50 protein-coding genes and 1 tRNA gene (2 of these 51 only partly in view) are annotated in these 56544 nt (G+C 65.3%); 29 read left to right on the top strand and 22 right to left on the bottom strand.

All coding sequences use genetic code 11. The features are described from left to right. The 3 genes from K2U94_RS04980 to K2U94_RS04970 form a co-directional block, all read right to left on the bottom strand. On the bottom strand, positions 1 to 1563 hold the 5' portion of the coding sequence (locus tag K2U94_RS04980; RefSeq protein WP_243066157.1) for a CYTH and CHAD domain-containing protein. 78 nt of this gene lie to the left of the window's left edge; the window shows 1563 of its 1641 coding nt (coding positions 1-1563); the start codon lies at positions 1561 to 1563; its stop codon lies off the left edge, out of view. Between the two features lie 159 nt (positions 1564 to 1722). Beyond that, positions 1723 to 2727: a WD40 repeat domain-containing protein gene (locus K2U94_RS04975; RefSeq protein WP_243066156.1), complete on the bottom strand. Its 1005-nt coding sequence runs from the start codon at positions 2725 to 2727 to the stop codon at positions 1723 to 1725. Between the two features lie 154 nt (positions 2728 to 2881). Continuing rightward, positions 2882 to 3118: a hypothetical protein gene (locus K2U94_RS04970; RefSeq protein WP_243066155.1), complete on the bottom strand. Its 237-nt coding sequence runs from the start codon at positions 3116 to 3118 to the stop codon at positions 2882 to 2884. Positions 3119 to 3267: 149 nt separating this feature from the next. On the opposite strand from K2U94_RS04970, the gene K2U94_RS04965 reads away from it, so the two are divergent. The 4 genes from K2U94_RS04965 (at position 3268) to K2U94_RS04950 (ending at position 7149) form a co-directional block, all read left to right on the top strand. Continuing rightward, positions 3268 to 4179 (top strand): foldase protein PrsA, encoded by a 912-nt coding sequence (locus tag K2U94_RS04965; RefSeq protein WP_243066154.1) that lies wholly within the window; start codon positions 3268 to 3270, stop codon positions 4177 to 4179. A gap of 414 nt (positions 4180 to 4593) precedes the next feature. After that, a complete protein-coding gene (gene argJ, locus K2U94_RS04960; protein WP_243066153.1) occupies positions 4594 to 5841 on the top strand; it encodes a bifunctional glutamate N-acetyltransferase/amino-acid acetyltransferase ArgJ in 1248 nt (415 codons plus the stop codon). 44 nt (positions 5842 to 5885) lie between these two features. Next, on the top strand, positions 5886 to 6287 hold the full coding sequence (locus K2U94_RS04955; protein WP_243066152.1) for a (deoxy)nucleoside triphosphate pyrophosphohydrolase: 402 nt from the start codon (positions 5886 to 5888) through the stop codon (positions 6285 to 6287). Between the two features lie 274 nt (positions 6288 to 6561). Next, positions 6562 to 7149: a GNAT family N-acetyltransferase gene (locus K2U94_RS04950; RefSeq protein ID WP_243066151.1), complete on the top strand. Its 588-nt coding sequence runs from the start codon at positions 6562 to 6564 to the stop codon at positions 7147 to 7149. Positions 7150 to 7315: 166 nt separating this feature from the next. Here K2U94_RS04950 and K2U94_RS04945 read toward each other — a convergent pair whose 3' ends face one another. From K2U94_RS04945 to sdhC, 4 genes are read right to left on the bottom strand one after another with little or no spacing between them, the layout of a single operon-like run. After that, complete coding sequence (locus K2U94_RS04945; RefSeq protein ID WP_243066150.1) at positions 7316 to 8095, bottom strand: succinate dehydrogenase iron-sulfur subunit; 780 nt, start codon at positions 8093 to 8095, stop codon at positions 7316 to 7318. A gap of 11 nt (positions 8096 to 8106) precedes the next feature. Then, positions 8107 to 9939 carry a succinate dehydrogenase flavoprotein subunit gene (gene sdhA / locus K2U94_RS04940; protein ID WP_243066149.1) on the bottom strand — a complete coding sequence of 611 codons (1833 nt, stop codon included), beginning with the start codon at positions 9937 to 9939 and terminating at the stop codon, positions 8107 to 8109. A gap of 60 nt (positions 9940 to 9999) precedes the next feature. Next, positions 10000 to 10389, bottom strand: coding sequence for a succinate dehydrogenase, hydrophobic membrane anchor protein (sdhD, locus tag K2U94_RS04935; RefSeq protein ID WP_243066148.1), 390 nt, complete (start codon positions 10387 to 10389; stop codon positions 10000 to 10002). Positions 10390 to 10400: 11 nt separating this feature from the next. Next, entirely contained in the window at positions 10401 to 10808 is a 408-nt protein-coding gene (gene sdhC, locus K2U94_RS04930) for a succinate dehydrogenase, cytochrome b556 subunit (RefSeq protein WP_243066147.1), read from the bottom strand. Between the two features lie 296 nt (positions 10809 to 11104). Here sdhC and K2U94_RS04925 point away from each other — a divergent pair, with 296 nt between their 5' ends. Continuing rightward, complete coding sequence (locus K2U94_RS04925; protein WP_243066146.1) at positions 11105 to 12088, top strand: alpha/beta hydrolase family protein; 984 nt, start codon at positions 11105 to 11107, stop codon at positions 12086 to 12088. A gap of 268 nt (positions 12089 to 12356) precedes the next feature. After that, positions 12357 to 12593 carry a hypothetical protein gene (locus K2U94_RS04920; protein WP_243066145.1) on the top strand — a complete coding sequence of 79 codons (237 nt, stop codon included), beginning with the start codon at positions 12357 to 12359 and terminating at the stop codon, positions 12591 to 12593. Between the two features lie 60 nt (positions 12594 to 12653). Here K2U94_RS04920 and K2U94_RS04915 read toward each other — a convergent pair whose 3' ends face one another. The 3 genes from K2U94_RS04915 to K2U94_RS04905 form a co-directional block, all read right to left on the bottom strand. After that, positions 12654 to 13703, bottom strand: a complete 1050-nt coding sequence (locus K2U94_RS04915) for a MaoC family dehydratase (RefSeq protein ID WP_243066144.1) — start codon at positions 13701 to 13703, stop codon at positions 12654 to 12656. Positions 13704 to 13781: 78 nt separating this feature from the next. Beyond that, the gene (locus K2U94_RS04910) at positions 13782 to 14114 is read right to left on the bottom strand and encodes a DUF167 family protein (protein WP_243066143.1); all 333 of its coding nucleotides are present in this window, start codon (positions 14112 to 14114) and stop codon (positions 13782 to 13784) included. Then, a complete protein-coding gene (locus tag K2U94_RS04905) occupies positions 14111 to 14428 on the bottom strand; it encodes a YggT family protein (protein WP_243066142.1) in 318 nt (105 codons plus the stop codon). Before K2U94_RS04905 ends, K2U94_RS04910 begins: the two co-directional genes overlap by 4 nt. A gap of 184 nt (positions 14429 to 14612) precedes the next feature. On the opposite strand from K2U94_RS04905, the gene K2U94_RS04900 reads away from it, so the two are divergent. After that, a tRNA-Ala gene (locus K2U94_RS04900) sits at positions 14613 to 14688 on the top strand. Between the two features lie 156 nt (positions 14689 to 14844). Here K2U94_RS04900 and K2U94_RS04895 read toward each other — a convergent pair. The 3 genes from K2U94_RS04895 to hrpB all read right to left on the bottom strand — a co-directional run bounded on the left by K2U94_RS04895 (position 14845) and on the right by hrpB (position 18548). Further along, positions 14845 to 15138 carry a hypothetical protein gene (locus K2U94_RS04895; protein WP_243066141.1) on the bottom strand — a complete coding sequence of 98 codons (294 nt, stop codon included), beginning with the start codon at positions 15136 to 15138 and terminating at the stop codon, positions 14845 to 14847. Positions 15139 to 15263: 125 nt separating this feature from the next. Next, positions 15264 to 15494, bottom strand: coding sequence for a hypothetical protein (locus tag K2U94_RS04890; protein WP_243066140.1), 231 nt, complete (start codon positions 15492 to 15494; stop codon positions 15264 to 15266). Positions 15495 to 16037: 543 nt separating this feature from the next. Further along, a complete protein-coding gene (hrpB, locus tag K2U94_RS04885) occupies positions 16038 to 18548 on the bottom strand; it encodes an ATP-dependent helicase HrpB (protein ID WP_243066139.1) in 2511 nt (836 codons plus the stop codon). 141 nt (positions 18549 to 18689) lie between these two features. On the opposite strand from hrpB, the gene K2U94_RS04880 reads away from it, so the two are divergent. The 5 genes from K2U94_RS04880 (at position 18690) to K2U94_RS04860 (ending at position 24179) form a co-directional block, all read left to right on the top strand. After that, positions 18690 to 20624, top strand: coding sequence for a potassium transporter Kup (locus tag K2U94_RS04880; RefSeq protein WP_243066138.1), 1935 nt, complete (start codon positions 18690 to 18692; stop codon positions 20622 to 20624). Positions 20625 to 20936: 312 nt separating this feature from the next. Then, positions 20937 to 21596, top strand: coding sequence for a response regulator (locus tag K2U94_RS04875; protein ID WP_243066137.1), 660 nt, complete (start codon positions 20937 to 20939; stop codon positions 21594 to 21596). Beyond that, positions 21575 to 22918 carry an ATP-binding protein gene (locus tag K2U94_RS04870; RefSeq protein ID WP_243066136.1) on the top strand — a complete coding sequence of 448 codons (1344 nt, stop codon included), beginning with the start codon at positions 21575 to 21577 and terminating at the stop codon, positions 22916 to 22918. The genes K2U94_RS04875 and K2U94_RS04870 overlap by 22 nt, the downstream gene beginning before the upstream one ends. A gap of 99 nt (positions 22919 to 23017) precedes the next feature. Then, positions 23018 to 23332 (top strand): PepSY domain-containing protein, encoded by a 315-nt coding sequence (locus K2U94_RS04865; protein WP_243066135.1) that lies wholly within the window; start codon positions 23018 to 23020, stop codon positions 23330 to 23332. A gap of 73 nt (positions 23333 to 23405) precedes the next feature. After that, on the top strand, positions 23406 to 24179 hold the full coding sequence (locus tag K2U94_RS04860) for a COG4705 family protein (protein ID WP_243066134.1): 774 nt from the start codon (positions 23406 to 23408) through the stop codon (positions 24177 to 24179). 195 nt (positions 24180 to 24374) lie between these two features. Here the strand turns inward: K2U94_RS04860 and cueR are convergent, their stop codons facing one another. Beyond that, positions 24375 to 24773, bottom strand: a complete 399-nt coding sequence (cueR, locus tag K2U94_RS04855; protein ID WP_243066133.1) for a Cu(I)-responsive transcriptional regulator — start codon at positions 24771 to 24773, stop codon at positions 24375 to 24377. A gap of 71 nt (positions 24774 to 24844) precedes the next feature. Here cueR and K2U94_RS04850 point away from each other — a divergent pair, with 71 nt between their 5' ends. Beyond that, positions 24845 to 27211 (top strand): heavy metal translocating P-type ATPase, encoded by a 2367-nt coding sequence (locus tag K2U94_RS04850; protein ID WP_272884898.1) that lies wholly within the window; start codon positions 24845 to 24847, stop codon positions 27209 to 27211. Between the two features lie 3 nt (positions 27212 to 27214). Here K2U94_RS04850 and K2U94_RS04845 read toward each other — a convergent pair whose 3' ends face one another. Further along, complete coding sequence (locus tag K2U94_RS04845) at positions 27215 to 27460, bottom strand: hypothetical protein (RefSeq protein ID WP_243066132.1); 246 nt, start codon at positions 27458 to 27460, stop codon at positions 27215 to 27217. Positions 27461 to 27732: 272 nt separating this feature from the next. Between K2U94_RS04845 and K2U94_RS04840 the strand changes: the two genes are divergently transcribed. The 7 genes from K2U94_RS04840 (at position 27733) to K2U94_RS04815 (ending at position 34670) form a co-directional block, all read left to right on the top strand. Next, on the top strand, positions 27733 to 29115 hold the full coding sequence (locus tag K2U94_RS04840; RefSeq protein WP_243066131.1) for an efflux RND transporter periplasmic adaptor subunit: 1383 nt from the start codon (positions 27733 to 27735) through the stop codon (positions 29113 to 29115). Then, entirely contained in the window at positions 29112 to 32297 is a 3186-nt protein-coding gene (locus K2U94_RS04835; protein WP_243066130.1) for an efflux RND transporter permease subunit, read from the top strand. Before K2U94_RS04840 ends, K2U94_RS04835 begins: the two co-directional genes overlap by 4 nt. Before the next feature lie 22 nt (positions 32298 to 32319). Further along, positions 32320 to 32682, top strand: coding sequence for a copper-binding protein (locus K2U94_RS04830; protein ID WP_243066129.1), 363 nt, complete (start codon positions 32320 to 32322; stop codon positions 32680 to 32682). 55 nt (positions 32683 to 32737) lie between these two features. Continuing rightward, a complete protein-coding gene (locus tag K2U94_RS20510) occupies positions 32738 to 32860 on the top strand; it encodes a hypothetical protein (protein WP_272884924.1) in 123 nt (40 codons plus the stop codon). A gap of 57 nt (positions 32861 to 32917) precedes the next feature. Continuing rightward, complete coding sequence (gene copC / locus K2U94_RS04825) at positions 32918 to 33292, top strand: copper homeostasis periplasmic binding protein CopC (protein WP_243066128.1); 375 nt, start codon at positions 32918 to 32920, stop codon at positions 33290 to 33292. A gap of 218 nt (positions 33293 to 33510) precedes the next feature. Further along, positions 33511 to 34212, top strand: a complete 702-nt coding sequence (locus K2U94_RS04820) for a CopD family protein (protein ID WP_243066127.1) — start codon at positions 33511 to 33513, stop codon at positions 34210 to 34212. Positions 34213 to 34313: 101 nt separating this feature from the next. Next, the gene (locus K2U94_RS04815) at positions 34314 to 34670 is read left to right on the top strand and encodes a hypothetical protein (protein ID WP_243066126.1); all 357 of its coding nucleotides are present in this window, start codon (positions 34314 to 34316) and stop codon (positions 34668 to 34670) included. 564 nt (positions 34671 to 35234) lie between these two features. Here K2U94_RS04815 and K2U94_RS04810 read toward each other — a convergent pair. The 5 genes from K2U94_RS04810 to K2U94_RS04790 all read right to left on the bottom strand — a co-directional run bounded on the left by K2U94_RS04810 (position 35235) and on the right by K2U94_RS04790 (position 42415). After that, complete coding sequence (locus K2U94_RS04810; RefSeq protein ID WP_243066125.1) at positions 35235 to 35714, bottom strand: hypothetical protein; 480 nt, start codon at positions 35712 to 35714, stop codon at positions 35235 to 35237. Between the two features lie 538 nt (positions 35715 to 36252). Then, positions 36253 to 37221, bottom strand: coding sequence for a formyltetrahydrofolate deformylase (purU, locus tag K2U94_RS04805; protein ID WP_243066124.1), 969 nt, complete (start codon positions 37219 to 37221; stop codon positions 36253 to 36255). Between the two features lie 94 nt (positions 37222 to 37315). After that, positions 37316 to 37654: a hypothetical protein gene (locus K2U94_RS04800; protein WP_243066123.1), complete on the bottom strand. Its 339-nt coding sequence runs from the start codon at positions 37652 to 37654 to the stop codon at positions 37316 to 37318. Between the two features lie 67 nt (positions 37655 to 37721). Next, entirely contained in the window at positions 37722 to 41195 is a 3474-nt protein-coding gene (locus K2U94_RS04795; protein ID WP_243066122.1) for an ATP-binding protein, read from the bottom strand. Next, positions 41192 to 42415, bottom strand: a complete 1224-nt coding sequence (locus K2U94_RS04790) for a metallophosphoesterase family protein (protein ID WP_243066121.1) — start codon at positions 42413 to 42415, stop codon at positions 41192 to 41194. Before K2U94_RS04790 ends, K2U94_RS04795 begins: the two co-directional genes overlap by 4 nt. 116 nt (positions 42416 to 42531) lie before the next feature. On the opposite strand from K2U94_RS04790, the gene K2U94_RS04785 reads away from it, so the two are divergent. The 6 genes from K2U94_RS04785 to K2U94_RS04760 all read left to right on the top strand — a co-directional run bounded on the left by K2U94_RS04785 (position 42532) and on the right by K2U94_RS04760 (position 50062). Continuing rightward, on the top strand, positions 42532 to 43356 hold the full coding sequence (locus K2U94_RS04785; protein ID WP_243066120.1) for a carbon-nitrogen hydrolase family protein: 825 nt from the start codon (positions 42532 to 42534) through the stop codon (positions 43354 to 43356). Positions 43357 to 43617: 261 nt separating this feature from the next. Then, positions 43618 to 44526 (top strand): DUF1003 domain-containing protein, encoded by a 909-nt coding sequence (locus tag K2U94_RS04780; protein ID WP_252393666.1) that lies wholly within the window; start codon positions 43618 to 43620, stop codon positions 44524 to 44526. Between the two features lie 139 nt (positions 44527 to 44665). Next, positions 44666 to 45430 (top strand): dihydropteroate synthase, encoded by a 765-nt coding sequence (gene folP / locus K2U94_RS04775; protein WP_243066119.1) that lies wholly within the window; start codon positions 44666 to 44668, stop codon positions 45428 to 45430. Further along, the gene (gene folK, locus K2U94_RS04770; protein ID WP_243066118.1) at positions 45417 to 45956 is read left to right on the top strand and encodes a 2-amino-4-hydroxy-6-hydroxymethyldihydropteridine diphosphokinase; all 540 of its coding nucleotides are present in this window, start codon (positions 45417 to 45419) and stop codon (positions 45954 to 45956) included. The genes folP and folK overlap by 14 nt, the downstream gene beginning before the upstream one ends. A gap of 144 nt (positions 45957 to 46100) precedes the next feature. Further along, a complete protein-coding gene (locus tag K2U94_RS04765) occupies positions 46101 to 47597 on the top strand; it encodes a response regulator (RefSeq protein ID WP_243066117.1) in 1497 nt (498 codons plus the stop codon). Further along, the gene (locus K2U94_RS04760; protein WP_243066116.1) at positions 47594 to 50062 is read left to right on the top strand and encodes a response regulator; all 2469 of its coding nucleotides are present in this window, start codon (positions 47594 to 47596) and stop codon (positions 50060 to 50062) included. Before K2U94_RS04765 ends, K2U94_RS04760 begins: the two co-directional genes overlap by 4 nt. Before the next feature lie 300 nt (positions 50063 to 50362). Here K2U94_RS04760 and K2U94_RS04755 read toward each other — a convergent pair whose 3' ends face one another. Beyond that, positions 50363 to 51241, bottom strand: a complete 879-nt coding sequence (locus K2U94_RS04755; protein WP_243066115.1) for a pirin family protein — start codon at positions 51239 to 51241, stop codon at positions 50363 to 50365. A 90-nt stretch (positions 51242 to 51331) separates the two neighbouring features. Further along, positions 51332 to 51691, bottom strand: coding sequence for an ArsR/SmtB family transcription factor (locus K2U94_RS04750; protein WP_243066114.1), 360 nt, complete (start codon positions 51689 to 51691; stop codon positions 51332 to 51334). Between the two features lie 468 nt (positions 51692 to 52159). Between K2U94_RS04750 and K2U94_RS04745 the strand changes: the two genes are divergently transcribed. From K2U94_RS04745 to K2U94_RS04735, 3 genes are all read left to right on the top strand, one after another. Beyond that, the gene (locus K2U94_RS04745) at positions 52160 to 52933 is read left to right on the top strand and encodes a sulfotransferase family protein (RefSeq protein WP_243066113.1); all 774 of its coding nucleotides are present in this window, start codon (positions 52160 to 52162) and stop codon (positions 52931 to 52933) included. A 103-nt stretch (positions 52934 to 53036) separates the two neighbouring features. Further along, positions 53037 to 54374, top strand: a complete 1338-nt coding sequence (locus K2U94_RS04740) for a histidine kinase (protein ID WP_243066112.1) — start codon at positions 53037 to 53039, stop codon at positions 54372 to 54374. Between the two features lie 252 nt (positions 54375 to 54626). Continuing rightward, on the top strand, positions 54627 to 56544 hold the 5' portion of the coding sequence (locus K2U94_RS04735; protein WP_243066111.1) for a TonB-dependent receptor. 512 nt of this gene lie beyond the right edge of the window; the window shows 1918 of its 2430 coding nt (coding positions 1-1918); it begins with the start codon at positions 54627 to 54629; its stop codon lies off the right edge, out of view.

The raw sequence follows: 56544 nt of genomic DNA, 5'->3' as shown, positions 1-56544 counted from the left end.
GGCGTACCAGCCCGACACGACGCCCGCCGCGCGCGCCGCTTCGGTCGCATGCGACTGGCAGAGGAAATGGTCGGCGCTGGCGGCGTCATTATGGGCGCCGAGCAGGCCCTGGAGATTGGCCGCCGCGCGCAAAAAGGGCGTGGCGTCGCGCGCCTCGTTGAAACAGGCGGCGAAGAATTCGCCGCCATAGCGCAGGTTTTTCAAGGCGATGCGAACCTGATGGCGCTGCTCGTCGGGCAAAGTGACGAGTTTCTTGCCGCGCTTGCGCACGCGCTTGTGGACGCGGTCGAGCGCTTGCGCCGCGAAGACCGCGACGGGCTCGGTGAGCCGGGACAATTCCGGGCCGCTCACGGCGTTGCGCCAGCCGCGCCGGGCGACGAAGGCGGAAAGCCGCAGGACGAAAACGCTCGGGCGCGGCGATTCGATCAGCGCGCGCGAATCGGCGTAAGCCGCGGCGCGGCGCTCTTCAAGCGCGTCGAGCAGCGGCGCGAAATCCTTTTTGTCGCCGAAATGGCCCATCGGCCCGTCCTCGATCAATTCGCGCAGGGCGTCGCTGTCGCGCGCCGGACCGAGCGCGCTGGCGAGATCCTTGGCCTCCTCGCGAAAAACCTCGAATTCCGGGCAGGGAATGGCGCGCTTGAGCATGCCGAGCGCGGAGCGCAGGCGGCGCAGCGCCACGCGCATCTGATGGATCGATTCAGGATCGTCGCTGGCGCGCAACGAGGCCCAGTTGACGAGATAATGGTCGATGGCGCCGAGGATGATGCGCGCCGTCGCCTCGTCGAGATTGGCGTCCGGCGGCAGATCGGCGGGCTTGGCCTTGACGGGCCTGGGCGTCGTCCCTTCGGAAAAATGCGTGGCGCGCTCGGCCTTGCTGATCGTGTCGAGCCGCAGGGGAAGATTTTCGGCGAGCGTGGCGGCGAAATCGTAAAGATCCTGCGGCGGACCGGATTTCAGCTCCAGTTCGACCTCGCGCAAAGGCAATTCGCGCTCGCCCGCGCGGATGATTCCTTCGTCGAAGGCGACCTCTATGCACGCCATGCCGCTCGTGATCAGGCGGGCGATCCGGCTGACGCGGGTTTCATATTTCGCCTCCAGCGGCGCCTCGCCGACGATCTGGCGCAGGCCTTCGCCGATGTCGGCGTCGAACAGGCCGATGTCGGGCTCCATTTTCGTCGCGCGAATTTCGATTTCGCCGCGCGAAAACACATTGCCCGCCGTCTGCAGCGGCCATTTCAGGGTCATGACCGGGGCGGCGCGCCCGCTGCGGCGCAGGCGCAGAGCCATTTTGCGCTTTTTCAGCTCTCCGTTCGGCGTGTCGAAATAGATCGAGGTCAGCTTGCGCGCCGGGCTCGGGCCTTCGACCTTAAGCATAGGCGAGGCGAGCGCGGCGGCGAAGCCGGCGGCGTCGGTGATGAATTTCACTTCGACTTCCTGCGGCGCGCCGGCGGGGGCGGCGGGCTTCGCCTCGGGCGCGGGCGCTTCGGCGGCCGGCGCAGGTTCTGGCTTGGGCTCGACCGCCGCTTCGCCCTCGGGTTGCGGCAAGTTTTCGCTATCGATCACGACACACTCGATCTGGATTCGACGGGACTCGAGATTCAAAAGGGCGCGGCTCGTGGCGAGGCGCCTTCCGTCGTCATCCTAAAGCGCTTTGCCGAAAATTGGCGCCGCTTTTTTCGTTTTCGATTGAACTAAATCACAAAACGCCGTCTGAACCGAGCTTTAGGACGGAAAGTCGAGAATGCCCGCGCAGCCGCTCTTGGCGCCGAACAAAAGCCTGCCGCCATTCGCGTCGAAGGCGAGCGCGGCGATGGCGTCGCGCGGCGCGTCGGCTTCGGTGCGGCGCGCCAGGATTTCCCCGCCGTCCGACAAGCGCACCAGAAGAATCCAGCCGTCGTCATAGCCGACCGCGACGACCAGGGCCTTGGGATGGAAGGCGACCGCGGTCACCAGAACATTGGGCCGCACGCCGCATTCGCGCGGCGGCTGGCCCATCGGGCCATCCTTGCCCGAAAAGGGCCAGACGATGCAGCCGTCCGCGCCCGAGGTCGCGAACCACAAGCCGTCATGCGACCAGGCGAAGGACCGCGTCTTGGCCGGATAGCCGGTCATGCGCATGTCCTTGCGATCCGAGAGCCGCCAGCCGTGGAGAGAATTCTCCTGCATCGAGGTGACGACGTAGCGGGCGTCGGGCGAAACCGCGACGTCGAGATGCGAGCCCTTCCAGTTCAGCGTCTCCGGCGCGGCCGCCGTATTGGGAAACCACAGGCTCACGCCATTGTAATGAGCGACGGCGACGCGGAAACCCTTGGGAAAAAAGGCGAGGCCGCGCACCGAGGACGGCGCGGTCCAATGCTTGATCTCGCCCTTGGCGTCGCGGGCGCGGACATTCTTGCCGTTCGACCAGGCGAGCGCGCCATCGGCCCGGCAGGTCAAGGCGTCGATCCAGCCTTTTTCGCGCGCCAGAATTTCGACCGAGCCGGCCGCATCCGTCGCCGCGACCGCGCCGTCGTCGCCGCCCGTATAGAATTTCCCGCCATCGCAGACCGCGACGAGGATCGCCCCGTCCTCATGGGCCTTGATCCGGCGTTCGGCGCCGATTTCCGCGAGAAGCACGTGTCCGTCGGCAAGGGCCAAGGCCGGGACGCGGCCCAGGAAACCGGCGCCGACGATTTCGCCGCCGGCCTCGATCGGCGTCACGCGATCGGTGAGAGAGGTCTGGCTCATCGATAGGTCCAATTTTGCCGCAACGCGACGGAACGACAATGCGGTTTGACGCCGAAAGCGGCGTTCCTGTCAATCGAGGCGAAGCAGGAACGGAGCTTTGCGCGGGAGAGAAATGTCTTAGGATTATTCCTTCATGCGTCCGGAAAGGTCGAATTCAGCGCCGGAAGGGCTCGTGGGCGGCCGCCGTGCGCATGAAGTAATAAAGCCCGACGAAGCCGATGACGATGAAGAACAGTTCGAAGGCGCGCGCATAGATCGCGCCGAGTTGGAAAATGCCGCCGAGCGCCCAGCCCGCCGCCCAGGAGGCGCCGACCAGTTCCGTGCCGACCAGAATGGCCAATGCGACCAATGTGCGCGCGTTGGTCCAGTTGATGGATTTGTTCTGAGACATTCTCGAGACCTTTTTCTGTCCCTCATCTAAACCAGAGTTCATCCGCCGGCAATGTCGCGACGCTTGTCGCCAGCGCCTTTTTCGGGCAGAAAGGCGCCCGCCCGCGGCCGTGCGCCGCCGACCGCCGCATTCTGGAGCAAGAACACCCAATGGCTCGCTTTCACTCCCCTCTTCAGGGCGTTCGCCGCGCGGCGCTCGCTCTTTCGCTCTGTGTCGCGGCGGCAGCGCCCGCGTTCGCCGAAGCGCCCAGCGACCCGGGCAAGGTGCTGGCCACGGTCAATGGCGAGCCGATCACCGCGCAGGATTACGCCCAGGCGCAGGAGGACGTCGGCTCGACCCTCCCCCGCCAGATGAACGACGCCGCCCGCAAAAAGGCGCTGATGGACTATCTCATCGATCTCAAGCTGGTCACCCAGAAGGCGCTCGCCGACAAGCTGGACCAGACGCCGGACTTCAAGCAGAAGATGGCCTATTATCGCGAAAAGCTGCTGATGGAGTCCTATCTCGGCCAGATCGCCAAGACCAGCGCGACCGAGGCGGCGCTCAAGACCACCTATGACGAGGCCGCCAAGGCCCAGAAGCCGGAAGAAGAAGTCCACGCCCTCCACATTCTGGTGCCGACCGAGAAAGAGGCCGAGGACGTCGAGAAGCGCCTGAAGGCCGGAGAGGATTTCGGCAAGCTCGCCGACCAATTGTCGAAGGATCCCGGGTCCAAGGGCGGCGACCTCGGCTGGTTCACCAAGGATCGCATGGTGCCGGAATTCGCCGAAGCCGCCTTCAAGCTCCAGCCCGGGCAGATTTCGCCTCCGGTCAAGACGCAGTTCGGCTGGCATGTCATCAAGGTGCTGGCGAAGCGTGAAAAGCCCTTCCCGCCGATGGCCCAGGTTCGCGACCAGCTTGAGCATTTCGTCGCCCAGCGCGCCCAGAGCCAGGCGATCCTGAAGCTGCGCGACAGCGCCAAGATCACCCGGACCGACGCGCCTCCCGCCGCTGCTGCGGCCAAGCCCGAGGCGGCGCCTGCCGGCGCGGCGGCCAAAACCGAAGCGGCGCCGACAAAATAGGATCGGCGCTCGGCCGCTCTCCGAGGAAAATGAACGACGCTCCTCCTTGCGGAGGGGCGTCGTTTGTCAATCGGCGCCGCCTCTCCTGTCATGGCGGCGCTTCACTTCGAGGCTTTCGTCGCACACGCCATCGATGCGAGCGAGCCGCGGCGAAGCCACAGGGCCTGGCGAGCCATTTCGGCGGCAGGCGACGAATGGGGCGCGATCCGACGCCCGCAATGGCTCCCGGTTTCAATTATGGATCGAAACCAGGCCGATCGGCGGGCGAGGCCTTTCATTTGGGGCAGGATCGTCGGCGAAGCGCCACGCGATCAAAAATAGTCCATCGATGAACTGGAACGACGCCAATGCGACTTGACGGCCGCGGCGAAGCCGACGACTAATCCGCGCGACCCATATCGAAGGGACCAGATCATGGCCGCCGCCGCCGCCGTTTCTCCGCTCGCGCCGAAAAAATTCGCCGAACCGCCGCCGATCGAGGGCGTGCGCCTCGCCGCCGGCGCCGCCGGCATCCGCTATCAGGGCCGCACCGACGTCCTGCTCGCGGTCTTCGACGAGGGCGCGACGGTCGCCGGGGTTTTCACCACGTCCAAATGCCCCTCGGCGCCGGTGGACTGGTGCCGCGACAAATTGCGCCACGGCCGCGCCCGCGCTTTGGTGGTCAATTCCGGCAACGCCAACGCCTTTACCGGCAAGGCCGGCCGCGAGGCGACGGAAATGACGGCGCGGCTCGCCGCCAAGGCCGTCGGCGCCAAGGAGGACGAAATCTTTCTGGCCTCGACCGGCGTGATCGGCGAACCGCTCGACGCCTCGAAATTCGACGACGTGCTGGAGCGCCTGGCGGCGCAAGCGCGGCCCGGCGGCTGGCTCGACGCGGCCCGCGCCATCATGACCACCGACACTTTCCCCAAGGTCGCGACCGCCACGGCGACGATCGACGGGGTGGAGGTGACGGTCAACGGCATGGCCAAGGGCGCCGGCATGATCGCGCCCAATATGGCGACCATGCTGGCTTACGTCTTCACCGACGCCGCCATCTCCGCCGAGGCGCTGCAGAAGCTGCTGTCGAAGGGCGTGAAGAGCACGTTCAACGCGGTGACGGTGGACAGCGACACCTCGACCTCCGACACATTGATGCTGTTCGCCACCGGCGCCGCCGAAAAGCGCGGGCAGAAAAAGGCCAAAAAGGCCAACGGCAAGAGCCTGAAGGATTTCGCCGAGAAGCTCGACGCCGTTCTGCTCGATCTCGCGCAGCAGGTGGCGCGCGACGGCGAAGGCGCCCGCAAATTCATCGAGGTGCGGGTGACCGGGGCCGAGAGCGACAAGGCGGCGAAAAAAATCGCCTTTTCCATCGCCAATTCGCCTCTGGTGAAGACGGCCGCCGCGGGCGAGGACGCCAATTGGGGCCGCGTGGTGATGGCCGTCGGCAAGGCCGGCGAAAAGGCCGAGCGCGACCTGCTGTCGATCTGGTTCGGCGACATTCGCGTGGCCCACGAGGGCCGGCGCGACCCGGATTACGACGAGGCGGCGGCGAGCGCGGCCATGAAACAGGACAAGATCGTGATTCGCGCCGATCTCGGTCTGGCCAAGGGCGAGGCGACGGTCTGGACCTGCGACCTGACCAAGGAATATGTGGCGATCAACGGCGATTACCGGTCCTGATGCTTGATAGGTAAGGAGCGCCGCCCGAAGGGGCGCGTGAGCGAATGAAACTACTTCTTGTCGTCGCGGCGGCGCTGATCGACGCCGATGATCGGGTGCTGGTGGCGCAAAGGCCCGAAGGCAAGCAGCTTGCCGGCCTGTGGGAATTCCCCGGCGGCAAACTGGACCCCGGCGAGCGGCCTGAACAGGCGCTGATTCGCGAATTGCGCGAGGAGTTAGGGATTGAGGTCAAGGCGCCCTGCCTCGCGCCGCTCACCTTCGCCAACCATGCCTATGAGGATTTTCACCTCCTGATGCCGCTGTTTGTCTGCCGGCGCTGGGAGGGAATGGTGGTCCCGCGCGAGGGACAGGCGCTGAAATGGCTGGCGCCGCGGAAATTGCGCGACATTCCCATGCCGCCGGCCGACGCGCCGCTGATTCCGGCCCTGATCGAGCTTTTGGACTGACGGCGGCCATTCACCTTTTATTCAGACCGCCGAGCCTAAGAGCTTTTCGCATTGCAGCATTAAAGCCGCGTTAACCCTCCATTCAAGGATGTGGCGCGAATAGGGCAAAACAAAGAAAATGGTTTTTACTGTGTTATTTCAATGACTCACTTGCCTAAAGTTAGGGCTTGAACTTTTTATTGCGCTGCAGCATATTAGGGACATGAACGAGGAAGCGTCTTCGGAGGGTCGGAGCAACAGCGGCGGTGCGCCGCGGAAAGATAGGAAAACCCCTATGGAACAGATGATGATCCATGGCGGCGTCATCCGCAGATTATGGCCGGCCGATCTCTCGGCTTTTCGGGAGCATTTGTTGCGGCTGGACGCCAAAAGCCGGTACGATCGCTTCGCAATGTCGGTCAACGACGAGTTTCTGATCCGTTACGCCGAGCGCTGCTTCGGCATCGACGATGTGATCTATGGCTATTATGTCGATGGCGCATTGCGCGGCGCTGGCGAATTGCGGGCGGTCGGCAACAATATCATCGGCGGGTCGGTCGAGGCCGCCTTCAGCGTCGAGAAGGACTGGCGCCGCCGTGGCGTCGGCTCGGAACTGATGTCGCGCATCGTGCGCGCCGCGCGCAACCGCCGCGCCGACGCGCTTTATATGTCGTGTCTCGCCAGCAATGTGGCGATGCAGGCTTTGGCCAAGAAATTCGAGGCCGATCTGCGCTTCGAGACCGACGACATGACCGGCAGGCTGGTGGCGCGCGAGCCGACCCCGGCCTCGGTCTGGGGCGAGTTCGCCGATAATGCGACGAGCTTCGCCACCGCCATGCTCGACCTGCAGACCCGCGTCTTCTCGATGCAGCCGCGGGCCTGACGCCAAGCGGCCATTCAAGCGGCATTCCCGAACGTCACGCAACAGACGCTGGCGCCGCCGACAAGGGCCGCGCGTTCCAGCCGTTTGCTTTAAGCCCTCTCCCCGCATGCGGGGAGAGGGAACGCCTCAACTGTCAAGCGCCCGTTCGCTTCAAAGCCGGCCGCGATCACGCCTGCCGGTCGATCATCATGTTCTTGATTTCCGCGATCGCCTTGGCCGGGTTGAGGCCCTTGGGGCAGACGCGGGCGCAGTTCATGATGGTGTGGCAGCGATAGAGCCTGAACGGGTCTTCCAGATAATCGAGCCTTTCGCCCGTCGACTCGTCGCGCGAATCGATCAGCCAGCGATAGGCCTGCAGCAGCGCCGCCGGACCAAGATAGCGTTCGCCGTTCCACCAATAGGACGGGCAGGAGGTCGAGCAGCAGGCGCAGAGAATGCACTCATAGAGCCCGTCGAGCTTGGCGCGGTCTTGCGGCGACTGCAGCCATTCCTTTTCCGGCGCCGGCGTTTCGGTATGGAGCCAGGGCTCGATCGACGCGTGCTGGGCATAGAAAACGGTCAGGTCCGGCACGAGATCCTTCACCACCGGCATGTGCGGCAGAGGATAGATGGCGACCGGCGCCTTCACGTCGTCGATCGCCTTGGTGCAGGCGAGCGTGTTCTCGCCGTCGATATTCATGGCGCAGGAGCCGCAGATGCCTTCGCGGCAGGAGCGGCGAAGCGTCAGCGTCGGATCGATGCTGTTCTTGATGTAAAGCAGCGCGTCGAGCACCATCGGCCCGCAATCGTCGCGATCGACATAATAAGTGTCGATCGAAGGATTGCGGCCGTCGTCCGGGTTCCAGCGATAGATGCGGAATTCGGTGAGGCGCTTGGCGTTGACGGGCTTCGGCCAGGTTTTGCCGGAGCCGACAACGGAATTCTTCGGAAGAGCGAATTCAACCATCGGGTTCGACCTCAGTAGACGCGGGCCTTGGGCTCGATATAGGCGACCTCGTCGCTCATGGTGTAGCTATGCACCGGGCGGTAATCGATGTTCACGGCCTTGGCCGCGTCGTCGATGGTCGCCAGAGTGTGCTTCATCCAGTTGACGTCGTCGCGATTGGGGAAATCCTCGCGGGCGTGGGCGCCGCGCGATTCCTTGCGGTTCTCGGCGCCGACCATGGTCACCGCGGCCTGGACGATCAGATTGTCGAACTCCAGGGTTTCGATCAGGTCCGAGTTCCAGATCAGCGAGCGATCGGAGACGCGCAGGTCGTCGCGGCCGGCCCATACGTCGTGGATCAGCTTGACGCCTTCCTCCAGAACCTCGCCGGTGCGATAGACGGCGCAATTGTTCTGCATGACCTTCTGCATTTTCAGGCGCAGCTCGGCGGTCGCCGTGCCGCCATTGGCGTAGCGGTAATGGTCGAGGCGCGACAAGGCGAGATCGGCCGAATCATCAGGCAGATTGTCCTGTTTCGCGCCCGCCTTCACGATTTCGGCGGCGCGCTGACCAGCGGCGCGGCCGAACACCACGAGGTCGATCAGCGAGTTGGAGCCGAGGCGGTTGGCGCCATGGACCGAGACGCAGGCCGCCTCGCCGATCGCCATCAGGCCGGGCACCACGACATCCGGGTTGTCGCCCTTCTTGACGAGCACTTCGCCATGATAATTGGTCTGGATGCCGCCCATATTGTAATGGACGGTCGGCAGGACCGGGATCGGCTCGCGGGTGACGTCCACGCCGGCGAAGATTTTCGCGCTTTCCGAAATGCCGGGCAGGCGCTCGTGCAGGATTTTCGGGTCGAGATGGTCGAGGTGCAGGAAGATGTGGTCCTTGTTCTTGCCCACGCCCCGGCCTTCGCGGATTTCCATGGTCATGGCGCGCGAGACCATGTCGCGCGGCGCGAGATCCTTCACGGAAGGCGCATAGCGCTCCATGAATCGCTCGCCGGCGGAATTGGTCAGATAGCCGCCTTCGCCGCGCGCGCCCTCGGTGATCAGGCAGCCCGCGCCATAGATGCCGGTCGGGTGGAACTGGACGAATTCCAGATCCTGCAGCGGCAGGCCGGCGCGCAGAACCATGCCGCCGCCGTCGCCGGTGCAGGTATGGGCGGAGGTCGCGGAGAAATAGGCGCGGCCGTAGCCGCCGGTCGCCAGGATCACGAGCTGGGCGCGGAAACGGTGGATCGTGCCGTCGTCCATCTTGAGGCAGACGACGCCCCGGCACCGGCCTTCCGCGTCCATGATCAGGTCGATGGCGAAATATTCGATGAAGAATTCGGTCGAGTTCTTCAGGGCCTGGCCGTAAAGCGTGTGCAGCATGGCGTGGCCGGTGCGGTCGGCCGCCGCGCAGGTGCGCTGGGCCGGCGGGCCCTTGCCGAAATCGGTGGTCATGCCGCCGAAGGGGCGCTGATAGATCTTGCCGTCCACGGTGCGCGAGAACGGCACGCCCCAATGTTCCAGCTCATAGACGGCTGCTGGCGCGTTGCGGCAGAGATATTCGATCGCGTCCTGGTCTCCGAGCCAGTCGGAGCCCTTGACGGTGTCGTACATGTGCCATTTCCAGTTGTCCGGACCCATATTGGCGAGCGAGGCGGCGACGCCGCCCTGCGCCGCGACGGTATGCGACCGGGTCGGGAAGACTTTGGTCACGCAGGCGGTGCGCAGGCCCGCCTGCGAGCAGCCGACCGTGGCGCGCAGGCCCGCGCCGCCAGCGCCGACGACGACCACATCGAAAGTGTGGTCCACGACCGGATAGGCCTTGCCGCCGATGGCCGCCTTGGCCGGGGCGTCGTTCGAAGCCATGGGAAACCCCTCAAACAGGAATTGCAGATGCCGGGCGGCTCGGGCTCGCCCGCGCGAAAATCAGGTGAAGCTCAGGCGCAGCACGGCATAGACCAAAGCCGCGCCCATCAGCAGGCCGAAGCAGATATTGGCCATCAGAGCGAGGCTTTTCGTCCGTTCGACGTGAATATAATCCTCGATGATCACCTGCATGCCGAGCGTCATGTGATAGACGCCGACGCCAACGAAGAGCAGCATGAGGATCGAGGGAAAGGGCGAGCCGAGGAAAATGCGGGCGCTCTGGAAATCGCGCCCGGCGAGCGAAAGCACGACCACGATGAAGGCGATGGTGAGCGGCAGCAGCGCGAAGGAGGTCAGACGCATCATCCAGACGTGATGGGTGCCGGATTTTGCCGATCCGAGATATTTTACGCGCGAACGGGGCGTCTGAAGCGTGGCTTTCTGGTTCATCGGGCGGGCCTTTAGCGGATGATGAAGGAGACGATCCACAGCAGGATGGTGAGAACCGCCGCCGAGGCGGCCGAGCCCACCGAAAGCCTGTCGCGCCATACCGGATCGAAACCCTCTCCCGCGTCCCAGATGGCGTGGCGAAGGCCTCCCATCACATGCAGCAGCAGCACGAAAGTGTAGCCGAAGAGGACGAGTTGACCGAGGAAGGAGCCGAAAATGGCGGAGATGAAATTGAAGCTGTGGGCGTCGCCCGCCGCCGCGAGCAGATAGAACAGCAGCAGGACGGTGCCCGCATAAAGCGCCACGCCGGTGGCGCGATGGGCGATGGACGCGGCCATGGTCGGCGTCCATTTGTAGATTTGCAGATGCGGCGAGAGCGGGCGGCGCTGCTCCAGCGGAATCGGGCTGGGATCGGCCATGGAATCACCCTTCCTGTTCGGACAGAGACAGTTTTGCGGCGCGGTAAACGCCGGGCAACGCAAGATAAACCCAAGGGTCGAACACTCACTAATGGAAACGCGTGCACTGCGCAATGAGCTCGACGTCAGCCCTTCGATGTAGGCCGGCCGGCTTTGGAGGCCGGCGATTCGGGGTTCCCGCCGCCCGAGCAAGGCCCGCGCCAGCGCGGAAAGGCGCGATTTTGCGGGCCTGTCAGGCGAATGTCTTGCTTTCGCAATGCAAAGAAGCCAAAGCTAAGGTGGTTGGAGACGATATCATGTTCCTGTTCGGCTTTTCCGCTCGCGCCGGGGCGCTCGCGTCGGGGCGCGTGAAAATGGAGCGGGCGCCGGCCCGCTGGCGCGCCCGAGGTTTCGCCGCGATCGCGGCGGGGCTGATCGCGTACGGCCTCGCCGCCTTGGGCCTGCCGGCCTCCGCCTTGGCGTCGGCGCGGCTCTATATGCAGTCGGGCGGCGTCACCCGGTCCGCCGTCGTCATCCAGCATGCGGCTCTGAAGCTGCGCCGCCGGCCGCTGATCATCGTCCTGCGTCCGAGGAACGGCGGCGTCAGGCGCCATCGCCTCGCCTTCCAGGAGATCGTCGAATCGCGCAAGCCGGTTTTCCTGTATCCCGAGCCTCTGGCCGGCGGCTGGCCGGTGGCGGCCGGGCCGAACGCCGACCGCGACACGCTCTTCCTGCACGATCTGATCAACCGCTTCGTCAACGCAGGCGTTGGCGACCCGCGCAAGATTTTCCTGGTCGGCGAAGCATCGGGCGGGGTCTTCGCCTTTCGCGCGATCTGCGGCGGCGTCGGCCATTCCGTCGCCGGCATCGCGACGCTCGGCGCCGCCATGCCGGCCGATCTCGCGCATTGCGCCGGCAATCCGACGGCCTATATCGCCGTCAATAACGTCGCCAATCCCAATGTCCCCTTCGGAGGCGGCCACGCCAGATTCGTGGGCGGCTCCATCCAGGCGCTGCCCGCCGAAGAGACCCTCGCCATGTTCGCGAGGCGCGCGGGCTGCGGCGCGAAACGCGAGGAGCGTCCGCTGATCGAGCACGATTCGCACGGCGTGGCCCGGGCGCGCGGCGCGATCCTGTCCTATGCGGGCTGCAGGACGCCGGTCGAGCTTCTGCGGATCGCGACCCTGACGCCTCACACCGGCTCGAAAACGGCGCATCCCGCCGCTCCGCCCGCAAGCGAGGGCCATAATTTCGACGCCGCGCGCAAGGTTTGGGAGTTCCTGAAACGCAACGGCGCATGAATTGAGCAGCGCTGGCGCGCATCGAGGCGCCAGTGATGAAATTTGATTCAGGTCATTGCGGATGAGGCGTAATATTTATTTGCGCCGGCATAAATTTTCCTGACCCCACTTTTTTTCTCGGGAAAGCGGGTGTATGGCAATCGCTGCGGGCCGCGGCGCCATGAGCGCGGAATACGATGGGGCCCCTGTGTCAAAACGTCGACAACTTAAAATAGCGGCGTTTTCACCTTTGTCAGTCCCGGCCACAGGCCAAAAGCGAGAGGAATTCATGAGCAGCGACGCTTTCATTGCCGACGCTTCCGTCGTCGAGGTCCCGTCCGTCGAACATGCGGACAATACCGAAGCCGCCGCTCTCAAGGGCTTTATGATCATTGCGGCGCTGATCGTCGCCGCGGCCGTCGTCCTCGGCCTAACCTTCGGCCTCGCCGGCGTCGGCGCCCTGGCCATCGCCTCCGCCGGCGCCATGCTGGTCCTGCTGGTCGTTCTGACCGCCGGCGGAAATTAACAAGCCGCGAAGAAAGAGATCATAAAAGCCCCCGCGAGACGCTCGCGGGGGCTTTTCGTTTCAGCGCGGAACGAGCGCCCAATAGTCAAGATCGAGAATGACGCTCGGATCATAGCCGTCGCCCTGTTTGGCGGGGTGAGCCGCGCAGGGCTGATCCTTGGTCGCGATGGTGCGCAGGCGCAGCGCTCCGACGTCGTCGCGGCCCTGGATTTCGGCGCGCTCCAGCACTTCGGTCCAGGCGAACACGGTCAGGCCGGCGAACAAGGGGCTGACATGGCGCCCGCCGTTGATCGCGGCGATGTGGAAGGCGTTGGCGAGCCCGTTGAAGCTCAAGCTCCGGGCGAGCGAAATGACATGGCCGCCATAGATCAGGCGCCGCCCGAACCGGCCCTGCCCTTCCGTGAACTGGTTGAAATGAACCTTGGCGGTGTTCTGGTAGAGGCGGGTCGCGAGCTGGTGCTCGGCCTCCTCGACCGTCATGCCGTCGACATGGTCGATCTTCTCGCCCGGCAGATAATCGCCCCAGCGAAAGGGCGAACCGGCAAGCGCGAGGTCATATTTGCGCGGATCGATCACCGGACAGGCGTCGCCGAGTTGGTCGGGCGCGAGCGCCCGGGGAAGCTGGGGGGTGACTTCCGCCGGCGCCGGCGATTTGGGGTCGCGCTTGCGCACCATGACCCAGCGCACATATTCGAGCACGGCGTCGCCATGCTGGTTGAAGCCGCGCGAGCGGACATAGACCACGCCGGTCTGGCCGTTAGAGTTTTCCTTGTGGCCGATGACTTCCGAGGTCGAGGACAGGGTGTCGCCGGGATAGACCGGGACGAGGAAGCGGCAATCGGCATAGCCGAGATTGGCGACGGCGTTGAGCGAAATGTCGGGCACCGTCTTGCCGAAGACAATATGGAACACCAGAAGGTCGTCCACCGGGCTCCTCGGATAGCCTATCGCCTGGGCGAAGGCGTCAGACGACTGAACGGCGAAACGGCCGCCGTAAAGCGCGGTATAAAGCGCGACGTCGCCCACCGTCACCGTGCGCGGCGTCGCATGGACGATCACCTGGCCGAGCTGGAAATCCTCGAAGAAATTGCCGGAATTGGTCTTGCTCATGTCTGCCCCCAGACCCGCGGAACTGTCTTCTGCGTTTAGGCCATGGCGGCGCGGCTTGGCAATGGCGCCTTCGCTCTTTCAGGCGGTTGAACCGTCCGGAAAAAGCGCGGCGAGGCGCTCCGCCAGCGCCTCCGCGTCGCCCTCGATGAAAAGGGTCTTTTGCCGCGACGCCGCGCCGGAAGCGAGTTTTACGCGCGAGGCCGGAACTTTCAGGCTCTTCGCGACCAGCGCGATCAGGGCGGCGTTGGCCTTGCCGTCCTCGGGCACGGCGCGCACCCGCGCCTTGAGCACGCGGGCGCCGTCGTCGCGCGTCTCGGCGCCTTCCAGGGCGTCGCGCGAGGATTTGGGAGTCAGCCGGACATGGAGGTCTATTCCGTCGGCGCGGGCGGTCCAGAAGGCGGGCGCGGTCACATCGAGGAGACGATCAGGCTGCGCGCCAGCTGGCCCAGCTCCATCTGGATGAAGGAGAGCAGGAGCAGGAGCACGATCGGGGAAATATCCATGCCGCCGATCGGGGGCAGGAAGCGGCGGATCGGCCGCAGCGCCGGCTCGGTGAGGGCGTTGACGCCGTTCCACACCGAGCGGACGAAATCGTTGCGCATGTTGATCACGTCGAAGGCGAGCAGCCAGGACATGACGGCCATGACGATGATGACCCACCAATAGAGGTTGATGGCCATATCGAGAACCCGGAACACGGGAAGGAGGAAGGCTGCGGCGGACATTGCGACTCCGGGCCAAATGATTAGACCGAGTGGGACCGCCGCCTTTTAGGGTTTTTGGCGCGACGGAACAAGTTTTGCCGCCGCAAGATTTCATTGTTTAGTTTCATGGGCCATTTTTCATGAGCCAAGGCGCGCGTTCCGATTGACAGGAAAGCGCGCGAGCCCTAAACACCCGCTCCGGAACGGGGCTGTAGCTCAGATGGGAGAGCGCTGCAATCGCACTGCAGAGGTCAGGGGTTCGAATCCCCTCAGCTCCACCAAAATTATCGTAGAATCAATTCATTAGAGATTCCTGCTCGCGCTGGGTGGGGCGCCGCCGCGCCAGACAGCCGTTATGAGGGATTTCCGTCGAAGCCGGCTTCGCGTCTTCGAGCGCGCCGGCCGACGCCCCGCGCCATTCCCAGGAGACGGATCCCTCATTCCGTCGCCGGCGCGCCGCCCTTTCGCATTTTGATCCAGTTCAGCGCGGTGATCGAGAAGAAACCGCCGATCCAGGACCCCGAGGCGGCGAAGAGGACGTAAATCCAGTTCGACGTATAGCTGATCACCGCGAAGGCGGACAAAAGATACCACACGCTGCTCCAGGTCGCGGCGGCGAATCTCCTGCGCTCGGAGACCGAGGCGTTGAAAAGCACGTAAACGGCGTCTGTCGCCGCGGTCGAGGCGATCACGCCGACGGCGACCAGGGGATCGACGGATGGAATATGCATTTTGCGACTCGCAATCATGTGCGCCCGCTGCTCGCCGGGCGTCGCGATCATAACAAAAAGCCCGCGACGGGACGTCGCGGGCGACTGGAGCGCCGACATTTCGAAAACCGGAAGCCGGCTTTCGCTCAGCGCGGCGCGAGGACGGGACCGGCCGGCGCCTTGCGGCGCGCCAGGGCGCGGAGCGGCGTTCTGGCCGCATGGGCCAGAACCTGGCCGAACAGGCTGAAAGAATGACGCGCCGCGGATGGGTGAATTTCGCTCATATAGGGAAAAGACATTCCAAACATGGCGTCGGCCTTGGCAAAGATTTCAAGTTGCTCACAGCTGAAGCGGCCGGGCGTGTCGTGGGTATACATGATATACCTCTTTGGTCACCCTCTCCATTCATCTCAACGCCATCAAGGCATGAAGAAAATGCGAACGTTTATGCATTCATAAGGGTGGAAGACTTAGATTTCGGGTGTTTCCTGAGCGCACCTTATTTCCTCAAAGGTTGCCAATCTTTAAACTTTTCGTGTTTCCGCCGGCGACGCGGCTTACGGTCAGCGCGCGATTCACGGCTGACGCATCGCCTTCACCTCGGCAATTCGAGACCGATCAGGGCTTTGCGAAGGCCTTTACGGATTGTTAATTCAAGCGCACAACATTATTTCACTCTTCGACACCTTCGAGACGAAGGAGGAATCCCATGGGCGCTTTACGGAAAATTTGGCGCGCGATCTTCGACGATAACGGCGCGCCCAGCCTTTATGCGGGACTGGTCCTGGGCGCGCCGTCGCCCGATCGCCAGGCCCCGACGAGCGAGCGTCGAGCTTCGCGGTCCGAAACGCCGAACCCGCCGCGCCAGAATTGAAACGAAGCCACGACGCCCACGAAGCGGCGGCGGGCGGCGGCGAATTTCAGCTTCCCCGCGGCTTCGCGCGGGTCGTCGGCGCGGCGGCGGCCGGATCGTCCGGCCAGACATGGCGCGGATAGCGGCCCTTCATCTCCGCTTTCACTGCCGCCCAGGAGCCTTTCCAGAAGCCGGGCAGGTCGCGGGTGATCTGGATCGGCCGGTGCGCCGGCGAGAGCAGATGCAGGGTCAGCGGCGCCCTGCCCCCGGCGAGGCTCGGATGAATCGCCAGGCCGTAAAGCTCCTGCACCCGCACCGCCAGAACGGGGCCTTCCGCCCCGCCGTAATCCAGAGCGATGGCGGAGCCGGCGGGGGTGACAAAATGGGTCGGCGCCTCCGCCTCCAGCCGCCGCGCCAGATCCCAGGGAATCAGCGCGGCCAGAGCGGCGTCGAAATTCTCCGCGGCGATCTCGTCGAGCTTCTGGCGGCCGAGGATGAAGGGCGCGAGCCATTCTTCCGGGTTCTCGGCAAGCCCCGCCTCGCTCAAATCCGGCCAGGGATTGTCTCCCTCGCTTGAGAAAGCACCGCGCAGGAAGGCGACGCGCTCGCGCAATTGCCCTTGCGCCTTGCTCCAGCCCAGGCGGTCGAGGCCGAAGGCGGCCGCGGCCCGCGCAAGCATCTGCGCGTTTTCCAGCGAGGCTTCGACCGGGAGATTGCGCTCCGCCAGGGTCAAGGCGCCGAAGCGCCGCGTCTCGCGGCGACGCAGGCCGCCGCTCGCGGCGTCGAAGCGCGTCTCGTCGCGAACGACGATTTCGGCCCCGAACAAGGTTTCGAACTCATCCACGGCCAGTTCGGCCGCCGCGACGATCTGGCTCGCGCCCGCGCGGCCGACGACCTCGGCCACGGCGAGCATGGCTGCGCCCGCAAGCGGCGAAGACGGTTCGAGGCTGGCGGCCCGGCCATTGGCCATGAGAAAGTCGCCGCGCTTGCCGCGCGCCCGGGCGATGCGGTCGGGAAAAGCCAAAGCAATGAGGGCGCCGGGAGAGAGCGCGATCGGCGCGCTCTTTTCGTCCAGTTCGCGCGCGGCCGAGCGCAGCGCATGGGCCCAGCCATGGGCGAGACGACGGCCATCCCTGGCGCGCGGCGCATTGTCGCGGGCGAATCGCTCCAGACGCCCGGCAAGATCGGGCGAATCGCCGCCCAGGCCCCGTTCGCTCAGGACCACGGCAAGTTCGCAGGCCCGCTCGCCGGCGCCGAAATTTTCCGCCTGAAGCGCCATGCGCGCGAGGCGCGGCGGCAGCGGCAGGCGGCGCATCGCCTTTCCACGAGTGGTGATCGCGCTCATCGCATCGAGCGCGCCGAGTTTTTGCAGCAAAGCGCGGGCTTCGGCGCAGGCGGGCGCGGGCGGCGGGTCGAGCCAGAGCAATTCGCCCGGATCGCGCGCGCCCCAGGCGGCGAGGTCGAGCAGCAGCCCCGAAAGATCGGCGGCGAGGATTTCGGGTTGGGCGAAAGCCGGCAGCGCGCCGGTCGCGGCCTCTTCCCACAGCCGGTAGCACAGGCCGGGCTGGGTGCGGCCGGCGCGCCCGCGCCGCTGATCGGCGGCGGCCCGCGAAACGCGCAGGGTTTCGAGGCGGGTGAGGCCAAGATCGGGCTCGAAGCGGGGCGCGCGGACGAGGCCGCAATCGATAACGACGCGGACGCCGTCGATGGTGATCGAGGTTTCCGCGATCGAGGTCGCGAGCACGATTTTGCGCCGGCCTTCCGCGGCGGGGCGGATGGCGCGATCCTGCGCCGCGCGCTCCATCGCGCCATAGAGCGGGCAGACGTCGATCGCCTCGTCGTTCAGGTTTTCCTCAAGGCGCGCGGCAAGGCGCAGGATTTCGCCCTGGCCGGGCAGGAAAACGAGCAGCGAACCGGGCTGTTCGGCAAGCGCGCGGCGCACGGCGCGGGCGGCGGCGTCCTCGATTCTTTCGCGCGGGTCGCGGCCGAGATAGACGGTCTCGACAGGAAAAGCGCGCCCCTGCGATTCGACGATCGGCGCGTCCCGCATCAGTTTCGCGACGCGGGCGCCGTCAAGCGTCGCGGACATGACCAGAAGGCGCAAATCCGGCCGCAGCGCGGCCTGGGCGTCGAGCGCCAAAGCGAGGCCGAGATCGGCGTCGAGCGAACGCTCGTGGAATTCGTCGAACAGCACCGCCGCGACGCCTTCAAGCGACGGGTCGTCGAGAATCATGCGGGCGAAAACGCCCTCGGTCACCACCTCGATTCGCGTTTTCGGCCCGCTCAAGGATTGCAGGCGCACCTTCAGGCCGATGGTTTCGCCGAGTTTGTCGCCCATGAGAGTCGACATCCGTTCGGCGGCGGCGCGAGCGGCGAGGCGGCGCGGCTCCAGCACCACGATCTTGCCGTCGCCCCGCCAGCGCGCGTCGAGCAGAGCGAGGGGAACGCGCGTGGTCTTGCCGGCCCCGGGCGGCGCGACCAGCACAACCCGTTCGGTTTCCTCAAGTTTTTCCGCGAGGCGCGGCAGGGCCTCGTCGATCGGCAGGACGGGGGCGGAGCGCGGCGGATCGAAAATCATGGCGCCTCTTGCCAGCAATTCCGGGCCGTCGCAATCGGCTCAACCGAAAGGCTAAGCCCGGCCCCTTCTCCGGCGCCACGGAAAGGTCTATAGGTTTGCCTTGGTAGCGCCTCAATTTTGAGGCGGCAGCCAGGAGTCTCCATGTCGCAAGACACAGTTCCTACCAGCGCCGTCGCCCCTTCTTCCGACTCCCTCCGGACGCCAGCCGAACCTCCCTCCGAACATCCCGAAGGCTTCTGGACCCTGCTGCTCGGGTCGATGGGCGTGGTCTATGGGGACATCGGGACCAGCCCGCTCTACGCCCTCAAGGCGGCGTTGGACCATATGAAGAAGGACGGCGTGATCGAATCCGAGGTCATCGGCATCGTTTCGCTGCTGATCTGGGCCCTGTTCTTCGTGGTGACCCTGAAATATGTGTTCTTCCTGATGCGCGCCGACAACAAGGGCGAAGGCGGCACCCTGTCGCTGATGGCCCTGGCGCAGAACGCGCTCGGCCGCGGCTCGAAGGCGATCTTCCTGCTCGGCGTCGCCGGGGCGGCGCTGTTTTCCGGCGACGCCATCATCACGCCAGCAATTTCCGTGCTGTCGGCGGTCGAGGGCCTCAATACCGCGTCAAGCGCCTTCGAGCCCTATGTCCTGCCGATCGCGGTGGTCATTCTGGTGACTTTGTTCGTGGTGCAGAGCGGCGGCACGGCCAGGGTCGCGGCCTATTTCGGCCCGATCATGGTGGTTTTCTTCGGCCTCATCGGGGTTCTCGGGCTTTTCCACATCGCCGACGCGCCGCGGATCCTCTACGCCTTCGACCCGATAAGGGGCATTGAATTCCTGTTCGGCCATGGCGCGACCGGCTTCGTCACCCTCGGCCTCGTCTTTCTCGCCGTGACCGGCGCGGAGGCGCTTTACGCCGACATGGGCCATTTCGGCCGACGACCGATCCAGATCGCCTGGCTGTGCTTCGTCCTGCCGGCGCTGGTGACGAATTATCTCGGCCAGGGCGCGCTGGTGCTGAAAAACCCCGCGGCGGTCAAGGACCCGTTCTATCTGATGGCGCCGCCCTGGGCGCTCATTCCGTTCGTCGTGCTCGCGACCGCCGCCACCGTCATCGCCAGCCAGGCGGTCATCACGGGAGCCTTCTCGCTGTCGCGCCAGGCGATCCAGCTCGGCCTGCTGCCGCGCCTCGAAATCCAGCACAAATCGGCGACCACGGAAGGACAGATTTTCGTCCCGCGCGTCAATCGGACCTTGCTGGTCGGCGTGCTGCTGCTGGTCTTTCTGTTCCGCAGCTCGGACAATCTCGCCAATGCCTATGGCATTGCGGTGACCGGCACGATGGTGGTGACCACGGCGCTCGCCTTTTTCGTGGTGTGGAAATTGTGGCGCTGGCCGCTCGTCGCCGCTATCCCCTTCATCTGCCTGTTCCTCACCGTCGATCTCGCCTTCCTGGCCGCCAATCTGGTCAAGGTGCTCGAAGGCGGCTGGGTGCCGCTCGGTCTTGGCGGATTGTCGATGGTGGTGATGTGGACATGGGTGCGCGGCACCGACCTTCTCGGCAAGAAGACCCATCGCGATTCGATTCCGACCGTCGATCTCATCCGCATGATGGAAAAATCCAAGCCGACCCGCGTGCCGGGCACGGCGGTCTTCCTCACCGGCGATCCCAATGTCGCGCCGTCCGCGCTGATGCACAATCTCAAGCACAACAAGGTGCTGCACGAGCGCATCGTGATCATGAACGTCGTCACCAAGCCGACGCCGCGCGTCTCCGAAGCGAATCGCTTCGAAATAGAGAAGCTTTCGCATGATTTCATGCGCGTAACCCTCTATTTCGGCTTCATGGAAAGCCCGCGCGTGCCGGCCGCCATGGCTTTGATGCGCAAATGCGGGGTGAAATTCGACATCATGACCACGTCCTTCTTCCTCGGCAAAAGGACGCTGAAAACATCGCCGGTGTCCGGCATGCCGCCCTGGCAGGACAAGCTCTTCGTCAGCCTGTCGAAACAGGCGACCAATGCCACGGACTTCTTCTCGATCCCGTCGGATCGCGTGGTGGAGATGGGCGCGCAGGTGACGATTTGAGGGTTGCCTGACGCGCAAGGCGCGTCAGGCAACCCTCGGCATCTGTTCGGCCATGGCGTATCATGAGATGGACGCCCGACGACGCGGCATGGTCTTCGCTCCTGCCGGTCGTAATCCTACGCTCGCCTCCCGCGCGCGAATGGCCGCAATACCGCCCGAAACGGCCGAAACTCCGGCGGAGCTATCCAGCGAATCATGAACTTTGCGGACGTCGTCCGCCGCACGCCTCCTCGATTGCCGTCGCAGCGGAGAGTCTCTTCCGTCTTGTGCGCGGCGCTGGAATGTGAAACCTCCGGTGAGAGTTGGTGACAAATGCGCGTTCTGCTCATTGAAGACGATGCGATGATTGGCAAGGGCTTGGTCACGGCGCTTTCCGCCGCGGGAATGTCGGTCGACTGGGTCCGCGACGGCGCGCAGGCCGAGGTGGCCTTGCGCGACGAAGGCTATGCGATCGTGCTGCTCGATATGGGATTGCCGCGCGCCGATGGGTTCGAGGTTCTGAAGGCGGGCCGGCGCGAAGGCATAGACACGCCCGTGCTCATTATCACCGCGCGCGATCATATCGACGACCGCGTCGCCGGGCTCGATCTCGGCGCCGACGATTATCTCGTCAAGCCGTTCGAGACGCGCGAACTGCTGGCGCGCATGCGCGCGCTGATCCGGCGCCGAGCCGGTCAGGCCACGGCTCTACTGGCCACAGGCGCGTTGGAGCTCAACACCGAGACCCATGAAATGTCCTACGAAAAGGTGACAGAGGTGCTGCCAGCGCGGGAATACGCCCTGATGCACGCGCTGCTCGAAAGGCCGGGACGAATCCTTTCCCGCGCTCAGATCGAAGAGCGCATTTACGGATGGGGCGAGGAAGTCGAGAGCAACGCCGTCGACGTCCTGATTCATTCGATCCGGCGCAAGTTCGGAAAGGCCGTCATCCTTAATGTCCGGGGCGCGGGATGGATGGTCCCGAAGTCATGACCAACTCCCTGCGCCGCGCCGCTCTGATCTGGATGACCGGACTGCTGACGATCGTCGGCCTCGCCGCGATCCTCGTCGCCTATGTTTACGCCCGCGGCGAGGCAGCGGAATTTTTTGACGGCCAGCTCCGGCAGATTGCGCTGAACGCCGGGACGGGCCTGTCGCCGGCGGCGGGTCCGGCGGCCGCGGACCAGGATCCCGAGGATCGCTTCGCGATCACGATCTGGGACGGAGCCGGCCGCATGATCCATCAATCCATGCCGGATGTCCGGATTCCACGCCAGGCCAAGCCGGGCTTCACCAATGCCTCGGCCGGCGGCGAATCGTGGCGGGTCTATATGGTCGGCGACCAGGCCCGGACTGTGCAGGTCGCCCAGCGGGAGACGGTTCGCGCCGAAATCGCGGACAGCGCGGCGCTCGGCGCGGCCACGCCGATCCTCATTGTCATTCCGCTTTCGTGGCTGGTGGTGGGATGGGCGATGAACCGCATGATCGGGCGGCTGAACGACCTCGCCGCAAAAATCGCGGCGCGCAGCGCGACTGCGACCGAGCAAATCCCGCTTGCCGGCGTTCCCACCGAAGTGAAGCCGCTCGTGGAAAGCATGAACGGACTCATCGGGCGCCTTCAGGCTGCAACCGAGGCGAAGAAGCGATTTCTCGCCGACGCCGCGCATGAACTGCGCACCCCGCTCGCCGCCATGCAAATCCAGGTCGAGAATCTCGCCGGCGTCCGCGGCGCGGGTCAAGACGAGCGCGTGGCCACGCTCGCCGCGGGGGTGAAGCGCGCGGGCGCGTTGGTCAATCAACTTCTTGACCTCGCTCGGCTCGACGAACCTCCGCCCGCCAGGAGCGAGACGTTCGACCTGCGCGCGCTTCTGCTCGACGGCGTCGCCGACTGCGCGCCGCTGGCGCAAGACAAAGACCTGGACATTGGAATCGAATTCGCCGCCGACGCCATGGTTCAGGGCGTCGAGCGGGACGTCCGCGCCCTATTCGCGAGCCTGATCGACAATGCGACACGCTACACGCCCGCCGGCGGAAGGATCGATGTCGCGCTCGTTCGCCGCGATAACCGCCCCGTGGTCGAAATCGTCGATACGGGGCCAGGTCTGCCCAAGGGCGCCGAAACCCGTATTTTCGATCGCTTCTATCGAGGCGCTCCCCAGGATACGGAAGGGACGGGCCTCGGTCTGGCGATCACGCGCCGGATCGCCGAACGTCATGGGTTCGAACTGACCGTCGAAAACCGTTCGGACGGCACGAGCGGCGTCATCGCGCGGGTCGTCCTCCCGCGCGACGCCGTCCGCCCCGGCGGCGCCTAATTCGCCCCTAATTCTTCTGTCGCACAATCATCCGGATGCGAGACATTCGCGCAGCTGCGGCCAAGCGCCGCAAATGGCCGGAGGCCACTGGAGAAAATAATGAACCTGACATCAAAAAGGCTGGGCCTGATTGGCGGGATCGCAGTTTTGTTGACGCTTGCGCCGCCGGCGTTCGCCTTTACCGGACAGAAATTGGCTGGAGAGGCGAAGGTTGGCATCCGGGAGGCGCGCGCCATCGCCCTGAAAGCGCATCCCGGCGCGATCACGGATGAAGAGCTCGAGCGTGAGCGCGGAGGCAGCGGTCTGCGCTATTCCTTCGACATCAGGCGCGGCGCCGTGACCCAGGAGGTCGGCGTGGACGCCAGGACCGGCAAGGTTCTGGAAAACGACCGTGAAGGCCCCCATCCGGACTGAGTTCGACGCGACATGTCCGGCCTGCCTTCGCCGCGCGCGGCGAAGGCAGGCCAAGGAATTCATGAGGCATTCCATGAATGAGGCCCGAAAAGCGGCGCTGAGCAAGGTTCCCGAGGTCACGCTCGGCTTCTGGATCATCAAGGTTCTTGCGACGACGCTCGGAGAAACCGGCGGCGACGCCGTCACCATGTCGATGAACCTCGGCTATGCCGTCGGCACGATGATTTTTTCCGTGATTTTCGTTCTGGCCGTGACCGCCCAGGTTCGCGAAAGCCGCTTCAACCCCTACCTCTACTGGCTGACGATCGTCGCCACCACCACAGTCGGCACGACTTTTGCCGATTTTGCCGACCGGTCGCTCGGGATCGGCTATGCCGGCGGTTCGTCGCTGCTGCTCGCGCTGCTCGTGAGCTCGCTGGCCGTGTGGCGCTGGGCGGAGGGTAGCGTCTCGGTCGAAACGGTGACGACGCCACGGGTCGAGGCCTTCTACTGGACGACCATCCTGTTTTCGCAGACGCTTGGCACGGCCCTCGGCGACTGGATGGCCGACACCAACGGCTTGGGTTTCGGCGGCGGCGCACTGGTTTTCGGCGCCGCGATTCTCATGACCGCCGCGCTCTATTATTTCACCAGCATTTCGCGCGTCGCGCTTTTCTGGGGCGCCTTCATCCTGACCCGGCCACTTGGCGCCACGGTCGGCGATCTTCTGGACAAGCCGCACGCGCTCGGGGGACTGGCCTTGAGCCGCTATTATGCTTCCGCCGTGCTCGTCGTCGCCATCCTTGCCCTGATCGTCGTCTTCCCCCAGCGCGCGGGAACGCATCCGTCGACACAAACGACATCGTGACCGGCAGAAGTTGGCAAAAGCGGGCGCCAGCGCCGAAGCGGAAATGGCCGGAGTGACGCTGAATGCGGAAATTCCGTGAACCGCACGAATCCATGCTCGCAACCGGAACCGGATTTATGGCGCCTGGCAACTGGTGAGCATGATCGAGGGCGGTTCGCTTCCTCTCCTTGCGCCTGCGCAGCGGGGCGTCCTTGCCTATTTAAGGCGCGTCCCGCCAAGTTCCTGAAGGATCGGACAATTTGGCGTGGCGTCGCCGGGGCATGCGTTGACCAGCGCGCGCAATGTCGCAATCATCGCCTGCGCTTCGGCCACGCGCTGCTCAAGATCCTCGACGTGCGTCATGGCGATGCGCCGAACCTCGCTGCTTGGACGGGTTTCGTCCCGCCATAATGCGAGAAGGTCGCCAATTTCCTCGATCGAAAAGCCGAGTTTGCGAGCGCGTCGAATGAACCTGAGGTCATGGACGTCGCGCTCGCCATAATCACGATAGGAATTTGCGCGCCGCGCGGCCGGGCGCAACAGCCCAATCGCCTCGTAATGACGGATCATTTTGGCCGAGACGCCGGTCTCATTCGCCGCCAGACCAATATTCATCGCCATCCCCTTGACCTTCCAACCATGGGAAGGTGTACGCTTTCAACTAAGACTTGGGAAGGACCTTGGTGATGGGCGAAGAAACCACGCACGCGCATGACCATCCCGGTCATGCCGCTCATTCGCATCAGGCGGCCGCGCATCGGGAAGGAACGAAGGATCCTGTCTGCGGGATGTCGGTCGATCCACAAAAGGCGCTGAGCGCCGTTCACGGCGGCGCGACCTATTATTTTTGCGCCGAAGGATGCCGCGGGAAATTCATCGCGGATCCGACGCAATACGCGCGGCCGGATGCGAACAAGGGGACGGCCCAAGCAGTTCCCAAGGGAACGATCCATACCTGTCCCATGCACCCGGAAATCCGGCAGGCCGGTCCCGGCAACTGCCCGATTTGCGGGATGACGCTGGAGCCCATCGTCGCGACGGCGGAAACCGGCCCCAGTCCCGAACTCAAGGACATGACGCTCCGGTTCTGGCTCGGCCTGGCGATCGCTTTGCCCATTTTCCTCCTCGAAATGGGCGGGCATCTGTTTAACCTCGACCGTTTCATCAGCCGCTCGACCTCGAACTGGGTTCAGCTTGTTCTCGCCACGCCCGTCGTGCTTTGGGCCGGCTGGCCCTTTTTCGTGCGCGCCGCCAAGTCGCTCGTCACGCGCCAGCTCAATATGTTCACCCTGATCGCCATGGGCACGGGCATCGCCTGGACCTATAGCGTCGCCGCGACCGTCGCCCCGGAAATCTTCCCGGCGGCTTTCCGAGGTCCCGATGGTTCGGTGGCGGTCTATTTCGAGGCGGCGGCGGTCATCACCGTGCTGGTGCTGCTCGGGCAAGTGCTCGAATTGAGGGCGCGGGAGACCACCAGCGGCGCCATTCGCGCCTTGCTCGATCTGGCGCCGAAAACGGCGCGCCGCATCAAGGCGGACGGCGGCGAAGAGGAAATCGGGCTCGACGCCGTTGAAGTCGGCGATCGGCTGCGGGTGCGACCCGGTGAAAAAGTTCCTGCGGACGCGATCGTCCTGGAAGGGCGCAGCGCCATGGATGAATCCATGGTCACCGGCGAATCCATGCCGGTCACCAAGGAGGCCGGCGCCCGGGTGATCGGCGGCACGATCAACCAGAGCGGCGGCCTCGTCGTTCAGGCCGAAAGGGTCGGCCGCGACACCATGCTTTCGCAGATCGTTCAACTCGTGGCGGCAGCGCAGCGCAGCCGGGCGCCGATCCAGCGTCTTGCCGACGAGGTTTCCGGATGGTTCGTTCCGGCGGTCATTGGCGTCGCGGTTCTCGCCTTCGCCGCCTGGTCGATCTTCGGTCCGGAACCCCGCTTTTCTTATGGTCTGATCGCCGCCGTGGCGGTTCTCATCGTCGCCTGCCCCTGCGCGCTCGGCCTCGCCACGCCCATGTCGATCATGGTCGGCGTCGGCCGCGGCGCCCGGGCCGGCGTGCTGATCAAGAACGCCGAGGCGCTGGAGCGCATGGAGAAGGTCGATACGCTCGTCATCGACAAGACCGGGACGCTGACGGAAGGCAAGCCGGCGGTGACCTCGATTGCCGCGGCGCGGGGCTTTGGCGAGGCGGATGTGCTCCGACTGGCCGCCTCCGTGGAGCGGGCGAGCGAACATCCGCTGGCGCGCGCGATCGTCGCGGCCGCCGAGGCGCGCGAATTGGAGCTCGCCCCCGTCGAGGGCTTCAATTCCCCCACCGGCCGCGGCGCGCTGGGGACGGTCGAGGGCCGCCACGTCCTTCTCGGCAACGCCCGTTTCCTTGAAGAACAAGGGATCTTAACCGAAAGCGTGGCTGCGCAGGCGGACCGGCTTCGCGAGGACGGCGCGACCGCGATCTTCGTTGGCGTTGACGGACGCGTTGCGGGCGTTTTCGCCATCGCCGACCCGGTCAAGGCCTCGACGCCTTCCGCCTTGGCGGCGCTCAAGGAAGACGGCGTCAAGGTGGTGATGCTGACTGGCGACAATTGGACAACCGCTAAAGCCGTGGCGCGCCGGCTCGGCATCGACGATGTCGAGGCGGAGGTTCTGCCGGACAAAAAGAGCCTGATCGTCCAGCGCCTCAAGGAGGCGGGAAGGGTCGTCGCCATGGCGGGCGACGGCGTGAACGACGCGCCCGCTCTGGCTTCCGCCGATGTCGGAATCGCGATGGGAACAGGGACGGACGTCGCGATGGAGAGCGCGGGCGTGACGCTGCTCAAAGGCGATTTAACGGGCATCGTGCGCGCGCGTCGGCTTTCGCAGGCGACGATGAGCAACATAAGGCAGAATCTGTTCTTCGCCTTCGTCTACAATGCGCTTGGCGTCCCGGTCGCCGCCGGCGTCCTGTATCCCTTCTTTGGAATTCTGCTTTCGCCGATCATCGCCGCGGCGGCGATGTCGCTGTCTTCGGTCAGCGTGATCGCCAACGCAGCTCGTTTGAGAACGACTAAGCTGTGACCTTCAAAATGGACGCGCGCCTGCTCCGCGCGTTGAAAACCTGTTCAACCACATCGGTTGATGATAATATTGCGCCTCGCACTGGAAGCGTTCTGGATGATGAGCTGGCTTCGCGTCGTTTTCTCGGTCTTCGCACTTTGCGGCCTGCTGGTCGCGAACGGAGCCATGGCGGCCAAAGCGCATCATTGCTGTCCGCCCATGGCGGCCGAATCGACGATGCATCATCATCATGGGCAGAGCGACGACCATAGCGCGATTCCCAAATGCTGCGCTCTGGGTCTTTGCGCCGCTCCGGCGCCGCTCGCTGCAACTCAAGCCTTTGCGCCGGCGCCACGCATCGCTTTGCCCGTATTGTTCCCGTTGTTCCGCCTCGCCGGCCTTTTAAGTCTGCCCGCGTCTCCGGCCCTCCGCCCCCCCATCGCCTGACGCCGTGAAACTGGATCGCCATTCGCCCTGAAGGGCGAATGGCGTCCGCGCGATGTCACGCGAAGGCCGCGCTCCGGCCAGGAGATCTTCAAATCATGTCACCCAAGGCTCGTTTCGCGGGCGCGCTTGCGCTCGTCGGCGGCTGCGCCCTTGCGGCGTTCGCCGCGCCCTCGCTCGTCTCGCGACTGGCCTTTTCGGCCGCCGCGCAAATGCAGGACGACCCGATTCTGTTCTATCGCGACCCGATGGGCGGGGCCGAACTGTCCAGGAGCCCGAAGAAGGACGGTATGGGCATGGATTTCCTGCCCGTGCGCGCGGCAGACATCGCGAAGCTGCTCCCGCCGATCGGAGCGCCGGCGAAAGCCGCGCCTGAGGCGGGGCATGAGAAGACGGCCGGGAAACACATCCTCTATTACCGGAACCCGATGGGTCTCCCCGACATTTCGCCAACGCCGAAGAAGGATTCGATGGGCATGGATTACGTGCCCGTCTATGAGGGCGAGGATCAGGAGTCCTCCGCCATCACATTGTCGCCGGGCAAGGTGCAGCGCACCGGCGTGCGCTCCGAGGCGGCCAAGCTGCAAGCGGTCGTTTCCGGCATTCGCGCCCCGGGAACGATCCAACTTGACGAACGCCGCGTCACGATCGTGGCGACCCGCTCGACCGCCTTCATCGAGAAGGTGGCCAATGTGACGACCGGCGATTTGGTCAGGAAAGGCCAGACGCTTTTCAGGTTTTATTCGCCCGAGATCGCCGCGGCGGCCGCACAATATTTCGCCAATCGGGACTATGTCGGCGCGCGCATGCGACTGGATGTTTTGAACGCTCCGGCGAATTTCATCGCCGAGATCGAACGCTCACACAAGGTTCCGCTGAGCGTGGATTGGCCAGCGCCGCGCGACGGCCTCGTGTTCGAACGCACGGCGGTGGACGGGATGAAAGCCGACGCGGGACAGGAGCTTTTCAAGATCGTCGATCTGTCCGTCGTCTGGGCCTTGGTCGATGTGTCCGAGCAAGATTATCCGAGGATCAGGCCGGGAGAGGCGGCGTCGATCCATGTGCGGGGCATGCCCGGCCGCGTTTTCTCCGGCAAGGTCAGCCTGGTCTATCCGAAGATCAACCGCGAGACGCGCACCGCGCGCGTGCGGATCGAATTGCAGAATCCAGACCTCGTGTTACGGCCCGACATGTATGTCGACGCCGAAATCGCGGCGGGAGACGGCGCCAAGGTCGTGACGGTTCCCGAAAGCGCCGTCATCGACTCCGGAACGAAAAAGCTCGTGCTCCTCGATCTGGGAGACGGCCGCTTTGAGCCTCGCCAGGTCAAGACCGGGATGCATGGCGAGGGCATGGTCGAAATCCGTCGGGGCGTTTCCGAAGGCGACAAGGTCGTTACTTCCGCCAATTTCCTGATTGACGCGGAGAGCAATCTCAAGGCGGCGGTGAAGGGCCTCGATCCGGCGGAGGCGTCGAAATGATCGGCCGTCTCATTTCCTGGTCGGCGCGCAATCTTTTCCTGATTTTCATCGGGATGGTCTTTGTCGTCGCCGCCGGCGTCCTGGCGCTTCGCACGTTGCCGCTCGACGCGCTTCCCGATCTCTCGGACGTTCAGGTCATCGTATATACCGAATATCCGGGGCAGGCGCCGCAGGTCGTCGAGGATCAGGTCACCTATCCGCTCGCCAGCGCCATGCTCACAGCGCCACGTTCGAAAGTCGTGCGCGGCTTCTCCTTCTTCGGCGTGTCCTTCGTCTACATCATTTTCGAGGATGGAACCGACCTCTACTGGGCGCGCTCGCGCGTGCTCGAATATCTCTCCGCCGCGGGCAAACAGCTGCCAGCCGGCGTCACGCCGGTGCTGGGTCCGGACGCGACCGGCGTCGGCTGGGTCTATCAATATGCCGTCGTCGCCAAGGAAATGACGCTCGCCGAACTGCGTTCGCTTCAGGACTGGACCATTCGCTATGGCCTCGCCAAGGCCGAGGGAGTGGCCGAGGTCGCGAGCGTTGGCGGCTTCGTCAAGCAATATAATGTCGTCGTCGATCCGCGCCGCTTGCAGGAACTCGGCATTCCGCTGCAAAAGCTGCGGGACGCCATCCGCACCAGCAACACGGATGTTGGCGGCCGTACGGTTGAGCTTTCCGAATTCGAATTCGTGGTGCGCGGGCGGGGCTATCTACGAGGAGTTTCCGACCTCGAAAATATCGTCCTGCGCTCGGACAACGGCACGCCGCTGCGGCTCAAGGACGTGGCGCGGGTCGAGATCGGTCCCGACGAGCGGCGTGGTGTCACCGAACTCAACGGCGATGGCGAAGTGGCGAGCGGCATCGCCATCCAGCGCTTCGGCGCCAATGCGCTCACCGTCATCGACAACGTCAAGGCGGCCCTCGCGCGGATGGCGTCGAGCCTGCCCAAGAGCGTCGAAATCATTCCCGTTTACGACCGCTCGCAGCTTATCGACGCGGCGATCGAGACGCTGAAACACACGCTCGCCGAGGAAAGCCTCATCGTCGCTTTCGTCTGCGTGATTTTCCTGCTCCATGTGCGCAGCGCTCTCGTCGCGATCATCATGCTGCCGGTCGGCGTGCTCATGGCCTTCGCGGCGATGAAGACGCTCGGTCTCGGCGCCAACATCATGAGCCTCGGCGGCATCGCCATCGCCATCGGGGCGATGGTGGACGCAGCGATCGTGATGATCGAGAACGCCCACAAACATCTTGAGCGCGCGCCGCCTGGCAAGCCAAGGCTCGACATCCTGATCGAGGCCGCTACGGAAGTGGGTCCGGCGCTTTTTTTCAGCCTTCTGGTCATCACCGCCGCCTTCCTGCCGATCTTTGCTCTGGAGGCGCAGGAAGGGCGGCTGTTCCGCCCGCTCGCCTATACGAAGACCTTTTCGATGGCGGCGGCGGCGATCCTGTCGATCACGCTCGTTCCCGCCTTGATGGTGATTTTCGTGCGCGGAAAGATCATTCCCGAGCACAAAAACCCGCTCAACAAATTGCTGATCTGGCTCTATCGGCCGGTGATCCAGACGGTCCTGCGCGCCAGGGTGTTAACTGTCCTGGTCGCGTTGGCCGCGCTCGCCGCGACCGTGTGGCCTGCGCGCCAGATCGGCAGCGAGTTCATGCCGACGCTCAACGAAGGCACGCTGCTTTACATGCCCACGACCTTGCCCGGCCTCTCGGTCACCAAGGCGGCAGAACTTCTCCAGACGCAGGACCAGATCATCAAGAGCTTCCCCGAAGTGCGATCCGTCTTCGGCAAGGCCGGGCGCGCCGCGACCGCGACCGACCCCGCGCCGATGGAAATGTTCGAGACAGTGATCCAGTTGAAGCCGAAGGAGCAATGGCCCGCCGGCCTGACGATCGACAAGCTGATCGCCAAAATGGACGCGGCGCTCCAGTTTCCCGGCGTCTCCAACGCCTGGACCATGCCGATCAAGGGCCGCCTGGACATGCTTTCGACCGGCATTCGCACACCGGTAGGCGTCAAGATCTTCGGCCGCGACCTGAATGAGATCGAGGCCCTCGCTCGTCAGGTTGAATCGGTGGTCAGAAAGGTTCCAGGCACGTCGAGCGCCTATGCGGAACGGATCATAGGCGGCTATTACCTCGATATCGTCCCGGATCGGGCGGCGCTGGCGCAATATGGCCTGACGATTGGCGACCTGCAGGAGGTCATCGCCACCGCCCTCGGCGGCGAGACCGTCACGACCACGGTAGAGGGGCGCGAGCGCTATGGCGTCAATATCCGCTATCCGCGCGATTTCCGCTCCTCGCCGCAAGAGATCGCCCGCGACGTGCTTGTTCCGCTGCCGGCCGGCGGCACGGCGCCTCTCGGCCAGGTCGCCAAGATCCAACTCGTTCGCGGGCCGACCGCGATCCGCACCGAGAACGGCCAGCTCGCGGCCTATGTCTATGTCGATGTCCGCGACCGCGATATCGGCTCCTATGTCGCCGAGGCGCGCCAGGCGGTGGCGAATTCGGTCAAATTCCCGCCGGGCTATTACGTCGCCTGGAGCGGGCAGTTCGAATATATGGAGCGCGCCGCGGCGAGGATGCGTGTGGTCGTGCCGATCACGCTGCTCATCATTTTCCTGCTCCTCTATCTCAACTTCAGGCGATTGACCGAGACGCTGATTGTAATGACGTCGCTCCCCTTCGCGCTGGTCGGCGGCGTCTGGCTGATGTGGCTCATGGGGTTCAACATGTCGGTCGCGGTCGCGGTAGGCTTCATCGCGCTTGCCGGCGTCGCCGCCGAAACCGGCGTGGTGATGTTGATCTATCTCGACCAGGCTATGGCGGAGGTCGCGGCCGAACGCGCCGAGGCGGCCCAGCCGTTCACCCGCGCCGATTTGCACGACGCGATCATGCGCGGCGCAGTCGAGCGCGTGCGTCCGAAAATGATGACGGTCGCCGCCATCATGGCCGGCCTCGTGCCAATTCTTTGGAGCACGGGCGCGGGCTCGGAAGTCATGCAGCGGATCGCCGTGCCGATGATCGGCGGCATGACGTCCTCCACGCTCCTGACACTCGTCGTCATCCCCGCCATCTACGCCCTCATGAAGGGGGTTGGGCTGCCGCGCGAACGCGCGGCGGCGAAAGCGGCCGACCAAACGCCCTCTCACGTTCCGCCAGTCGAATCCTCGGCCGCCGAATAGGCCGACTATCAGGAGACCGCATATGCAATCGAAGCTTTGTCATCGCCGGACCGCATTCGCCAGGACGATCTGCGCCGTAGCGACGATTCTGATCGGCGCCGTCGCCACGTCCGTCGCCGCATCAACCGCCGGCGCGATTGTCGTCGCGCAAGCCGACGAACCAACCGGACAGGGAACCCTGAACACGATCGACACGAAGGCGCGCAAGCTCAACATCACCCATGGGCCGATCGCCGCGCTGAATTGGCCGGGAATGACCATGAATTTCGGCGTCGCGCCGGGAATCGATCTCGGCTCGCTCAAGCCCGGCTCAAAGATCTCCTTCACCTTGAATCGCGGCGTCGACGGCGTCTACGTCATCGACGCAATCAGAACAGACGAATGAGCGGACGACGCCATCGGGACGCGCCCGTCGCGGGCGAGACAAAGGGAGAAACGCCATGACGGGTTTCGAAGGAATGATGAGCGGCGGCGCGATGTGGGGAATGGGTCTGTTTTGGCTGTTGATCCTCGTCGTCATCGTTCTGGCTATCGCCGCGCTGATCAAATATTTGCGCCGCTGACCACGAACGGCGCGGCGTCAGGTCGACGACGCGCAAATCCACATGAAGGAGGAAATAATGATAGCAAGACATCAACTCCGGTATCTCGCTCCCGTGTTGCTTTATTGCGCGCTGATCTCGGGCGCGTCCGCTCACGCGCATCTCAAGAGCGCCAGTCCGGCGCCGGATTCGATCGTTGCCGCGGGGCCGCAAGAAGTGCGCATCGCGTTCAGCGAGGCCGTCGAGCCAAGCATGTCGGCCATCGAGATCGTCGGCGCTAAGGGGCCGGTCGCCACGGCGGGCAAAGCCTATGTCGATCAGGCTGCTCCTGCGACGCTCGTCGTCAAGCTTTCCCAGCCTTTGCCGCCCGGCGCCTATGAAACACGATGGCGTTGCGTCAGCAATGACACCCATGTGATGCGGGGGAGCTATCATTTCGAAGTGCGCCCATGAGCGACGCCCTGTTCGCAATTCTCGCGGCGGCGCGATGGGCGCAGTTCTTTTCGCTTTTCGTTCTGTTCGGCGTCGTTCTGTTCCCGTTCTATGTCACGCGCGCGGCCCCGGCGCCTTGCGGCGAACGGTTGGCTTCATCGACGCGGCGGGCAATCGCGGTCGCGGGGACGGTTCAGCCGCTATCGCTGCTGGCCTGGGTGGCGACATCGATCGCAAGCATGGGCGACGGCTGGATCAGTGTAGGCGACCCCGGTTTTGTGAAGGCCTTTTTTCTCGAAGCCAGCTTCGGACGCCTGTGGCTGGCCCGTCTTCTGTTGACCGCGCTTCTTGTAGGCGCGTTGGTCTTGGCGAGAAGGCGCTTGCCGGCCCGCAATGCGGCGACCGGCATCGTGCTTGTTCTCGTCGGCGCGCTGCTGGTCAGTCAGGCGGGAATCGGTCATCCGGCGGCGCTGCCCGACAAGGTGAGGCCGTTCGTTATTGCCGGCTATTCGCTGCACCTCCTCGGCGGCGCGGCGTGGATCGGTGGGCTTTGGCCGTTGCGCACAATATTGGCTGAAGCGAAACACGACGATCGCGTCCGTCCCTATGTTCAGTTCGCGCTGGGACGTTTCGCGACCATGGCGACCGGCGCCGTTGCGCTGGTCCTTGTCGGCGCCGCCCTCAATATCCAACCGGAGGTTGCGGCCCTGAACCCGTCGGACCTCACTGCTTGGGGGTGGTGCGTTGTGTCCAAAGTCGTGCTGTTCGGCGCGCTGATCGCAATCGCTTACCGCAACCGCTTCGTGCTGACGCCCTTGCTTGGCGCCCGCCGGAAAGAAGCGACGAAGGATTTGCTTCGCCATGTTGTCGTCGATCAGGGCCTGGCGGCGGTCGTCCTCGCCGTGGCCGCCTTCATGGGCGTCACATCGCCGACCGGATAGTCGAAATCGAGAGCGGGCGCGGGCGATCGATTGGCTGCGTTGCGCCGCCAAATTCCGGAATCCAGCGAATTCAGCCTGCGGCACTGCATACGCCTCGCAATTTGGACGACATCTGGCCATTGCGTGATCGAAACCCGGCGGTTCCTTCACGATTTGAGCGCGTCGCGCCGGCGGCGGTATTCTTCCTCGTCAATCTCGCCCCGCGCGAAACGTTCATCGAGAATCTCGCGCGGCGTCTTGTCGTCGGGCGACGGAAGCCGCCTTCCGCCACCGCCTTTCGATGCAAAGGCGCTTACCGCCCAAACGGCCGCGGCAAGAATAACGATCAAAAATATCGGCCCAATCCACATGACGCCGAAGCCTCCGCCCGAATTCCACGACATCCATCCGTTATGCCACATCATGTCATTCCCCTTGCATATCGCCCGGCGACGCTTGAGCGTTCAGCATCTCCTTGAGTCGGCCCCGAAACTTTTGTCGCGGCGGATTTTGCAGATCTTCAAGGGCGACGTGCGTCGCGTATTCGACAATCGGCGTCCCGCCGTCGACAGGAACGAGCGGCGTCACGGCAAAGTCCACAGCGTTTCGCTAACGCCCGTCGCCGCCCATCATTCCCGGCCCCATCATGCCGCCGTCCATCATGTGGCGGTAGCGCTCAGGCTTAGAACCTTCGCCGCCCTGACGGCGCCCATCTCCTGCCTTGCCGGGCAGACGGTGTCCGTTTCTTGCGAAAGCGCGGCCAAAAGCGTTTCTCGGCCCGCCGCCTTGAGGATTGATATGGCAGCTGCCGCAAGGCAAATTGGTTTGCCGGGCATAGATTGGACGCGCTTCCGCGGGCGGGGGCGCCGCCAAAGCGACGAGCGCGACGACAAACGACGCTCCAACGAAGACTGAGCCGCAGGCCCGGGCCTTTGTCGTCGAAGATCCGACGACGCGCATTTTCGCTTTCTCCGTATTCGGCCGCCATAGCCTTCCGCGGTCGTATCGGCGCCTCGCGCCCTTCGCGTGCGGCCTATTCGCTTTCACTTCTTCGGTGTAAAGCGATAGGCCTCGTGGCAAGCGACGCAAAACTGCAGCGCCTCCCCCAATTTCGCGCTGACGACCGTCGCGTCCGAACCCGAATCTGCCGCTTGCGCGATCGCGTCGAACGACATATGCGATTGGCGTCCCAGCCCGCGAAAATCTTCGGGCAGCTCCATCATGATCTGCTTGGGCATCCCCTCAAACGCCTTCAGGCCCGACGTGCGCGCCGCGGCTGCAACGGCTTTGAAATCGTGCTTGCCGGCAGCTTCGGCCACGCCCTGCGCCGCCGCCAGCATTGTGCGCATTTCAGCAAGAACAAAAATGCGCGTGGCGGGCGTGACGGGAACAGCCTGGCGATCGTCCGCCGCGACGGGGCTCACCGGCCGTATTTGCTCGGCGGGCGTCGCCATCTGCGCGAAAGCGATCCCGGCGAGGCAACAAACCGTCGTCGCGGCTAACGCGGCAACGTTCAGGCGCATAGCTCGGTCCTTTCGAGACGCGTCGAATATCGCCCAAGGCTTTCTTCCTTCGAGTGAACAAGCAGATAGCCGCAGGCGTCAATGAGCTGTGCCGACCTTCGGCGCATGCAACGCCATCTCTTGCGCGGAAATCGACGGCGCGTTGAATGGGACAAATGACGCCGATGACTCGCACAGCGGGATTGCGCCGCTGTGCGATGGCCGCAACGAGAATCCAATGAGGCGGCGATGTTCATGGCTTTCCCATCGCTCGGATCCGGAGCGGAATCTCTGCCCTCTCATCAATATCCGCTATGGTGCAAACTTGCCGTTGAACCTACAACGGCTCAAGCCCCTTAACCGTTCCTTCGGCGTATGACCGCTCACCGCTTTTCGCGGACCGCGACGATTCCAATGACGAATTTCCGCCTTGGGTCATGATGAGACCATCGCCGGTGACGGCGGCTCCGGCGGCAACGAGCCGAATGCAGGCGTCGATCCAGGGCGCCCGGCGTGTAATTTTCACCGTTCGCTGCCCTGCGAGAGCGGGTATGCCGCTTTATTCCGTGAACACGATCGTCTTGCGGCCGTTGATCAGCACGCGGCTTTCGATATGGTAGCGCACGGCGCGGGCCAACACCCGGCGCTCGATGTCGCGGCCCTTGCGGATCAGATCGTCCGGCGTTTGATGATGCGAAATGCGCTCGACGTCCTGCTCGATGATCGGCCCCTCGTCGAGGTCCGAGGTCACATAATGGGCGGTCGCGCCGATGACCTTCACGCCGCGCGCGTGCGCCTGGTGATAGGGCTTCGAGCCTTTGAAACTCGGCAGGAAGGAATGGTGGATGTTGATGCAGCGCCCGGAGAGTTTCGCGGCGAGGCCGTCGGACAATATCTGCATATAGCGGGCGAGCACAACCAGCTCCGCGCCGCTCTCCTGGACCAGGGCCCAGATCTCGGCCTCCTGCTCCATCTTGGTTTCGCGGGTGACCGGCAGATAATGGAAGGGAATCGTTCCGAAATCGAGATGGGGATAGGCCTCTCGGGGGTAATTGGCGACGATGGCGACAATGTCGATCTGCAGGTCGTCGATGCGCCAGCGGTAGAGCAGATCGGCCAGGCAATGGTCGAATTTCGAGACCAGAATCATCACCTTCGGTCGCCGCCAGGCCGCGCAAAGGGTCCATTTCATGCCGAATTCCTCGGCAAGCTCCGTGAAGCTGGCGCGCCAGGCTTCGACGTCGGCGTCGGCGCACACCGGATTGAACTCGATGCGCATGAAGAACTGATTCGTTTCGAATTCGTCGAACTGGCGCGAATCGCCGATGTTGAAACCCGCCTGGAAAATATGGCCGGCGACGCGCGCGACGATGCCGGGACGGTTCTGGCAGGTCAGCAGCAGGCGATAATGCTCTCCGCCCGGCGCGGGCGGAAGCGGCGGCTCCGCGCATAGTCCGGTTTGGGATTTCTTGCCGGATTGCGATTTGCGGCCGGCCTGAGCGGGCTTGGAACGGAGCGTGGAAGGCATGACCAGTTTTCACAACGGCCCCCCGGCGCATGGCCGGGCGGGCGATTCCGCTGTGTAGCCCGTGTGGGGCGAAAAGTCGATGCGGCGCGGCGACTTAGGGGCGCGCGGCGCGGACCTTGGCCAGAGCGTAAGCCGGGAGCAGGATCGGCGCGCGCCGGCCGCCCCGGTGATTCCACGAGTCCTCGTCGGTCGGCAGCAGCATGATGGCGGTCGCGCAGACCACGCCGCCGAAGGTGAAGCCGAAGCCGCCGAACAGCAGCGCCAGGCCCTGCAGCATGACGTCGGACCGCATCATGATTTCGCGGATTCCGCCGACATTGGAGACGAGAACCGCCCCGGCGCAGGCGAATCCGACCGCCCAGCCGAGCGCCCAATTGGCGATCATCAGCCGCACGAGATGGCTGGAAATTCCGCTCTTACGATTCTGACGCATGATGCAGTCCCCAGATTTCTGTTTGGTAATAATTTAGCGCAAAACAAATTTGGCGCCAGAACATAATTCATGCCTCTTGCGCGTCGAGCCGCAGGATTTGCGCGCTCCCGCCGAGCGCCGTTTCGGCCAGGCGCAGGATATGCGCATGATGGGTGAAAAGAATGGGCTGAATCGCCGCGCTCGCCGCCGCCAGCGCTCGGAATCCGGCCGCGACGCGCGAATCATCGAAACTCGCGAACAGATCGTCGCCAATAAAGGGCGGCGCCTCGGAGCGCGCGGCGTAATCTTCGAGAAAGGCGAGCCGCAAGGCCAGATAGAGCTGGTCGCGCGCGCCTTCGCTTAACCCATTGAGTTCGAGCTCCGCCCCGTCGGCGCGCCGCGCGCGCAGGCGAAGCTGGTCGTCCTCGCCGAAATTCTGGTCGAGCCCGGCGTAACGCCCTTCGGTCAGCGCCGAGAACAAGGCGCCGGCGCGGGCGAGCAGCGGATCCTTGCGTTCGGCGCGATGGCGCGCCAATCCGGCGTCAACCAGAAGCGCGGCGAGCTTCAGCGCCGCCCAGCGCCGCGCCTGCTCATGAATTTCCGCGCGCGCGCTCTCCCGGGCCAGGATCGCCGCTTCCGCGCCCATGCTGTCCTGCAGGCGCGCCCATTCGGCCTTTTTGGCGCTCTGCCCGGCATAGATTTCGCGCGCGCGGGTTTTGCGCTCCTCGCCCTGCCGGCCGATCTCGTCGATGCGAATTTGCGCGGCGTCGGCGTCGAAGCCCTCGATTTCGCGCGCCAGCGCCGCCTCCTCGAAACCATCGGCGACCAAGGCGAGGCTGGCGCGTTGAGTCCTGATCTCCTGCTCGACCGCCTCACGCGCGGAAAGGCGCGCGGCGAGCTGCTCCGGCTCGCCGTTCTGACCGAAGTCCTCGCAAAAGTTTCGGACCTCCCGCTCCACCAGGGCGCAGGCCTCCTCAGCCTGCCGCGCCGATTCCGCGCCCGCCTGCAGGTCGCGTTCGGCGCGGGCGCGCAAAGCGGACGTTTCGCGCGCCCGCAAGATTCTTTCGCGCAGCCGCGCGACCGCGGTTTCCGCCGGCCGCGCGGGAATGTCGCGGCCGCACAGCGCCAGCAGGGCGTCGAGGCTCTGTTCGAAGGCAAGGATGTCGTCGCGGATCGCGTCGACCCGCCGCGCCTTTTCCTCTTCGTCGGCCAGTTCAGCGGGCAGGCCGCGCCAGAGCGCGATCCGCGCCTGCGCCTCGTCGAATGTCGCGTCGGAATCGAGACGCAAACGCGCGAGCGCGTCGAGCCATTGATCGCGCCACAACGCTTCGTCATCGCCAAGCTTCCGGAGCTGGGCCTTGAGCCTGGCGATCCGCTCGGGCGCGTCGGCGAGGCGCGCGCGCGCCTCGCGCGAAACAGCTTGCGCCTTGGCGATTTCCTCGATTCGCGCGGCGATTCTGCGCGCAAGCGCGCCGGGGCCAAGCGGCAAGGACGGCAGGCCGCATGCGCCGGCCAGCGCCTCCAGCCCCGGCCTCGCCTCCTCCAGCGCCTGACGCAGCCCCTCGGCGCGGGCTTTTTCGCGCGCGAGATCATCGCGCGCCGCCAGCAGATTGTCAGCCTTGGCGCGCCAGGCCAGCATGTCGCGCGGTGCGGCCGGGGTCACGCCGCAGGCCTCCCAGGCGCGCGCCCAATCCTCCCGCGACCATACGCCTTCTTCGGCCAATTGGGCCAGCGCGGCGTCGGCGCGGTCTTTTTCCGTCTGTTGAAAAGCGATTTTTTCGCGTTCGGCTTCCGCCGCCGCGACCCGCGCGGCGCCGGAGAGCAGGATGTCGGCGCTGCGGTCGGCCTCGACCGCGAGCGCCTCGAACAGCCGGGCGCGGTCGTCGAGCCGGGCGGGATCGGCGCTGCTTCCGTCGGCGAACAGGCCGCGCAGGGAAGACCACGCTTCGTCGCGCCGGGCGCGGGCGGCGCGCAAATCGGCGAGACGGACGAGCGGGCCTTCCAGCTCCAGCTTGCGCAGCTGGGTCTCGGCGGCGGCGAGCCGCTCCCCCGCTTCCTCCGCCTTTCGCCGCGCCTCGGCCTCGCGCGCGCGAAAATCGTCGAAGGCGCGCGCCGCCTGTTCGATCGCGCCGGCGTCCGGGCTGGGGCGGCAGGCGAAAAGGTCTAGATCGGGCAGCGGCGGCGACAGCCGGCCCTGGGCCTCGGCAAGGGTGCGCGCCTCATCGGCGCAGGCGCGAGAAACGTCTTGCAGGCTGGCGTCGCGCCGTTCGATATCGCCGAAGGCGCGCAGCTTTTCCCGCAGCGCCTCGGCCTCGGGCAGGGCCTCGCCGTTCTGGGCGCCAAGGGCGGCGAGCCGGCTCTCCTCGTCGGCGAGATCGCGCTCCGGCTGCTGCTTGGTGGCCGCAAACTCCCTGCCGCGGCCGATCAGCTTTTCGGCGCGCAGCAAGGTCGCGGCGTCCGGCGCGGCGGCGCGCAGGCCTTCGATCGTCGCCAGCCCGCAAGCCTGCGCGCGCAGATCCAGTTGCTGCCGGGCGTCCCGGAGGGCCGTTTCCCGCCGGGGCAGGTCGGCGGCGGATTTCTCATAGGCGCCGCTGGCGCGAATCAGGTCCTCGATCGTCTGGCCTTGAGCGAGCAGATCGTTGTCCGGCTGCGCAGCCTCCACCTCCGCGCGCGCCGCCTCCCTGGTTTTGCGGGCTCGTTCCGCCGTTTCGCGGGCGCGGCCGCGGGCGGCCAGAAACTCCGCGAATTTCGCCGCCGCCTCCGGCGAAATGGCGGCGAGATCGGTGAAAAGCGCCGCCTCGGCCCGCAGCAGCGCCAGGCGCCGCAGGAGCGGCGCTGCCTTGCGCAGCCGCTCCAACCGCAGCCTTTCCGCCTGGGCCTCCTTTTCCGCGGCTTCGATATCCGCGATTTCCGCCGCCGCCGTGTCGATGGCGTCGGCGAGACCTTTCAACTGGCCTTCCGAAACCTGAGCCGATTTTTCCTGCGCCCGCGCCTCATCATAGCGGTCCAGGGCCTGATAGAAGGCGCGATGGCCGGCGCGGCGGTCGCCGAAAATCTTTTCCGCCTCCGCATCCAGCCCCGCGCGCAGGTCGAGCAGGCCGCGCAACCCCGAGGCCGCCGCGAACAGGCTCGCGCCGATCTCGCCCTCGGCGCGCAACATGTCGTCGCCGCCGGCGCGCAGGCTCGCGGCGTCGAGGCCGAAGGCGCGATGGAAAATCTCGCGCGTCGCCGCGCCGAGGAAGGGCGCGAGCGCATCGTCGGGCAGGGCCGCGCCCGAGGCGTCGAGCAGAGTATTTTTGTCGCCGCGCCGGCGGAAGAATTGCATGATCTGGCCGTTGCGGCCCCGGATGGTCGCGCCGAGCCGCATGTCCCTCGGCCGCAGGAAGGAAATTTTTTCCCGGCGCGGCGCGCCATAAAACAGGTCGCCGATCGCCGCCAGGGCCGAGGATTTGCCGGTCTCGTTCGCGCCATAGACGATATGGACCCGCGCGCCGGGATCGAATTCCAGGCGCACGCCGTTGAACGGGCCGTAGCAGTCGAGGGTGAGTTCGATCAGCCTCATGACCCGCCCCCTTCGGCGCGCGCCAAAGCGAGGTCGCGCGCCTCCCGCAGAAGCGCGTCGAGGTCGTCGCCGAGGCTCAGGCCCGGCGCCGGAATTTTCGCCTCGATCGTCCCGAGCGCGGCAAGCGCCGCCTCGCGCAGGCCCGGATCGGCGAGGCAGGCGTCGAGCAAAGCCGCGAAATCGAATTCCCTATCGAAACGCGGCGCCGAAGGCGGCGCCCCGGTCTCGAACAGCAGCCGCTCGATCGCGACATCCTCGTGGGCGCGTTGCGCCGCCGCCTCGATCTCGTCGCGCCAGCGCGCCGGATCGGCGGCGAATTGGACGTGGAGCGGACTCGCGCCAAAAATGCGGATGCGCAAGGCGAGCGGACGGCCTTCGGCCTCGCGGACCTCGCCGCCGGCGCGGGCCTCCACCGCCCGCAGCAGGCTCGCCGCATCGTCATGGCCGGCGGCGTCGAGCGCAATCTCCGCGAATCGGGCGCGATCGACGATTAGGCGGCGCAAGTCCCTCACCTGCCCGTCGGCGACATCGACCAGAACGGCGCCTTTCGGGCCGGTCTCGCGGATGTTGCGGCCCTGGAGATTGCCCGGGAAAACCACATAGGGATCGCGTGCGACCACTTCATGGGCGTGGACATGGCCGAGCGCCCAATAATCGTAGTTTTTCGCGCGCAGGTCGTCGAGCGTGCAGGGCGCATAGGGCGTATGGCCGGGGCGGCCGTCAAGCGACGTATGCAGGACGCCGATGTTGAACCAGCCCGATTTGGGCGGCGGCAAGGCGCGTGCGAGATTTTCGCTCTCGGCGCGATGCGAAAAGCCGCGGCCATGCAGGGCGACGCGCAATTCTGGAAGTTCGAAAGTTCCCTCCCGGCCGGTCGGAAACTGCCGCGCGAGATCGGGCGGAACGACGCTCTTGGTGACGACGGAATCGGCGTCGTGATTGCCCTTGAGGAGAAAAATCGGCACATCCGCCTTGGCGAGCCGCGAGATCTGGCGGTTGAAGAACAGAGCGATCGATGCGTCGCGCCAGTCGCCGTCGAAAATATCGCCGGCGAAAATGGCGAAGGCGATTTTTTCTTCGAGCGCCCGGTCGATGAGTTCGACGAAAGCTTCGCGGCTGGCGCCGGCGAGTCGACGGCTGAGCGCCTCGTCGCGCAGGCTCAGGCCCCGGAACGGGCTGCCGAGATGCAGATCGGCGGCGTGGAGGAAGGTGAAGCGCATGAAGGCCCGGGCGATTCGTTTGGCGAATTCTAGGCCGGGCCGCGCGGCGACAGAAGGCTTTGCTTGTTTTGCCGCGCGAAACTTGCTCTGCTGAGCGCCGAAGAGGGCGGGAAGACATGAAGACCTGCGTGATCCAGATGAATTCGACCGCCGACAAGCCCGCCAATCTGGCGCAGGCGCGGCGGCTGATCGAGGAGGCTGTGGCTTTCGAAAAGCCGGACTGGATCGGCCTGCCGGAAGTGTTCGATTTTCTCGGCGGCTCGAAACCGGAAAAATTCGAGGCCGCCGAAATTTTGCGCGAGGGTCCGGCCTATGCGCTGGGCGCGGAGCTTGCCGCCAAACATGGCGTGTTCCTCCATGCCGGCTCCCTGCTCGAAAGGAACGCCGACGGCGACCGCCTGTCCAACACGTCCGTGGTCTTCGACCGCCTGGGCCGCGAAATCGCGGTCTATCGCAAGATTCACATGTTCGACGTCACCACGCCCGATGGCGCCGCCTATCGCGAAAGCGCCGCCTTCAGGCCGGGCGGCGACGTCGTGACCTATGAGGCCGAGGGCCTGACCTTAGGCTGCGCCATCTGCTACGATATTCGCTTCCCGGCGCTTTTTCAGGCGCTGGCGGCGCGCGGGGCCCAGGCCATCGTGCTGCCCTCCGCCTTCACCCTGCAGACCGGCAAGGACCATTGGGAGGTCCTGTGCCGGGCGCGGGCGATCGAGACGCAAAGCTATTTCCTCGCGCCCGCCCAGACCGGCGCCCATCAGGTCAAGGGCGAAACCCGCCAGACCTATGGCCATTCATTGATTTGCGACCCGTGGGGGCGCCGCATCGCCATGGTCGCCGACGCGCCCGGCTTCGTCGCCGCGCGGCTTGACGCCGCGCTCGTCGCCAAGGTGCGCGCCGCCATCCCGGTCGCGGCGCAGAGGCGCGAGTCCTTTTCCTGATCGGCCCCTTCGGTCCTGATCGGCCCATTCGCTCTTGATCGCCCATTGCGCAGATTGCATTTCGCCGCCGGACGGCGGCAGGCAGACATCGGGCGGAAGACCCGCCTGGCCAAAACAGCCGTTCATCGTCATACAATCTGACAACCAATCCGTTATGACGGCGCGCGACCCGAAGCCGCTTTGGCCCCGCCGCGGCTTTGTGGTAACGCCCGTCGGCCGCCCGCCACGGAAACCCTCACGCGATTTGTTCCGGAGACGACATTGTCCACGACGCCAACCAGCGGGAAACCTCCGCTTGACGACAACCTCGATGATCAAGAGGTCGATCAGCAGAACTTTGACGAAGAGCAGGACTTCATCGACGACGACGACGACCAGACAATCGACGTCAAACAGCGCGTCAAGAAAGCGACCTCGGCGATCAGCGGGCGCATGTACCGCAAGCGCCAGTTGGTCCGCATCGACAGCTTGCGGCCTTCGCTCGCCGAGCGTATCCAACGCGACTTCCCGGACCTGCCGCCGAACGCGAAGATCAGCTATGGCGAACTTGCTCGCTATCAGATGCTTTACGTCGAAGAGCTGCTCCAGCAGGAGCACGGCGAGTTTTCGGAACTCGACCGGGAGGTCGCCGAAAGCATCGCGAAACAGGATACGATCGCCGAGAACACCGAGGAAGAATACGACGAACACCGCACGCTCGGAGAACGCCTATCGGATCAACTGGCAAGCTTCGGCGGGAGTTGGGCCTTTCTGATATCGTTCGGCGTCGTCATGTTGATTTGGATGGCTTTCAATATTGCAAGAGGCGAACGGGCCGCATTCGACCCCTATCCCTTCATATTGCTCAATCTTGTGCTGTCCTGTCTTGCGGCGATCCAGGCGCCGGTCATCATGATGAGCCAGAAGCGGCAGGAAGAAAAAGACCGTCAGCGCTCCTTCAACGACTATCGCGTAAACCTCAAGGCGGAACTCGAAATTCGCCATCTGCACGAAAAGATCGACTACCTCATCTCCCGGCAATGGCAACGCCTGTCGGAAATCCAGCAGGTGCAGATCGAAATGCTACACCAGGGCGGTCGGCACAAAAAAATCAAGACGCCGAAGCCCATCGACGATGGTCAGGCGCAGGAATTGGACCAATCGCCCGACGCCGAGAATGATCAGGAATAGGTTTTGCGGTGGCATTGCATCGGGCGAGGCGGCGTTTATCCGCTCTCCCGCGAAAAAGGGGGGCTCGATGGAGCCATTCGCTAAAGCAAGGGAAGGCGCGGACAGGCTGGTCGCGCGGTTGGCCCATGGGCCCCTCGTCATGGGAATTTTGAACGTCACGCCGGATTCCTTCTCCGACGGCGGACGGTTTGTCGCGGCGGAGGCGGCCCTCGCCCATGCGCAAGCGATGGAGGCCGCCGGCGCGGACATGATCGATATCGGCGCCGAATCCACCCGGCCGGGCTTCGCGCCGGTGGACGAGGCGGAAGAATGGGCGCGGCTTGAGCCCGTGCTGGCGCCTCTTCTCGCGCGCATCGCTCTGCCGGTTTCGGTCGATACGACCAAGGCCGCCGTCGCGCGCCGGGCGGCCTTGCTCGGCGCGACGGCGATCAATGACGTGTCCGGCCTGCGCGCCGATCCGGCCATGGCCGAGGTCGCGGCGGCAAGCGGCGCCGCGCTCATCGTCATGCATCATTGCGCGGAAGCGGATGCGGCGCGCGACATTGTCGCCGACATGCTCGCCTTTTTCGGCGAGACGCTCGAACGCGCCGAAAAAGCCGGCGTGGCGCGCGAAAAAATCGTGCTCGATCCGGGCGTCGGCTTCGGCAAGACTCTGCGCCAGAATCTTCAGGCGATCGACGCCTGCGGCGCCTTGCGGGAAAAATTCGGCCTTCCCGTGCTGATCGGCGCCTCGCGCAAAAGCTTTATCGGCGCCCTGACCGGCGCGCCGGTCGGCGAGCGCCTTGCCGGAACGCTTGCCGCCCATTTGCGCGCCTTTTCGCGCGGGGCGTCGATCTTCCGCGTCCATGACGTCGCCGAACATGTCGGCGCCTTGAGAATCTGGAGCGAAATTGAGCGCGCCTGACGCCCTCGGAGCGCAGCGGCGCATCGGCCTCGGCCTCGGCGCCAATCTCGGCGATCCAGCCGAGAATCTCCGCCGCGCCGTCGCGTCGCTCAGCGCGGCGGGACTCGTGTTCGACGCGCTCTCTTCGCTTTACGCCACCCCGCCCTGGGGCGTGACCGACCAGCCGGACTTCGTCAACGCCTGCGCCTTGGCCCGCACCAGGCTCGCGCCGCTCGACCTGCTCGACCTCGTCAAGGCGACGGAGCGCGCGCTGGGACGCGAGGAAACCCGGCGCTGGGGACCGCGTGCGATCGACATCGATCTTCTGTTTTACGACGACCTCGCATGGCGCGACGACAGGCTGACCCTGCCCCATCCCGGACTTGCGCAACGCGCCTTCGTCCTTGTCCCGCTCGCTGAAATCGCGCCCGACCTGCGCTTTGCCGGCGCGCGGCTCGCCGAGCTTGCGGCGCGCGTCGACGCAAGCGGCGTCCGCCGTCTGTCGCCATTCTGGCCGCGACCGGAATCGTCGAGCGAAACGAATTAAAGATATAATAGAAACAATACCTTAATGAGTTTTCAGGAAAATAGGCCGTCTGGAGTCCGCGGACGGCGGCCGACAAGCGGCGTCGTTCTGTTTACGAAAAAGCGGAAAACGCGCCGGGCTCCAGGCTGGCGACCGGGTTTGGGTATGTACAGCATAGTTATCGTTGATGATCGAGCTACTAATCGCGCCATTTACACACAACTCGCAAGGTCTCTCGGTCAGGACGTCACCGTCCAGGCCTTTGGCGACGCCGCCAGCGCGCTCGACTGGCTGAAAGCGAATGCGGCCGATCTGATCGTCACCGATTACGAAATGCCCCGGATCGACGGCGACGAATTCATCACCCGTTTCCGCGCCCAGCCCGGCTCCGCCCGGGTGCCGATCATGATGATCACCGTCTGCGGACAGCGCCAGAAGCGCCTGCGCGCGCTGGAGAGCGGCGCGACGGATTTTCTGCGCGCGCCGATCGACCATTGCGAATTCATCACCCGGGCGCGCAACCTGCTCAAGCTCAGCCGTTCCGCCGGCGACGCGGCGCCCGCGGCGGAGGCGCGTCCCGAGGACGAAATCCGCGCTTTGCTCGATCGCTGCGGCGAAGGCGGCTTCGCCCTTCATGTCATCGAGATCGTTCCCGTAGGCCCCGCGCCGGATTTGTCCGCCATCCTGCGCGCCCATGTGCGCGAATGCGACGCTGTCGCCCGGCTCGATCCTTTGCGCTACGTCCTGCTGCAAACGGGGGTCGCCCATCGGTCCGACGCGCGGGCCCTGGCGCGCCGCCTGCTGCGCGCCAGGGCGGCCTTCGGGCGCATCGCCACCCTGCGCGCCGGCGCGGCTTTGCCCCGCGCCGGGGAAGATGCGGCGGCCTGCCTACGCGCGGCGATCGGCTCGATGCGCGAAATCTGGCGCGCCGACTCTCCGCGCCCCGTCGCGGAGCGATGGCGTCTCGCGCCTCTGGTCGATCTCGCCAGCGGCGCCCTCGTCGGCGCCCAGTTGCAGGACGGCGCCCGCGAAGCGGAATTCTCCGACCGGGAGGCCCTGAGCGTCGCTTTGTCCTGCGCGGCGCGGACCCGGCGCGATGGAGTCGAAAACTTCCGCCTCTGCCTGCGCCTGAGCCTCGCCAGCGACGACGCCGAGTCCTTTGTTTTGCGCCTGCCGCCGCTTCTCGCCGAATCCGGCGTCGAACCCGCCCGCCTCGATCTCATCCTTCCTGTCACGGATATGCTGGCGAATGGCGCGCGGGCGGACAGGCTCGTTCCCGCCCTCGCCGCCCTCGGCGCCGGACTGACCTTCGATCTTGGGGCGCTCGGGCAGGATAGCGCCGACGCGCCCCATTGGCCGGTCCTGCAAAAGGCGCTGGCCCAGGGCGCGATCGGCGCCATCCGCTTCTCGAGCCCCGACGATGGAGGGGTGGCGCGGGCGCGCGCGCTTCGCGCCCGGATCGAGCGTCAGTTTGGCAAGACGCCCGTTTTGCGCGCGGCCGACGCTGCGTCGCCGGCGCTGCTGGCGCCGCTGAGGCGCGCCGGCGTCGGCTGGGCCCAGGGGCCATGTTTCGGCGCGCCCTTCGCGCTACGCGATTTCAGCGCGCTGCTTGGAACGCGCGCCGCCGAGGATGCGCCGGAAATCAAGGCGCGCCGGGCATGAAATCGTCTGCCGCATCGATCTTCGCCGCGCCTGCCGCGATCGGCCGCGCCGCGCGCGCCGCCTCGGCCGGAATGAGGCGCGGATTCTTTCTCGCCCAGGAACGCCCCGAGCAGGGAATCATGCTCAACCGCCTGTTCCTGGCGCTGGTGGTCCTGTGCGCCGCCGCCTGGCAGGCGGGCCGCGGCGGAGACGCGCGCCTTTTTCTCAATGCCGGCCTGCCCGGACTGCAGGCCTATGTCGTCTTCATCGGGCTGGCGCAGGCCCATCTCGCCTTGCGGCCGGAACCGAACCGGCTTCGCCGCATCGTCGCCATCTGCGCCGATTCCGCCGCCATTTCCTACGGCCTTTATCTGGGCTCAAGCGCATCGGCTTTTCTTTTCCCGCTCTATCTGTGGATGATCCTCGGCAATGGCGTCCGCCTCGGCGCGGCCTATATGGCGGCGTCCGTCGCCAGCGCGGCGATCGGCTTCGCCGCGACGATAGTGTTCACGCCGTTCTGGCGGGCGAACGCCTCGCTGTCCGCCGGCCTGTTCTGCGCGCTCATCACCATGCCGGCCTATGGAGGATTGTTGTTGCGCCGCATCGCCGAGGCCCGCGCCGAAGCCGAGCGCGCCAGTCGCGCCAAGACCCTCCTGCTCGCCAATGTGAGCCACGAGCTGCGCACGCCGCTGACCGCGATTCTCGGCCTCGGCGACATGCTGAAAAACACCCGCCTGGACGGCCAGCAGCGTGATATGGTCGAGACCATCCGCGGCGCCGGCGGCCTCCTTCTGCGCCATATCGAGGGTCTGCTGACGGTCTCGCGCGACGAGATCGGCGTCGAAGCGCCCCCGCCCGAACGGATCGATCTCTACGCCCTGCTGATGTCGCTGCGCGCCATGCTGGCGGTCGAGGCCGACGGCAAGGGCGTGCGCCTGGGCTTAAGCATCGGCGCCGGCGCGCCGCGCTACATTCTTTCGGATGCCGGACTCCTGCTCGACACCATCCAGAACGTGGGCGGCAATGCGGTGAAGTTCACCGCCTCTGGCGCCGTCGCGATCCATGTCTCGGCGCGCGAAGGCGAGGACGGCGGCCTCGTGCTGCGGGTCGAGGCGCGCGACACCGGCATCGGGATCGACAAGGCGGCGCAGGACCGCATTTTCGAAACCTTCGTGCAGGGCGGACCCGACATCGCCGCACGGTTCGGCGGCAGCGGGCTGGGGCTGGCCATCGCGCGGCGCCGGCTCGAGGCGCGCGGCGGGCGCATCGGGGTCGAGAGCGAGCCCGGGAAAGGCGCGCTGTTCTGGTTCGAACTGGCGGTCGAGCGCGACGACGCCGACGCGATCGCGCGCGCCTCGCAAATCATGGCTCCGCCCTTGGTATTCGAGGACGCGCCGGCTTTCGCCGGGCCGCAGGCGCTTGGGCCGGTCTGCGTCGTCGCGCCAGCACCCTTCGACTCCCTGGCCCTCGCCCGGCGCTTCGCCCTCGCCGCCGTCGCCCATGACGCCAACAACGCCGACGAGATCGCGACGGCGCAGCGGATCGCCGCCGAGCTGCGCGACTTGTCGGGCGGACTAGCGGAAGCGCCGCGCGACGAAGCGCTCGCCGCTACGATCCGGCCGCGCGGCGCCGGCCGGAAAATCCTGCTCGCCGAGGACAATGGCGTCAATCGGATGATCTTCGAGGCGATTTTGTCGGGCGGCGGCTATCGGGTCGAAACGGCCGCGGACGGCGAGGCGGCGCTCGACGCCATGCTGAATGAGGATTTCGACCTCATCCTGCTCGACCTCAACATGCCCAGGATCGACGGCATCGAGGCGGCGCGGCTCTATCGCCTCGCGCGCGCCGGAGAGAACCACGCGCCGATCCTCGCCTTGACCGCCGACGCCAGCGCGCAAAGGCGCGAGGACTGCGCGCGCGCCGGGATGGCGGCCTGTCTGGTCAAGCCGATCGCCGCCGAAGCCCTGCTTGCCGCGCTCGACGCCGCATGGGGCGACGCCTCATGGCGCGACGCCGGATCGGCCGCCGCGGCGAAGCCGCCCGAGCGCCACGCGAAAAAAGCCGCCCGCGCAGCGCGGACCGCCGCGACCGCACCGCTCGACGAGTCCTCGATCAAGGCGCTGGCCGCTCTGGGCGGCGAGGATTTCCTGGCCAAGGTGGTCAAGGAATTCATCGAGGAAGGCGGACTCATCGCCGAGCATATGGCGGTCGCGGTCGAACGGGGCGATCGCCACGCCTTCGGTCGCGCGGCGCACGCCCTCGAAAGCAGCGCCGGCAATGTCGGCGCCATCGCCCTGGCCGGGCTCTGCCGGGCGTGGCGCGCGCTCGGAACCGATACTTTCGCGCTTTACGGCGACGATTGTCTCGAAGAACTGCGCGATACATGGAGCCACGCCGTCACAGCGCTCGAGGCCGCCCTGGCGGCGCGCGCCGGCGCCCGATCCGCGCCGCGCCGCACGCCGTGCGGCTGCGGCGAAGCGGCCTGATCCGGAGCGCGGCCGCTTCGCCTTGCGGCCGTCGCTAGAGCGTTTTCCGACCATATTGACGCAATCTGCCGAGGGAATTTCGCGCCGTGGCCAGGAGGGTGGCGACGGCCGTGTCGGGGACACGGCCGAGCCGACCGACGCCGCGACGGCGCGAAAGCCCCCGGCCCGAAGGGTTCGCTTTCGGCGGACGCCCGGCGTCGCGCGCGCCTCGACCGCATCCCCAATGCGCTCTTCGGCGCGCGCTTGCCGGATCGTCTCTCCGAAAGCGAACAGATTGCGTCAATATGGTCGGAAAACGCTTTAGAATCGACCCGCCCGATAATCCTCGAAAGCCTGGATCAGCTCCTGCCGGCTGTTCATCACGAAGGGGCCGCTCCAGGCGATGGGCTCGCGCAACGGTCGCGCCGCGAGCAGCAGGGCGCGGGCGCCTTGCGGGCCGCCGGTCAGGACCGCCTCCCCGCCCGCGCCGAGCGCGAGGAGGGCGAGCGCCTCGACCGCCTGCTCGCCTTTGTCCCCGGGCGCGGAAGCCGAGCCCTCGTAAAGGACGAAAAAGGCCTGGTGATCCGCCGGCAGGGCCTGGCTGAAGGTCGCGCCGGGCGCAAGCTCCACATCCAGATAGACGGCGTCCACATGCGGCGCCCGGACCGGGCCGAGCGCGCCCGACGCCCCCGCGCCGGCAACGATCTTGACCCGGGCGCCCTCTCGCGTCTCGACCGGAATCTGGGCCGCCTTGAATTCCTGATAGGCCGGCGGCGACATTTTCTCGGCGGCGGGCAGGTTGATCCAGAGCTGGAAGCCGCGCATCAGACCGTGGTCCTGTTCCGGCATTTCGGAATGAATCAGGCCGCGCCCGGCCTTCATCCATTGCACGTCGCCGGCCTCGATCACCCCCGAGTGGCCGTGATTATCGCGGTGGCGCATCCGTCCCGCCAGCATATAGGTTACCGTCTCGAAGCCGCGATGCGGGTGATCGGGGAAGCCGCCGATATAATCGCCGGGCTGTTCGGAGCCGAAGAAATCGAGCATCAGGAATGGGTCGACGGGCGGCTGCGCGGCCGAACCGATGAGGCGAATCATCTTCACCCCCGCGCCGTCCGAGGTCGCCTCGCCCCGCGTGACGGCGACGACCTTTCGCGCGTCCAAATCCTTTCGCGCTTCCAAATCCTGCATGACGGTCATGCCATGTCTCCTTTGCTCCGAGACATTGGCGGACTGGCGGCGCGCGACAAGTTCGCGCCTGTCAGCCTTTGCCGAAATGCAAGCTTTTTATCAGCGCTTGACCGGGCAGAAGGATTCGTAGAGCACGCCGATCAGCCGTTCGGCCTTTTCGTCGGCCAATGCGTAGCGGATGGTCTGGCCATCGCGGCGGGGGCGCACGAGGCCGTCCTTCCGCAGCAAGGCGAGATGCTGGGAAATCAGGCTTTGCCGGGCGGAGAGCTTTTCGGCGATGTCGCCGACCGGCGATTCGCCTTGCGCCAGCAGGCACAGGATCCGCAGCCGCACGGGATTGGCCAGCGATTTGAGAAAGTCGCTGGCCTGATCGGCCGCGTCGGCGAGCGCCGCTGCGTCAACGGGCCCCCTCGTCGGAGCCTCGTCGGCATGCGCGTGAATGTCCAGGGCGGAGGGCATGTTTCGCTATCGTCTCCGAGGCGCGGGCGTCTGTCGTTTCGCTGCCGCCACAATGTGCCGCGAGGCGGCGTTATGCGCACTTATTCATACTTTCGCGATTATTCATATTGCCGATAACGCATGCCTGTTGGCAAGGGCAAGATGAAATATTTTTCCGCAGAGCTGAACTTTGGACAAGGATTTGGGCTGGAGCCTGGCCTCGCGCCCGAGGCCGCTGGACAGCGATAAAGCCGGAAGCTATGAAAACAGCCCCGAAACTAAAGTTTTCACGAATGCTCGCCCACTCTCTCCGACCGTCAGCGCAAAATTTTCGAAAGACGAGACGCCGCCGGGCCGAAGACGATTCATGTGGAAATGATTGAGGTTGCTCCAGGCCTCCCCGCGACGCTCCATCGCCCGGAAGCGCCCGCGAGCCCCGGCTGGCGGGCGGCCAATAAATCCTTGTCGTGAAAGGCGGATTGGCAATTGATGGCGAAATATCCAGTCTTCATCATCGGCTCCCCCCGGTCGGGAACGAGCGCGCTCGCCGAAGGCATGCTGCGCGCGGGCTACAATGGTTTCCGCGAGGGAAATTTTCTCAGCCTGCTGACGGTTCTCGGCCGTTTCATCGACCGCCATTTCGCCACGTTCGGCAATGACGGGCCGAAGGTTCTCGCCTCGGTCGTCGACAAGGAGGCGCTGATGGATTCGATCGCCGTCGTTTTCCGCGACGTCGTCAACCGCCACAATCCCGACGCGCCGTGGTTCGACAAGACCGGCAATCCCGAAATGATCGAGGCGATCCCGACCTTGCTCGAGCTTTGGCCCGAAAGCGTGTTCATTTTCGCTAAAAGGCGCGCCATCGAGAATATCGTTTCCCGCCTGAAAAAATTTCCCGGCCATAATTTCGAATATCATTGCCGCGACTGGGCGCGAAACATGGAAGCCTGGAGGCTCATGCGGGACAAAATCCCGCGGGACAAATATGTCGAGGTCGATCAACAGGATCTGATCCGGGATCCCACGACGGCCGCCGCGGCCATCGGCCATTTGCTGGACCTTGCCGACGCCAATGTGGCGGCGATGACCCAGGCCTTCCAGAAGGATCGTCCGCAGGAGACCGAGGCGGGAACCGCCCGGCGCGTCCTCGCCCTCGCGGATCTGTGGGACGAGCCGAGACGCGCCCTTTTCGAGCGCCTGTGCGGGCCTGAAATGAAGGCCTATGGCTATTCGTTCGACGAAAGCTATTGGGAAGGCGCCTAAGGCGGCTTCGCGCGGCGGCGCTGAGTTGGCGCCGGAAGCCCTTGACTTGAGGCGGGACGGGCTCGACCATCGCCCGCTCGCAGCCCGGCGCGGCCTTCGCCTCATGTCGCTCAAAATTCGAATCGACCTTCTTTTCGGCCTGGTGCTTCTGCTTGGCCTTGCCGCCGATATCGGCCGCATGGCGGTCAACGCCCGCGCCCGCGTCCAGGCCGAAAGCGCGGCGATGACCAGGGTGACGCGCGATTTCGTCGAAGCCGCGTTCAACAATTTCCACGGCGCCCCCGCCCCCGAAGCGAGCCTGCGCCATCTCGCGCGCAGCCTCGATTCGTTGCGCCATGTCCGCATCGCCTTCGTCCACGATACCGGACAAATCCCGGCGGCCGCGCTTGCGCCGGACATTTCGCGGCGCGAATCGCCGTCCTGGTTCGACGCCCTCATCCACGCCCGCGCCCATCTGACGATCCTGCCGGCGGTGATCGACGGCCGCAAATATGGCGACATCGTCATCGCCAGCGATCCCGCCGACGAGGTCAACGAGGTCTGGCAGGATGTCCGCAATCTGGCCCTGACCGGCGGCGCGATCGCGCTCGCGGCCCTGATCGGCGCGAGCTTCATCCTCGGCCGCACCTTGGCCCCGCTGGAGAGCTGCGCGGGCGCGCTCGGCGCCTTGCGCGACGGCGACTACCGGACGCGGGTCGAAGCCGCCGGATCGCCGGAGTTTCACGACCTCTGCGCCAAGATCAACGCCCTCGCCGCCGCGCTGCAAAGCCTGTCGGACGCCAATCGCGCCCTGATCCAGCGCCTGATGGAGGTGCAGGAAGACGAGCGCAAAAGGATCGCGCGGGAATTGCACGACGAGATCGGCCCCTATCTCTTCGCCCTGCGCGCCAACGCCAGCCTGCTCGAAAAAGGCCTTAAAAATTCGGGACAGGAGGAGCTTGAACGCCGCGTCGCCGCCATACGCGGCGAGATCGAGTCGCTGCAGGGCCACAACAAGCGCATTCTACGCCAGTTGCGCCCGCCCGCGCTCGACGAACTGGGGCTGTGCGAGGCGCTGAAAATCCTGGTGGACGGCTGGCGCGAAACCGAGCCCGGCGTCGATATCGAACTGAGCCTGCCGCAGGGGCTCGACCCGCCCGACGAGAAGACCGGACTTGCGCTCTACCGGCTGGTTCAGGAGGCCCTCACCAATATTTATCGCCATGCCAGGGCGACCCACGCCTCGATCGTCCTGTCGCGCAACGTGTCGCCGCCGGAAATCCGCGTCCGCGTCCAGGACGACGGCGTCGGGATCGATCCGTCGAAGCCGCCGGGCCTCGGCCTGACCGGGATGCGCGAGCGCGTCTTGAGCCTTGGCGGAAGTCTCAGCTTCGGCGAGGCGCCGGGCGGCGGCGGGCTGGTCGAGGCGGCCCTGCCGCTGGCGCAAGGGAAAGATTTGTGACAACTTGTTGCAAATAGATCACAGGCAATAGCTAAAATATTCTCAGCGTCTAGGTTTAATATAGACGCCGGGATTTTTTCCTGCTCGATCAGGATGCTTTCCCCGGAGCAAATCTTCCCGATCAAACCAGCTTATATTAGTGTCTTCATTATGACGAAAAATGGCGCCGGCCGGGAGCCGTGGCGGCGAAACCCGGGGCGGCGGAAAAACAGCCAAGGTCGAACGGCCGCCTGCCAAAGTTTGGGGAAACAGATGAACCGCCTGCGCTCCGCCCTTCTCGCGACCGTCGCCGTCCTCGGCGCGCCGGCGCTCGCTTTTGCGCAGAGCGGACAGCCGCTTCCCGACATCGACGTGACCACCGACGTGCCGAGCGCCCGGCCGCGGGTTGCGGCGCGCCCGGCCCCCGCGCCCCGCGTCGCGGCCACGCCCGTCGTCACGCGTCAAGCCGCCCCTGGTGTCGCGGCGCCGCCAGTGGCCGCGCCGCCGCCCAGCGCCGCCCCGTTCGATTTCACCCGCGACGTGACGCCGGCCAACAACACCCGCATCAACGCGAAAGAGATTTCGCGCGTCGGATCGCCCGACGCCGCCGCCGTCCTCCAACAGCTCGCGCCGGGCGTCGACGTGCAGAGCGCTTCCGGCAATTCGCTCTCGCCCGACGTGGTCTTTCGCGGCTTCGTCTCGTCGCCGATCCAAGGCACGCCACAGGGCCTCGCCATCTATCAGAACGGCGTGCGCGTGAACGAGGCCTTCGGCGACACGATGAACTGGGACGCGCTCCCGACCTTCGCCATCGCCTCGATGGACATGATTTCCGCCAATCCGGTCTATGGCCTCAATGCGCTCGGCGGCGCCGTCAATATCAGGATGAAGGACGGCTTCAACAACCAGGGCGGCCAGCTCCAGATTTCCGGCGGCTCCTACGGCCGCATCCAGGGCGCGGTGGAATATGGCAAGCAGGTCGGCGATTTCGCCTTTTATGGCGCGCTCGAAGGCGTGCAGGACAATGGCTTCCGTATCGACGGCGCCTCGGCCATCAAGCGCTTCTATGGCGATCTCGGCTATCGCGCCAACGGCAATGAATTTCACCTAACCTTAGGCCTCGCCGACAATGAATTCGGCGCGAGCGGCCCGGCCCCGATCCAGATGCTGCAGCAATATTGGGGCAGCACCTACACTTATCCGCAGACCCAGCATTACCAGATCGGGCAGATCGCGCTCTCCGGCAGTTTCAACCTGTCGCCGACCTGGAGCCTCACCACCAACGCCTATGTCCGCCGCTATATCCAGCACACGGTGGACGGCAACGCGACCTCGGTCCAGCCCTGCGCCGACCCGTCGCAGCTTTGCTTCGGCGACGATTCGACGCCGGCCAATGGCGTGAACGGCCAGCAGCTCGCCAATCCCTTCCCGCCGAACACGGTGCTGGGCGAGATCGACTATTCGCACATCCTCACCACCAGCGCCGGGGCCAACGCGCAGCTCACCAACAGCGACACATTGTTCGGCCTGAAGAACCACGCGACCCTGGGCGCGAGCTTCGATTTCGGCGCGACCAATTACGCCGCCACGCCCGAACTGGCGACCATCCTGCCCAATTATTATGTCCTCGGCAGCGGCGTCATTATCGGGAACTCCGGCGAACCGGTCACCGAAGGCCCCGTCAGCGTCAACAGTTACAACCGCTATTTCGGCCTCTATGCCCTCGACGCGCTCGACCTCACCGACAAGCTGACCCTTTCGGCCGGCGCGCGCCTGAACATCGCTTCGATCTCGCTCTCCGACCAGCTCGGCGGCGACGTCAACGGCGACAGCCAATATACCCACGTCAATCCCATGGTCGGCCTGACCTACAAGATCACGCCCGACCTGCTGGCCTATGGCTCGTTCTCGGAAGCCAATCGCGCGCCGACGCCGCTCGAACTCGGCTGCGCCAATCCGCAGCAGCCCTGCCTCATGGCGAGCTTCCTGGTTTCCGACCCGCCGCTCCAGCAGGTCGTGGCCCAGACCTTCGAGGCGGGCCTGCGCGGACAGCATGTTCTCGCCGACGACTGGGGCGCGGTGGGCTGGAAGGCGGGCGTCTACCGCACCCTCAGCCTCAACGACATCCTCAATATTCCCGACCCCTATTTGCAGGGCTACGGCTATTTCGCCAATGTCGGCGACACGCTCC

This window comes from Candidatus Rhodoblastus alkanivorans (genome assembly GCF_022760755.1).
Taxonomy (GTDB): Bacteria; Pseudomonadota; Alphaproteobacteria; order Rhizobiales; family Beijerinckiaceae; genus Rhodoblastus; species Rhodoblastus alkanivorans.
The sequence above is the reverse complement of the archived record's forward strand: the minus strand, read 5'-3'. Positions and strand labels throughout refer to the sequence as shown.

Bases quoted from the DNA above. Each gene is read 5' to 3' on its own strand.
- K2U94_RS04975 (WP_243066156.1), bottom strand. From the start codon at position 2,727: ATGAGCCAGACCTCTCTCACCGATCGCGTGACGCCGATCGAGGCCGGC.
- K2U94_RS04790 (WP_243066121.1), bottom strand. From the start codon at position 42,415: ATGCGCTTCACCTTCCTCCACGCCGCCGATCTGCATCTCGGCAGCCCG.
- K2U94_RS20510 (WP_272884924.1), top strand. From the start codon at position 32,738: ATGACGGGTTTCGAAGGAATGATGAGCGGCGGCGCGATGTGGGGAATG.
- K2U94_RS04920 (WP_243066145.1), top strand. From the start codon at position 12,357: ATGAGCAGCGACGCTTTCATTGCCGACGCTTCCGTCGTCGAGGTCCCG.
- purU (WP_243066124.1), bottom strand. From the start codon at position 37,221: ATGCCTTCCACGCTCCGTTCCAAGCCCGCTCAGGCCGGCCGCAAATCG.
- K2U94_RS04905 (WP_243066142.1), bottom strand. From the start codon at position 14,428: ATGTCCGCCGCAGCCTTCCTCCTTCCCGTGTTCCGGGTTCTCGATATG.
- copC (WP_243066128.1), top strand. From the start codon at position 32,918: ATGATAGCAAGACATCAACTCCGGTATCTCGCTCCCGTGTTGCTTTAT.
- K2U94_RS04835 (WP_243066130.1), top strand. From the start codon at position 29,112: ATGATCGGCCGTCTCATTTCCTGGTCGGCGCGCAATCTTTTCCTGATT.
- K2U94_RS04955 (WP_243066152.1), top strand. From the start codon at position 5,886: ATGAAACTACTTCTTGTCGTCGCGGCGGCGCTGATCGACGCCGATGAT.
- sdhC (WP_243066147.1), bottom strand. From the start codon at position 10,808: ATGGCCGATCCCAGCCCGATTCCGCTGGAGCAGCGCCGCCCGCTCTCG.
- K2U94_RS04740 (WP_243066112.1), top strand. From the start codon at position 53,037: ATGTCGCTCAAAATTCGAATCGACCTTCTTTTCGGCCTGGTGCTTCTG.
- K2U94_RS04765 (WP_243066117.1), top strand. From the start codon at position 46,101: ATGTACAGCATAGTTATCGTTGATGATCGAGCTACTAATCGCGCCATT.
- K2U94_RS04860 (WP_243066134.1), top strand. From the start codon at position 23,406: ATGAATGAGGCCCGAAAAGCGGCGCTGAGCAAGGTTCCCGAGGTCACG.
- sdhD (WP_243066148.1), bottom strand. From the start codon at position 10,389: ATGAACCAGAAAGCCACGCTTCAGACGCCCCGTTCGCGCGTAAAATAT.
- K2U94_RS04850 (WP_272884898.1), top strand. From the start codon at position 24,845: ATGGGCGAAGAAACCACGCACGCGCATGACCATCCCGGTCATGCCGCT.
- K2U94_RS04755 (WP_243066115.1), bottom strand. From the start codon at position 51,241: ATGACCGTCATGCAGGATTTGGAAGCGCGAAAGGATTTGGACGCGCGA.
- K2U94_RS04820 (WP_243066127.1), top strand. From the start codon at position 33,511: ATGGGCGACGGCTGGATCAGTGTAGGCGACCCCGGTTTTGTGAAGGCC.
- K2U94_RS04890 (WP_243066140.1), bottom strand. From the start codon at position 15,494: ATGTATACCCACGACACGCCCGGCCGCTTCAGCTGTGAGCAACTTGAA.
- K2U94_RS04840 (WP_243066131.1), top strand. From the start codon at position 27,733: ATGTCACCCAAGGCTCGTTTCGCGGGCGCGCTTGCGCTCGTCGGCGGC.
- K2U94_RS04925 (WP_243066146.1), top strand. From the start codon at position 11,105: ATGTTCCTGTTCGGCTTTTCCGCTCGCGCCGGGGCGCTCGCGTCGGGG.
- K2U94_RS04880 (WP_243066138.1), top strand. From the start codon at position 18,690: ATGTCGCAAGACACAGTTCCTACCAGCGCCGTCGCCCCTTCTTCCGAC.
- argJ (WP_243066153.1), top strand. From the start codon at position 4,594: ATGGCCGCCGCCGCCGCCGTTTCTCCGCTCGCGCCGAAAAAATTCGCC.
- hrpB (WP_243066139.1), bottom strand. From the start codon at position 18,548: ATGATTTTCGATCCGCCGCGCTCCGCCCCCGTCCTGCCGATCGACGAG.
- folP (WP_243066119.1), top strand. From the start codon at position 44,666: ATGGGAATTTTGAACGTCACGCCGGATTCCTTCTCCGACGGCGGACGG.
- K2U94_RS04845 (WP_243066132.1), bottom strand. From the start codon at position 27,460: ATGGTCGTCGCTCTGCCCATGATGATGATGCATCGTCGATTCGGCCGC.
- K2U94_RS04915 (WP_243066144.1), bottom strand. From the start codon at position 13,703: ATGAGCAAGACCAATTCCGGCAATTTCTTCGAGGATTTCCAGCTCGGC.
- sdhA (WP_243066149.1), bottom strand. From the start codon at position 9,939: ATGGCTTCGAACGACGCCCCGGCCAAGGCGGCCATCGGCGGCAAGGCC.
- K2U94_RS04865 (WP_243066135.1), top strand. From the start codon at position 23,018: ATGAACCTGACATCAAAAAGGCTGGGCCTGATTGGCGGGATCGCAGTT.
- K2U94_RS04945 (WP_243066150.1), bottom strand. From the start codon at position 8,095: ATGGTTGAATTCGCTCTTCCGAAGAATTCCGTTGTCGGCTCCGGCAAA.
- K2U94_RS04750 (WP_243066114.1), bottom strand. From the start codon at position 51,691: ATGCCCTCCGCCCTGGACATTCACGCGCATGCCGACGAGGCTCCGACG.
- cueR (WP_243066133.1), bottom strand. From the start codon at position 24,773: ATGAATATTGGTCTGGCGGCGAATGAGACCGGCGTCTCGGCCAAAATG.
- K2U94_RS04970 (WP_243066155.1), bottom strand. From the start codon at position 3,118: ATGTCTCAGAACAAATCCATCAACTGGACCAACGCGCGCACATTGGTC.
- K2U94_RS04830 (WP_243066129.1), top strand. From the start codon at position 32,320: ATGCAATCGAAGCTTTGTCATCGCCGGACCGCATTCGCCAGGACGATC.
- K2U94_RS04795 (WP_243066122.1), bottom strand. From the start codon at position 41,195: ATGAGGCTGATCGAACTCACCCTCGACTGCTACGGCCCGTTCAACGGC.
- K2U94_RS04875 (WP_243066137.1), top strand. From the start codon at position 20,937: ATGCGCGTTCTGCTCATTGAAGACGATGCGATGATTGGCAAGGGCTTG.
- K2U94_RS04810 (WP_243066125.1), bottom strand. From the start codon at position 35,714: ATGCGCCTGAACGTTGCCGCGTTAGCCGCGACGACGGTTTGTTGCCTC.
- K2U94_RS04760 (WP_243066116.1), top strand. From the start codon at position 47,594: ATGAAATCGTCTGCCGCATCGATCTTCGCCGCGCCTGCCGCGATCGGC.
- K2U94_RS04965 (WP_243066154.1), top strand. From the start codon at position 3,268: ATGGCTCGCTTTCACTCCCCTCTTCAGGGCGTTCGCCGCGCGGCGCTC.
- K2U94_RS04895 (WP_243066141.1), bottom strand. From the start codon at position 15,138: ATGCATATTCCATCCGTCGATCCCCTGGTCGCCGTCGGCGTGATCGCC.
- K2U94_RS04785 (WP_243066120.1), top strand. From the start codon at position 42,532: ATGAAGACCTGCGTGATCCAGATGAATTCGACCGCCGACAAGCCCGCC.
- K2U94_RS04800 (WP_243066123.1), bottom strand. From the start codon at position 37,654: ATGCGTCAGAATCGTAAGAGCGGAATTTCCAGCCATCTCGTGCGGCTG.
- K2U94_RS04745 (WP_243066113.1), top strand. From the start codon at position 52,160: ATGGCGAAATATCCAGTCTTCATCATCGGCTCCCCCCGGTCGGGAACG.
- K2U94_RS04870 (WP_243066136.1), top strand. From the start codon at position 21,575: ATGGATGGTCCCGAAGTCATGACCAACTCCCTGCGCCGCGCCGCTCTG.
- K2U94_RS04950 (WP_243066151.1), top strand. From the start codon at position 6,562: ATGGAACAGATGATGATCCATGGCGGCGTCATCCGCAGATTATGGCCG.